Below are 49,280 nucleotides of genomic sequence, written 5' to 3' on the forward strand. Positions count from 1 at the left end.
GGTCAGCAGTGACCAGTCGTGGCTGGAAAGGTCGGGCCGCCGCGACAGCCAGCGGCTGTTGCCGATGGAATACAGCGCCCACGAGAACAACGCACCGAACGCGCACAGCAGGCCGATCAGGCGTTGCCGCCAAGGCGTGCCCAGATGCTCGGACATCAGCGCCTCCCAGCCGACCATCGCTACGCCGAGCACGCACAGCGCCAGCGCCGGCAGCAGCTGCTTCAACGGCACCGCACCCTGCTCGCGCACGCCCACCAGGGTGACCACGACCGGAATCAGGCCGACAATCAACGAAGCAGCGGCGCCACCGGCCCACTGCACCGCCGTGGCCAACAGCAGGAAGTACACCAGGTTGCCGGCCAGGCTGAGCCACAACAGGCCGATCCACTCGGCGCGACCGAGCTTCGGCGCCAGCCGCTTCCAGCGCGGCAGCAGCAGGACCACGGCGATCAGGCCATAAACCAGATAGCGGCCGGCGGAAAGCTGCAGGGCATTGAACGTGCTCAACACGGCGGGCGCGAGGAAGACCACGCCCCACAGCGCACCGGCGGCGATGCCATTGGCGATGCCCAGGGCAATCGGGTTGTTGCGCATTGCAGGTTCACAGCAAGAACGGGCCGCGCAGTGTAAGCGGCCCCTTGCCGACCGGTCTTGACCGAGGCTACTGCCGGTTCGCTTCCGCAGTGTTGGGTGTGGCTCGCCGCCATGCCGCCGGCGTCTGCCCGCATTCGCGGCGCAGCGCACGGGTCAGTGCACTCTGCTCGGAATACCCTGCGGCCAGTGCGATATCGCTGATCGATGCCGGGCTGACCCGCAACTGGTGCTTGGCCCAGCGCAGGCGGCTGGCACTGAGCCACGCCTGCGGGCTGAGCCCGAACTCACTCCGGAACACCGCATGCAGGCGGCTTTCGCTGATGCCGACAAAGGCAGCCATGCGCGCTACCGACCATGCCTGCCCCGGTATCGCCTCGACCGCAGCGCACAGGCCCTGCAGGCGCGCACCACTACCGGCAGGCGCGAAGACCCGCAGCAGTTCCGGCAGCAGCGCTGGCACAGGCCGGCCCGTCTGCACCTGGGCAAGCCGCTGCCGCAGCGACAGCGGGAGATGCAGCCAGCGCTGCCGGCACAGGTGCTCCTGGGTCGCGTCATCGAGCACGCCCGGCCCGCAGTCGACAATCACGAAACCATTGGGGCCGTCGGCCATCTGGTCGTGCGCCTCGCCGGCCGCCACGAATGCGCCCTGCAGCAGGTCAAGACGGCCGCCCCTGCCCTCCATCTCGAACTGCAGCTCACCCTGCAGCGGCAGCACCCACTGCGCATAGCCGTGGCGATCCAGGCCGGTGGCCTGACCGTAGTGCCGTAGATGGAAGATGGCGCCCATCCGAGCAGTCTGCGCGTGTAACACTTGCCGTGCAAACCGCTGCTATAGTCGGCCCGTCATCCAACGCAGGGAGTGCAGGACATGACTTACAGGCACGCATCCATGGTACTGGCCGCCAGCCTCGCGCTGGTGCTCACCGCCACGGCTTCGGCACAGGAACGCATGCCACCGGCCCCGCACTGCATGGACGCTGTCGGCGTCCAGGAAGTGGAGCAGGCATCACCGCGCTCGATCGCGCTGCGTGCCGCCTCCGGCCAAGCCTATCGCATCGACTTCGCCGAGGATTGCCCCGGCGTCCGCGCAGCCACCACGTTGAAGCTGGAAGCACCCGCCGGCTGGGCCTGCGGTCGTCCCAGCGAGCGCGTTGTGGTCGATGGCCACAGCTGTGCCGTCAGTGCAGTCACCCCGGTCCAGGCCCGCGACTATGCCAGCGTGGCCCGCGACAGCGACAGCCTGCGCACGGCCACCCTGCCCGCCCTGACGATCCGCCAACGCAAGGACGTCCGTCGCGGCTTCGGCGGCTCGGCCTCGTACTGCTTCGCCACCCGCAATGTGCGCGGCTGGTCGTCCGACACGCAGGGCATGCTGGTGGAAACCAACCCGCTGCGTAGCGGCGGCCATCGCTTTTACCGTGTTGAACTGGGCAGCCACTGCCTCCAGCTGGACCGCTCGCCGGAATTGAGCTTCCAATCCGGCATGCAGAACGGCCTGATCTGCGGCAACCCCGGCGACCGCGTGGTTACGGCCGATTTCGCCAGCTTCGACGAGCGCAGCGACGCGGTGGCGCCGCTGCCCCGCTTCACCCGCCGCGGCGCCTGCACGATCCAGGCGGTCTACCCGGCCTCCAGCCAGGCGTCGAACTAGCCGTCGACGCCGAGGAAGGTGAACGGTGCGCTGGGTACGAAATGGCCCAGTGCATCGCCGGCGAAGGTATTGCGCTGGTCACGGCCGAGATCGAGCTTGAGCACCTTTCCGCCGAAATCGACCTTGGTCAGGTCGACCCAGAAGGTGTTGGGCGTCAGTGCCGACTCGAAGAAATACAGGCGCCGCTTGTGGTCGGCGACCGTACGCCAGCGGGTGGACGAGATGTTGGGCTCGCCCGGCGTGGTGATGCCGAACGGTACCGACACGTTGCGGATCACGCTGAACACACTGGCCAGCGCCTCCACCGGATCTTCCGCTTTCGGAATCGCGTTGATGTAGAAGGAGGCCCGCGCGAAGCGGTCGGCCGAACGGTTGGTGCCCGGCAGCATCACCGTGCCACCGATCTGCTGCCAGTAGCTGTTCAATGCCAGCTGCTGGTCGAAGACCGGCGAATTGGTCATCACCTGATAGCGCCGATCATGGTGGATCACCTGGCGCCCGCCGATGTATTCGACGATCGCGCTGTCACCCGTGGCGTCGGACAGCGACAGATGCAGCGTCGCCTGGCGGTCCTCGCCCGGCACCTTGTCGGTGACGATCGAGTACGGTTCGCGCTGCAGCGCAGTCACCGCCTCTTCCACCGTCGCGAAATTATCCAGCACGTACTGCGCCCACAACGAGATGGACAGGCCGGGCTTGCCGCTGCGCTGGGCCGGGTACTCCGACTCGACCAGCCACAGCAGGTTGGCGACCAGGCCCTTCTCGTTCATGCCATCGGTGGTGGAAATGTCATAGCCGGTGGCCACCACGCTGCCGTAGCGTGCAGTCCAGGCGATCGACCCAGGCCCCGCCTTTCCGGTGCGCGCAATGCCACGCGGCAACACGTAGAGATTGGTGGCCACGTCCACTTTCCAGTCCATCGAGCGGGCGGTGATGACATCGCCGTTGTCGCCCAGATACACCGCGCGCGTGCAGGCCATCGCCGGCATTGCCGCCGTCGCCAGTGCCGCCGCCAGCAACGCGCCGCCTTTCCATTTCATCCGTGCCATGTCGTCCTCCGTTCCCCGGGAAAGGTGATCTGAACCCCGCAACGGTGAGACGAACGTGAAGCCTCAGCGCAGCCAGCGATCATGCAGCCAGAAACCGGCAGCCATCGCTGGCACGAACCACAGGGCTTCGCGCGCGCCCACCGCCAACGCGGCCAGCGCGGGCCCCGGGCAATAGCCGACCCAGCCCCAGCCGATACCGAACAGCGCCGCACCCAGCAGCAACCGCGTGTCGACAGCCTGCGCCGCCGGCAGCTCGAAACGTTCGGCGCACCATGGCCGCTGCCGCCGCCGCAGCCAGAATTGACCCAGTGCGCTGACCAGCAGCGCCGACGCCAGCACCCAGGCCAGCGTGGGATCGAAGTCGCCAGCCACATCAAGGAACCCCAGCACGCGACGCGGATCGGTCATGCCGGCCAGCGCGAGGCCGGCACCGAACAGGCCGCCGGCCACACCTGCCGCCCACAACCTGCGGCTCATGCCAGGCCTCCGCCGTGACGTAGCAGGAACGTGGTGAGCATCGCGCAGGCCATGAACACCAGCACCGCCACCAGCGATCGCCGCGATCCACGGGCGAGGCCACAGACACCGTGGCCGCTGGTGCAGCCGTTGCCCAGCCGCGTACCCAGGCCCACCAGGACACCGGCAGCGATCAATTGCCAGGCCGGCAGCGCGTCGCGCAGCAAGGCGCGTGGTGGTTGTCCTGCACCCGCCTGCCAGCTCAACACCGCTGCCGCCGCCGACATCAGTCCGAGCAGGAAAGCCCAGCGCCAACCACGATCACCGCGCGGCGCGGCAGCGGCGCCGGCAGCGATACCGCTGATGCCCGCCACCCGACCGAGCGTGGCCAGCAGCAGCACCGCCGACGCACCGATCAGGCCGCCGCCTGCAATTGCCGCCCATGGCAGGTTCATGCCCTGCCCCTCTGCATCGCGCGCATCGGCTTGCCCTTCAATTTAGATTTCTCTAAATTAGATTTTCCTGAACTACCGAGTCAAGCCGTGCCCAGCATCACCACCGACAGTGCCGCGATGGCTACGCATGCCGCACAAGCGGCTGCCCTGCTGAAATCGCTGGCACACCCGGCGCGACTGCGCGTGTTGTGTCGCCTGGTGGAAGGCGAAGCACCGGTGCCGGAACTGCAGGCCCTGACTGGCCTGAGCGCATCGGCGCTGTCACAGCATCTGGCCGTGCTGCGCAATCTGGAGGTGGTGGCAACGCGGCGGCAGGCACAGGCACTGCACTATCGGCTGCTGGAGGGTCCGGCGCTGGGGGTGCTGCAGGCATTGCACGCGGCGTACTGCGCCCCGCAGCGTTAGCGGTCAGCCCGCGCTGAGTACCGGCCGCACGACCTCGGCCAACAGATCCACCGCCGTAAGCATGACGCTGTCACCGTTCACTGAGCGGGCGAATCCCGACCAGTCGCCTGCGGAAAGCTGGCGCAGCAGCGCGGCGTCGACCGGCAGCCCGCGCATTGCCCAGTACGGAAACTGGCGCTGGCCCAGCCGGCCACGCGCCAGCTCGACGATGTCGACATGGCTGCCGGCCTGCAGGATGCGCTCATAGACCGAATCGATGCCATCAGGCGGGCCTTCGATGTACTGCAGGAAGCGTTCGCCGTCATGCAGCAGCACACCCGTCACCCCTGCCATCTTGTTGAAGCGCGAGGCATCCTCGACCAGCGTCTGCAGACGTGCGGCAGACAGATCCGGCTTGGCCTGGCTGACATAGGCGATGGCACGCAGTGGCATGGAGCTTCCTTTGCAAGAGTGGTGCCACGGTAGCAGTTGCGGACGAGCCCGTCTCAGTTCGCTCACGCGCCAGCTGAAGAATTCAGGAAACCGCCGGACTGCGCAAATCGGATCGACGAGGCAGCAGCGCCTCGAACACCACGTGCCCTGCCTCGTTGCGCGCGCTCAACTGGCCACCATGCGCACGCACGAACTGGTCAACGATGTACAGCCCCAGCCCGAGCCCGTTGCTCTGGTGGAAGCTGGCCTTGAAGGGTTCGAACAGGCGCGGCAGCAACGCCTCATCGACATGGCCGGTGTTGCGTACGCGCAGCGCAACCACCCGTGCATCGCCACCATCGACCTGCACCTGCACCGTCGCGTCGGCGCCATGGGTGAGTGCGTTGCCGACCAGGTTGGCGACGATCTGCCCAAGGCGATCCATGTCGCCCTGCAGCGTCGAATCGCCACGGACGTCCAGCGCGATCCGATCGCTTCGATGGCCGGCACCGGCCTCGACCAGCACCGCACGCGTCACCTCGGCCAGGTCACAGACGCTGCTCTGCAGGCGCAGGCCACCGCTGCGGATCCGCGAGAAGTCCAGCAACTGCTCGACCATGCGTGCCATCCGCAGCGTGCTGGCCTCCAGGTAGCTCAGTGTCTGCTGCGCACCGGCATTGTCGTCCGGCAGTTCCAGCGACAGCTTGTCGGCACACAGCAGGATGGCCGACAGCGGCGTGCGCAGGTCGTGGGTGAGCACCGCCGCCATGGTCTCGTTGAGCTTCAACGCGCGCTCCAGCGCTTCGTTGCGCGCCTTCAGCAACTGCCGCTGCTGGTAGAGCTCGATGAACACATTGACCTTGCTGAGGATTACCTGCGGTGCCACCGGCTTGTGCAGGAAATCCACCGCGCCGGTCTCGTAGCCCTTGAACACCCGCAACGGATCATCCGGCGAGGCGGTCAGGAAGATGATCGGCACATCCCGACTGCGCTGCGAGCCACGCATCAGCTCGGCGAGCATGAAACCGTCGATCTCCGGCATGTGCACGTCCAGCAGCGCCAGCGCTACCTCATGCTCCAGCAGCAGCTCCAGCGCCTGCGCGCCAGAGTCCGCCAGCAACAGGTTGACGCCCTCGCGGCGCAGCAGCGCCTGCATGGCCACCAGGTTCTGCGGCACGTCGTCGACGATCAGCAGGTTGACCGGCGCCTGCGACTGGGCAGGGTCCGGCGGCAGCAGGTTCATGCAAACAACTCCTTCAGGCGGCGGCACATCAGTTCAAGGGGCAGCACGGCGTCGGCGCCGGCATGCTGCAGGGCAGAGGCCGGCATCATCGATGCCTCGGCCTCCTCGGGGCATTGCAACCAGGCCTGGCCGCCAGCGGCGCGCACGGCGGCCACGCCATCGCTGCCATCGCTGCTGGCACCGGTCAGCAGTATCGCCAGCACACCCGTGCCGAACGCGGCCGCGGCCGATTCGAACAGCGGATCGATGGCCGGCCGCGAGAACAGCACCGGTTCGTCCATCGACAAAGCGATGGCCTGCGTGTCCTCCACCAGCAGGTGGTAGTCCGGCGGCGCGAACGTCACCGTTCCGGCCTGCAGGGGCTGCTTGTCCTCCGCTTCGCGCAGGACCAACGTGCAGTACGGCGCCAGCACCTCGGCGATGCGGCTGGAACGGTCGCGCGGCAGGTGCAGCACCACCAGCACCGGCACCGGCAGGGTGGCCGGCAACGCACCCAGCACGATCTGCAGGGCGGCCACGCCACCGGCCGATGCGCCGATCACCACCACGTCAGGGTGGGACATTGCCGCCATCAGGCCACCTTCCGGTACAGGCGGTGYTCCCGCGAACAGGCTTCGAAGGCATCGTGATGGCGACCGAACTGCAGCGACTCCTTGCTGCCCAGGCCGAGGAAGCCGCGATGCACCAGGGCTTCGCGGAACAGGCCCACCGCCCGATCCTGCAGGTCGCGGTTGAAATAGATCAGCACGTTGCGGCAAGACACCAGGTGCACTTCCGAAAACACCGTGTCGGTGGCCAGGCTGTGGTCGGCAAACACCACGTTGCGGCGCAGCTGGCGGTCGAAGACCGCGCCGTCGTAAGCGGTGCTGTAATAGTCCGACAGTGAAGCGGTGCCGCCGGCGGCGAGGTAGTTCCGGCTGAACTGGGCCAGGCGGTCGATGCCGTAGGCGCCGGCCTCAGCCGTGGCCAGTGCCGCGGGGTTGATGTCGGTGGCGTAGACGATGCTGCGCTCAAGCAGGCCTTCCTCGTGCAGCAGGATCGCCAGCGACCACACTTCCTCGCCGGTACTGCAGCCGGCCACCCACAGCTTCACCGAGGGATAGGTGCGCAGCACCGGTACCACCTGTTCGCGCATCTGCCGGAAATACTCCGGGTCACGGAACATCTCCGAAACCTGCACGGTGAAGAACTGCATCGCCTGGGCGAACAGCTCCGGCTCGTGCAGCAGCCGATGCTGCAGATCCGACAGGCGCTCGCACTCGTAGCGCTGCATGGCCTGGCTGACGCGACGGCGCAGCGAGGACACCGCATAGCTGCGGAAGTCGTAGTGGTAGCGCTGGTACAGCGCTTCCAGCAGTACCTTCAGCTCCAGGTCGAACAGCGCCTGCTCGTTCATTGCCGCGAGCACCAGACCCGGCACAGCGACACCAGTTTGTCCACGTCGATGGGCTTGGCGATGTAGTCGTTGGCACYGGCCTGCAGGCAGCGTTCACGGTCATCGGGCATGGCCTTGGCGGTCAGCGCGATGATCGGCAGGTCCTGCAGGTGGCGCTGCGCGCGGATCTCGCGCATCGCCTGCAGGCCATCCTTCTCCGGCATCATGATGTCCATCAGCACCAGGTCCACCTCGCGCTGGGCCAGGCGGTCGACGGCCTCCTGGCCATTGCGGGCGATCTCCAGCGTCACCCCCAGCGGCTCCAGCACGCTGGACAGCGCGAAGATGTTGCGCACGTCGTCCTCGGCCAGCAGCACGGTGCGTCCATCGAGCACGGTGTCGCGGCGGCGCGCTTCGCGCAGCAGGCGCTGCTGGTCGCTGGGCAGGTTGGCCTCCACGCTGTGCAGGAACAGCGTCACCTCGTCGAGCAGGCGCTCGGGCGAGCGTGCACCCTTGATGATGATGCTCTTGGAGTAGCGGCGCAGGCGCTGCTCTTCTTCGCGGCTGAGGGCACGGCCGGTATAGACGATGACCGGCGGGAAGCCGACATCATCGTTGCCTGCCATGTGCTCGAGCAGGTCGTAGCCACTGCCGTCGGGCAGCGACAGGTCCATCACCATGCAGTCGAAGGTGACCGTGCTCAGCTGCTCCACCGCTGCGGCAAGCGTACCGACAGCAGCGATCTGCAGCTGATCGCGGCCCAGCAGCAGTTCCAGGTTGCGGCGCAGATCGTTGTCGTCCTCCACGATCAGCAGGCGCCGCACGTCGCGCTGGCTGGTCTGTTCAAGCTGTTCGATGGCAGCCACCAGGCGCTCGCGCGTGGTCGGCTTGATCGCAAAGCCGATCGCGCCCAGTTCGCGCGCCACCTGGCCGCGGTCCATGCCCGAGACCACATGCACCGGAATGTGCCGGGTGTCGGGGTTGCGCTTGAGCCGTTCAAGCACGGTCAGGCCCGAGACGTCGGGCAGGCCGATGTCCAGCAGGATGCCGTTGGGACGCAGGTCCGCCGCCAGCGCCAGCGCCTCTTCGGCCGTGGTGGCCACCACGCAGTCGAAATCAAGCTCGTGCGCCAGCGTCACCAGGGCTTCGGCGAAGACCGCATCGTCCTCCACTGCCAGGATCAAGCGTCCCGCATGGTGGCGGCGCCCACGGTCATCGGCCACCGCTGCCACCGGCGCGGCACTGGACCGCTGGGCAAGTGGGGCTGCTGCCACGGGGGTGGCGGGTACCGGCTGCACGGGCACCGGCGCTGCGGCGCCTGCGGCATTCTCGGCCATCGGCGCGCCCTGCAGCGGTAGTTCGAGAATGAAGCAGCTGCCGCGGCCCGGCTCGCTGTCCACTTGGATGTCACCGCCCATGCGCACCGCAAGATCACGCGAGATCGACAGGCCCAGGCCAGTGCCGCCGTAACGGCGGCGGGTGCTGCCATCGGCCTGGCGGAACGCTTCGAAGATCAGCTGCAGCTGGTCGCGTGCAATGCCGATGCCGCTGTCGGCCACTTCGAATCGGATCCGGCCATTGCCGCCGCTGCGAACGTGCAGGCTCACCTTGCCGTGCTCGGTGAACTTGACCGCATTGGCCAGCAGGTTCTTCAGGATCTGCTGCAGGCGCTGGTTGTCGGCCACCAGCTGGCTGGGGGCCAGGCCATCGGACTCGATCTGCAGCGTCAGGCCCTTCTGCCGCGCCATCGGCTCGAAGGTTTCGCGCAGTCGCTGCAGCACGCTGTCGACCACCACCACTTCGTCGGCCAGTTCGACGTGCCCCGCTTCGATGCGCGACAGGTCCAGGATGTCGTTGATCAGCGCCAGCAGGTCGTTGTTCGACGACAGGATGGCGCGGGCGTACTTGACCTGCTCGTCGCTGAGCGAGCCGTCCTTGTTGTCGGCCAGCAGCTTGGCCAGGATCAACGAACTGTTGAGCGGGGTGCGCAGCTCGTGCGACATGTTGGCCAGGAACTCGGACTTGTAGCGCGAGGTGGCGGCCAGTTCATTGCTGTTGCGCACCAGCTGCCCCTGCGCGACCAGCAGCGCCTGCTTCTGCGCCTCCAGCTCGTGGGTGCGCTCTTCCAGCTGCACGTTGCTCTGCTCCAGCTCGGCCTGCTGCTGTTCCAGATGCGTCTGCGACTGCATCAGGCTGCGGCTCTGCTCTTCCAGCTCCTCGTTGGCCACCCGCAGCTCTTCCTGCTGTGCCTGCAGTTCTTCGCCCTGGCGCTGCGACTCTTCCAGCAGCACCACCAGCTGTGCGCGCAGCATCGAGGTGCGCAGGGCCATGCCGATGGTCTCGGCGCAGCGCAGCAGCAGCTCGTCATCCAGCGCCCGCTGTTCGCCAACCGCCGCCCGGCCCAGCTCGAGCACGCCCACGATCGCGCCGTCGCTGCTGACCGGGGCAAGGATCCGTTCACGCACAGGCACGCGCCCCAGGCTGGTCTGCAGCTCCAGCGGCGCCGCTTCATCCCCCTGCAGATGCCGCGCCCGCTGGTCGCGGGCCACCTGCCCTGCCACCCCTTCCTGCAGGCCCAACGTGGCCGGGATGCCGTTCGGCAACGCCAACCCACCGGTCAGCTGCAGGCGTCCGCCTTCCAGCCGGTAGAGCGCACCGACATCGGCACCCAGCTGGGTTGCCAGCGTCGACACCGCCGCTTCGGCGATCTGTTCCGGCCCGAGCTCACCGCGCAGGCTGAGCGCCACCGCGTTCTCCGCCTCCTGCAGCCACAGCGCACGCATCGCCTCGCGTCGCGCCTGGATGGCGCGCGAGGCGATGAGTGCGATCATCAGGAAAGCCGCGCCACCGATCGACCGGTTGACGAACGAGAAGGATGAGTTGTTGCTGGCCGGCGCCACGTTGTAGCCCACCGCCAGCAGTACGCAGGCGCTGACAGCCACCACGAACGGCACCCGGGCGCTGCGCTGGAACACAGTGACGCCGATGGCCATGAAATAGGCCAGCCACACGGCATAGCCCAGGGGTACCACCAGTTCCAGCGCGGCCGTAGCCGCCACCAGTACCGCCGACGTCATCCAGATCCAGCGGTCACGCGTAGTCGCACCAGGACGCATGCAGGTCGGTTCCAGTTTGGAAAAGGGGACTGATGTTACTCCTTGTCGCATTCAGCCGCATACGACCAATGGCACGGGCGTCGCATGCACGTCCTCTTCACACTCCACTGCCTACGTTCTCGTGCCTGACAGAGGTAATACGCATTTCATCGTGGTCGCTGCCGCTTCGACGCCGTCCGTGTTGACGGACCCTTCCCGACAGCTGCGATTGCTGATCGACAGCGTGCGCGACCATGCGCTGTACCTGCTCGATCCCGATGGCATCGTCTGCAGCTGGAACCCCGGCGCCGAACGCATCAAGGGCTACCGATCGGAAGAAGTCATCGGCACCCACTTCGGCCGCTTCTACCTGCCCGCTGATCGCGATACGGGAGAGCCACAGCGCCTGCTGCGGCTGGCGGCGGAATGCGGACACCATGCCGCTGAGGGTTGGCGGGTGCGCCGAGATGGGTCTCCCTTCCGTGCCAGCGTGGTCATCGAGTCGGTGGTCGAGAACGGTGAGCTCGTGGGCTTCGTCAAGATCACCCGCGACATCACCGAACAGTGGCAGGCGCAACGGCTGCTGCGCGATGCGCAGCGGGCGCTGCGCCAGACCCAGCAGTTCGAGACGGTCGGCCAGCTCAGCCGCGGCCTTGCCCATGAGTTCAACAACCTGCTGACCACCATCGTCAATGCACTGGACCTGCTGTCGGCACGCATGGGCGATGACGAGCGTGCCAACACCCTGTTGACCACCGCGCAGGCGGCCAGCGATCGTGGCGCACTGCTGACCCGGCAGCTGCTGGCCTTCAGCACCGGGCAGACCCTGATCCGCGAAACGCTGGACATCAATGCGCGGATCCGCGACTGGTTGCCCGCCCTGCAGGCCACCTGCCCTGCCGGCGTCACCCTGGAAACCGCGCTGGCTGCGGGCCTGCCTGCCATACTCAGTGATACCGTGCAGCTGCAGACCGCGCTCGCCAACCTGGTCGGCAACGCTGCGGACGCTACGGTAGGTGGCGGCCGGGTATTGATCGCCACCGCGCTGGAGCACCGCATGGACCCCGACGCCGACACATCCCGGCAACGGACCTATGTGACGTTGAGCGTCTGCGATGAGGGACACGGCATGGCCCCGGACATCGCCGAACGCGCGACCGAGCCTTTCTTCACCACCAAGGACATCGGCAAGGGCAGCGGCCTGGGCCTGAGCCAGGTGTTCGGATTCACCACCCAGAGCGGCGGCTTCGTAGACGTGTCCACCACGCCCGGTGTTGGCACCACGGTCAGCCTGCTGCTACCCGCCACAGAGGAACCCAACCCATGACCGATGATCCGATCCGCGTACTGATGGTGGAGGACCAGACCGATCTGCGTGAGATGATCGGCCTGGCCCTGCGCGACTTCGGCATCGACGTGGCTACCACGGCCGATGCGCAGGAAGCGGTCGCGCTGCTGCAGGGCGATACGCGTTTCGACGTGGTGTTCAGTGACATCAGCATGCCCAACGGCATGTCGGGCATCGAGCTGAGCGAGCATGTTGCGCGCGACCAGCCGCAGGCGCGGATGATCCTTTCCTCCGGCTACGCACGCTCGCAGTTGCCGCCGCTGCCCGAGCAGGTGGAATTCCTGCCCAAGCCTTACCGCCTGCGGCAGCTGGTGGAGCTGCTCAGGCAGGCCTGAGCCGTTGCCGCCCTGCCAGGCATGGCCTGGCACTACTGGGTAGCGACCGCCGCGCCCCTGCCAGGCATGGCCTGGCACTACTGGGTGGCGACCGCCGCGGCCCCGCCAGGCATGGCCTGGCGTTGCCCAGTCCTCAATAGCGACCCACCAGGTTCAGGTACCAGCCGCGGTGGGTGTAGTCGAACTTCGTCAGGTCGTCACTGAAGTCGGTGAAGTTGTAGCCCACGCCAACCCGGAAGTTGCGGCCGACGTCGCGGTCCACGCCGGCCAGCCAACCCTGCCGGCGACCGCCATCACGCACGTCCAGCAGGCGGTACTCCAGCAGGCCGTGCCATTGGTAGTACAAGTCATAGCGCAGCTGTGCTGCACCGAAGTTCGTGGCTGAATCGAACCACGGACCGGTGCCCCGGCCATAGCGGACCTCGCCTTCGCGTCGGGCCAGCTTGGCCGCCACTTCCCAGCGCTGGTCGATGCGGTACACGCCTTCCAGCGACAACACCTGGGTACGCTGGTCGTAGTCCACGCCGTTGACCTGGCCCATCGTCGACAGGTCGTACAGATAGCTGTAGCGGCCGAACAGCGCCCAGCGGTCATTGTCCCAGGGGCGGTAGGCGAAGCCGAGATTGCCCTCGATGAAGCGGGCGCCGGCCACCGGGTTGATCGCATCGTCGGTGTCGGCGTAGTTGAACCGCGCAGCGATCCGCCAGCTGTCATTGAGACGGTGGCTGAGGCGGTTGGTGCTGACCCATTGCGTGCGGCGCTCGGCACCGGTGTCGCGACGCCACTCCAGCTTGCTCTGCCACTCGGTACCCGGCGACGTGCGGCCGCCGGACAGGCTGACGGCCTTGCGGTCGACCTGGCCACTGCTCGCATCCAGCTTGCCGTCGCTGAGGGTGAAGCCCGCGTTCCAGCCCACCGCCGGATAGAAATCCATGCCGAAGGTGTTGGCCAGGCCGGATTCCTGGCCGGATTTGAGGAACTGGCTCTCGTTGAACACGTTGACCTGGTCGGATAGGCGCCAGCGCTGGCCCAGCGTCCAGCCATCCTGCGCATTCGGGCTGAACAGCGGGTCGTATTCACTGCGATCGGTGGACTGGGTGAACGCACCATAGAAGCTGTGCTGCGGGGTCAGCTTGTACTCGGCATTGACCTGCGCGGCACTGCCCCGATCACCATCGCTCACCTCCGCGCCGATCGTGGACAGGTTGGCGAAGGTGTAGGTACCACCGGCGACCACCGCATCATTGTCCGCGTAGCGGCCATGATCGTCATCGACGGTCAGCTGGCCGCCACCATAGATGTCCAGCGCGGTGCCGATGCGATGGGTGTAGCGCGCTGCCGCCAGCACACCAGCATTGCTGCCGATGCCGCGGTCTTCCTGCACCCGGCGCAGCTCGGCCGACACGCGGTCGTTGTCACCGATCCGCCATTCGGCGGTGGCCTGGGCCTGGATCAACGATTCATTGCCACGCCGTGCTTCGCTGTAACGCGCATACAGGCTGAAATCGTCGGTCACGTAGCCCAGCAGTTCGGCGCCCTGTTCGCGCACGCGCTGGCCGGTGTCGAAGCGACCCACCGAATAGCCTCCCTCGACCTGCCGCCACCAGGCGCCGGCACTCCAGTCGCGCTGGGTCCAGCCCAGCTCGCGCAGGTTCACCCGTGCCTCCACCGCGGTCGCCTCGCCTTCGCGCGGCCCCTCGGGGTTGAGGCGGGTGAAGCTCAGACCACCATTGTCGGAGAAGAACACCGGCGCACTGGTCGCCTCGCTGCGGCTGTGCTCGACCTTCAGGTAGGTACCACGCCCGGCCTGCAGGGTCAGGTCCGCACCGCGCAGCGAATAGTCCTGCCCAGCGCGCTGTTCGTCCACATAGGTGGCCCCCACCGCCACGTGATCACCGAACCAGTGCTTGCCACGCACACCAGCGGTGATGTCGTCATTGTCGAAGCCGGTCGGCACCCATTCGTAGTCGACAATCAGGCGCTGCTCGTAGCCGTCCAGCGGCACGTCGCGGCTGATCCGGCGCAGGTTCTCGCGGCTGACCTGGGCCAGCGGCCGGGTCAGCAGGATGCGCCCCTGCAACGCATCGATCTCGTAGTCGGCACCGCGCACCAGCGACACCCGCTGTTCGACACGGCCGGTGGTGCGGTCACGGATCTCCAGCACCACCTGGTCCGAGCCGCGCAGGATGCTGGCGTGGCGCAGGTAATACAGGCTGCCGCCGGTGCCGATGAACTCGCTGTGGCCCGGCGCGGTCTCGGCCTGCGATCCGAACAGACGCAGTTCGGTCTGCGCATCGCCCCACGCATTGGCGCCGCGTGAGCGCCACGACAGCGCCGCACCGTACAGCGAACGCACGTACTGGGCGTACTCGGTGCCGCTCAGCCCCGTGTTGTAGTTGCCCCACAGCGCCTGGTTCTTGTCCCAGTCCATGCGCAGGTAGAAGCGGCCCATGCTGTCGACGTCGCGCTGGGTCAGCGAATCGTCGCCATAGGTGGGGTAATACAGGTCCGGGTCCAGGCTGCGGAACAGGTCCTGCGGATCGGCCGTGGTGAAACCGGTGAACAGCTCGTCCAGCGGCCGGTTCTGGGTATCGGCCTGCGCCGTCAACAGATAGCGGCCACGGGTCTTGGCCTTCAAATAGAACGCCAGGCGCCCGTCGCTGAGCACATCGTCACCGCGCTCGCCACGGGCGACATCGCGGCCCGCACCACTGGCCTTGTTCTGGTACACCGTGACATCGGCCAGGCCCACACCGAACAGATAGCTGCCGCTGACATCCACCTCCAGCGTGCGTGCGATCGCCGGCGCGTCGGGCCGCTCGACCCGCACGTCGAACACGTGGTGACCGATCGGCATCAGGTATTCAGCGGCGAATTTGCGGTCCTGGTCCAGCGGATAGCTTTCGCCATTGATCTTCAGTGCCGCGCCAAGCGGCAGGTCACGGCCCCGCAGGCGCACGCGCGAGCCGTACACCGGGATGTTCTGCTGGCGAAGACCGTTGCTGTCGAACACCTGCTCCAGCAGCGACAACGAAGCGGCCTGGTTGGCATCGACGGCCGTGCCGCGCCGATCTTCCAGCGCGTCACGCAGCTGCTGGTTGCCACGCTCCACTTCGGCCAGCGTCACCAGCTGCATGGACTGCGCCGAGGTCTCATCGACATTGCCCTCGGCATCGTACGCGCGCAGCACATAGACCAGGCGGTCGCCACGACGCAGCGGCGTGGACGCCGGCAGCGCACCGTCCCAACTGCCCTGCCCGACCGCAGCCACAGGCAGTTCAAAGGTCGCCAGGGGCGCGACCCGGTCACTGTCGCTGCCGCGGTAGAGGCTGACCTCCAGACGTTTGATGAACGCGGTGTAGTTGCCACGCACGAAGAATTCGACCGGACGCACGATGCGGCCCTGGTCGAACGCCACCATGCCCGGCGCCGAGATCGACAGCTCGGGCTGGCCCATGGCCGGGTCTTCGGTGGCCCAGATCGCGCCACCTTCCGGCAGGCGGATCATGAATTCACCGCGGACGGTCGCCTTGCCCGGCTCGTCCAGCGCCACGCTTACGCGCCGGTCCGGCTGCAGCACCTGCGATGACGAGCGCGTCGACGTGCCTTCGGTCACCGGCTCATCGAAGCTGCGCGAGCGCAGGGTGAACAGCAGGTCGCCCTCGGCGCTGCACTGGTTGCCCTCGCAGTGGATGGGCGCGCCATCGATGGACGCGTCGTTGGCCGGCGGCGGCGCGGCCTGCGCCGTTGCTGCCAGACCCAGCAGCAGTGACTGGTACAACGCAGCGCGGTGCAGGCGGGCGGGACGCCGGACGACAGAGTGATGGGCGCTCATCGGCGGGCCTCCTGTTGGTGGGCCGCCGCGCGGGTGGCGGCGGTCTCCTCGTTGCGCACGCGCAGGCGTTGCTGCACGGCAGGGCTGAGCTGCACGCGCAGCGCTTCGAACACGGCATTGGCACGGCGCAGGCCCAACGCCTGGTTGTAGGCGTGGCTGCCACGCACATCGGTATGGCCGACCAGGCTGACCTGGCCGCCCCCCATCTGCTCCAGGCGCGCGGCGATGGCAGCCAGCAGCGGCTTGAACTCCTCGCGGATCACCGCCTTGTCGGTGTCAAACAGCACGTTGCCGAGCAGCGCGCCGCCGGCATCAACGCCAGCGACCAGCGAGTGCGGATCGCGCACGTCGGTACGCAGCTGCACCGTCAGGCCAGCGCGCGAACCTTCAGCCACTTCGGCCTGCAGCGCATCACGCACGGCCACCGCACGGGCGAAGGCCAATGCCTGGCTTTCGCCGTTGGCGGCAATCACCACGTCACCGCCCTGGTAGCGATTGACCACCTCGGCCATCTTCGCCAGCACCGGACGATAGCTGGCACGCAGCTCGCTGCTGCCCGGGGCGAACAACACTTCGCCCAACGCCAGTTCGGCGCGCTCGGCGGCGGCCTGCGGCGACGGCGGCAGGCGCACGCCGAAGCTGAAGCGGGTCGGCACGCCCTGGGTAACCCGACGCAGCAACGGATTCTCGGTGGTCAGTCCGGAACCCGCCGGTACCGTTGCCGGGTCCAGCTTGACGATGAAGTTGCGGCCCAACCGCGCATCGCCACCGTGCACATCGGCCAGGTGGTAACGACCGAACGGATCGGTTTCGATCAGCAGGCCCTCCACGGTGGCCAGGCGCACGCCGGGAATGCCCTGCTCCTGGATGCCGCTGTTGCGGATCACGTAGGCCACTTCATAGCCCTCGGCCACCCGCGCGATCTCGCGATGCACGGCCGGCTCGGCTGCGGTCAGGCCCTTGGCCGCCTCGCCACTGTGCTGCACGGTTGCCACACCCTGCGCATCCAGCTGCAGGCGATGGCCCTGGGCGCTTTCCAGCACGAAATCATCGGTGAAGGACAGTTCGCGCAGGCGCTGGCGGATCACCACCTGATGGCTATCGACCGTGTCCGACGTAGACGCCAGGCCGTGTACCACGCCCACCTGCACGCCATGCAGCAGGGGCGCGCTGGCATCGGCCAACGGCTGCGGTCCATCGCCACGATCCAGCGTTGTCGAACCCGGCACGTACGCGGCARGCGCGAAACCGCCCTGTACGCGAACACCGGTGAGTTCCGCACTGTCCTGCCATCCGTCGCCGTCGCGGTCATCGAACACGGTGCCGAACACCAAGCTGTCTTCCAGCAGCGGGTCGGCATCCATGCGTACTTCAGCGGTCGCCACATTCGACAGCGGCGTGCCRTCGTCAGCGGTGGCCACGGCCTGGTTGATGTGGTTGCCGGCACGCACGCCCGCGCCCACCCGCAACAGGTAGGTGATGGTGGCACTGCGGCCCACGGCGATGTCGACCGCGCCGATGCGCAGCGGGGTCTGGCTACCGCCCAGCGAGAACGCACCGTCGTCGTCGGCCACGCGCATCGAGCCATCCACATAGCTGAAGCCCGGCGGCGGCGTATCGACCACCACGCCGTCGCGCCAATGGCTGCTGCCGACGTTCTCGACCACCAGCTGGTAGCGCACCAGGTCGCCCACCTTTACCAACCGCGGGTTGGCGGTCTTGGTGATGCGCAGCGCGAAATCCGAGATCACCTTGTGCCGCGTTTCGCAGGTGGTGCACTCCGGCGGTGGCGATCCATCCGGATACTGGCCGCGCAGGCGGTTGAGCACCTCCGTGCGCGCCTCCTGGTTGACGATGGCCTGGTAGACGAATTCATGCTGCCCCACCGGCGTACCGGCCGGCAGGGTGCAGACGATGTCGGTACCCTGCTGCACGCAGCCTGCCGGCAGCGTGTCCACGCTCAGGCCCGTATCGGGCGTATCCAGCAGCTGCAACGGCTGGCGCAGCGAGGCGCGCTCGACCGTGGCCCGCAGGGTGTAGCGCAACCGGTCACCCGGACGCACTTCACTGCCACTTGCAGGGCCGGACAGTTTTTCCAGCACCACGCGCGGCTCAGCCAGCACGTGCTCGGTGCTGCAGGTTCCCGTGCAGGTGGGGGTATCGCCGCCACTGCCCAGCACCGCGTTGCGGACGCTGCCACTGGCCTGCGCGTTGACCTGCGCGCGGTAGCCCAGCGTGTAGGTGCCGGGTGCGGTACCTGCCGGCAGCGTGCATACCAGCGGATTGCTGGCATTGCAGGTGAAGGCGCCCGGCTGGGTCACCGACTGCAGGTCCAGGCCTGCGCCCAGGGTATCGGTCAGGGTGAACACATCGGTGGTCTGCGAGTTGGCGACCACCACCTCGACGCTGTAGTCCACCGCATCGCCGATATTGACCGGCGATGCCGTGCTGGAGGACTTGCGGTAGGTGACCGTCGCCGCCAGCACCGGGGTGGTGGTGGTGCAGTCGGTGGCACAGGTGTTGGTACCGGTGCCGCTGCCAAGCACGGCGTTGCTGACGCTGCCCTTGGCCTGCGCGTTCACCGTCGCGGTGTAGTTCACCGTGTAGGTGCCAGGTGCGGTGGCGGCCGGCAACGTGCACACCAGCGGGTTGGCGGCATTGCAGGTGAAGCCCGTGGTGGCGGTGACTGAACCGAAGTCCAGGCCCTGCCCCAGGGTGTCGGTCAGGGTGAATACAGCGGTCGTGCGCGAGCGGCTGACCACAGCGGTCAGGGTGTAGGCGATGCTGTCACCCACCTTGACCGAGCCGACCGCGGCCGAGGTCTTGCGATAGTCGATCTGGCTGCCAGCCACCGGGGTGGTGGTATCGCAGTTGACGGTGCAGCTCGGGTTGTCGCCACCGCTGCCGAGCACCGCGTTGGTCACCTGGCCGGTGGCCTGGGCATTGACCACTGCGGTGTACGACAGGCTGTAGCTGCCTGGCGCAGTGCCGGCCGGCAACGTGCAAACCAGCGGGTTGGCCGCGTTGCAGGTGTAGGCGCCGGCACTGGTCACGCTGCCGAAATCCAGGCCGCTGCCCAGCGTATCGGTCAGCGTCACCACGTCGGTGGTGCGCGAGTTGGTCACCACCGTGGTCAAGGTGTAGGCCAGGCTGTCACCCACCGACACGGGGCCGGCACTGTTCACCGACTTGGCATAGCTCACGCCCGGCGTCGCCACCGGCGTGGTGGTATCGCAGTTGGTCGTGCACGAGGGCGTGTCGGTGCCGGTGCCGAGCACGGCATTGCGTACCGTGCCACTGGCCTGCGCATTGACCGTAGCGGTATAGCTCAGGCTGTAGGTGCCCGGCACCGTCCCTGCAGGCAGCGTGCACACCAGCGGGTTGGCCGCATTGCAGGTGAAGATGCCCGCGCTGGTAACGCTGCTGAAGTCCAGGCCGCTGCCCAGCGTATCGGTCAGGGTGACCACATCGGTGGTGCGAGAACGCGCAACGGTCACGCTCAGCGTATAGCCGATGCTGTCGCCCACCCGCACCGGTCCACCGGTGGAGGCCAGCTTGGCGTAGCTCACCTGCGGGCTGGCCAGTGGCGTGGTGGTATCACAGCTGCCGACGCACGACGGATTGTCCGGGCCGCTCGGCACTACGGCATTGCGCACCTGGCCAACCGCCTGTGCGTTGACGATGCCGGTATAGGAGAACGCGTAGCTGCCGGGCACGGTGCCGGCGGGCAGCGTGCACACCAGCGGATTGCCGGGCACGCAGATGAAGCCGCCGGCATTGGTCATGCTGCCGAAGTCCAGGCCAGTGCCCAGGGTATCGGTCAATGTGACGGCAGCGGTGGTGCGCGCATCGGCCACGACCACGCTCACCGTGTAGGCAACGCTGTCGCCCACCGCGACCGGGCCGGCCGTGGCGCTGGCCTTGGACACCGAGATGCGCGGCGCCGCCACCGGCGTGGTGGTGGTGCAGTTGCTGCTGCAGGTGGGAGTGTCGGTGCCGGTGCCCACCACCGTGTTGATCACCTGGCCGCTGGCCTGCGCGTTGACGGTGGCCGCATAGGTCAGGCTGTAGGTGCTCGGCACGGTGCCCGCTGGCAGCGTGCACACCAGCGGATTGGCGGCATTGCAGGTAAAGGCGCCGGCATTGGTCACGCTGGCGAAATCCAGACCGGTGCCGAGGGTATCGGTCAGGGTCAGCACGTCGCGGCTGTTGCCGTCGGCAATGGTGACATCCACGGTGTAGCTCACCGTCGCCCCCACCGCCACCGGACCGGTGGTGTTGGAGCGTTTCGCGTAGCTCACCCGTGTAACCGGAACGGTCACATCGCTGCGGGTGCAATGGTTGGCATCGGTACAGGCCTCGCCCGGTGCGGGCGGATTGCCACCATTGAACGGATCGTAGCCACCGCCGACGCTGGCGTGGTTGCGCAACAGGCCGCTTGCCGATGCGGACACGGTCACCGGCAGGGTGAAGCTGCTGCTGTCACCGGCGGTGCCGGCTGCCGACAGTACCTGGCTGCTGGTGCAGCTCACCGCCTGGCCGCTCGCCGTACAGCTCCAGCTGCCACTGCTGAGGGTACCGGTCCAGTTCGGCACGATCCCTGCCGGCAACTGGTCGCGCACGGTGATGACACCCGCCGGCACGTTCGGCGGATTGCCGGTCGGCACGTTGGTGGTGTTGCTGATCGTCAGCGTGTACTGGGTGCCGGCCTGGCCGTAGTTCCAGATGCCGCCGGTGGCATTGTTGCTCTTCACCACCTTCAGCGCGGGTGCGGTGATGGTGATCAGGTGGTCTTCCACTTCGCCGTCGTCGGCCACGCCGGTCGGCTGCTGGATCTGCGCCGCATTGGTCGCATAGCGCAGGCGCACGTAACTGCTGCCTGCGCTTACCTGCGCGGGCACGGTCCAGCTCAGGTTGGCCCCGCCACCACTGCATGCAGCGATGTTGCTGCGCTCGCCCGGGTCGAATGTGCCGTTGCGATTGAAATCGATCCAGCCGGCCACGCTGCCGCTGCCCACGCACGCCACCGGTTGGCTGATCTGGGTACCGGCCTGCATCACCGTCAGCACATAGCTCGCCGGCCAGGCGTTCTCTTCGTTGGGATTGCCCGAAGGGAAGTTGTCGTCACCCTTCGCATCGGCGCTGTAGCTGCTCTTCTGCTCGGTATCCGGACCCATCGTGCCGAGGAAATCGGTCAGCGGCGGTGCCAGGCCACCCGGCGTATAGCCTGCGGTGTTGATGTTGGTGGGGGTGGCGTTGACCGGCAGGCCATCCGGGCGGAACTGCAGATCGTCCACCACATGCATGGCGTCGCCATAGCTCTGCGGCGCATCACCGAAGTCGGCGTACGGCACCAGCAGGCCGATGGCGATGGCGGTGGTGCCGCCACCGCGCATCGAGAAGCCCATGTTCACCGCGAGGTTGCCCGGCGCGTGCGCGGCGTTGTCGAAATTGAGGAAGGTGACCGCAGCGGTGTTGTTGTCGTTGCCCGGCCCGAAGCGGATCACGCTGTTGCCGCCGCTGCTGGACTTGGTCACGTTGTAGGCACCTGCGCTGAGGTTCTTGCGCATCTCCACCACGTTCCAGGTACCCAGTGCACTGGCTTCGACGAATTCGCCACTGTTGTTGATCGACTCGGCGTCGGCCATCACCACGCCGCGCAGGCGATACGGCGCGCCGCCCAGGGTCGAGACGCAGTTGATTTCGAACGAGGAGGTGCCCGTGCTGCGCGAGATGCCCGCGATCAGCTGATTCGCGCCGCCAGTGCCACCGACGTTGTACAGGTCGTCCAGGCTGTCGCCGCTGAAGTTGCCCGGGCGATAGCTCTGCAGGAGTCCGCCGCCACTGATGTTGGCCAGACTGCAGCTGACACTGAGGTTGATGCCCGCGGCCACCGGCATCGAGATCGACGAGGTATCACCATTGTTGAGCGTGACCCCGGCAGTGCCCAGGTCCGTGCCGCCACCCCAGGTCAGCCACAGCACCGTGTTGCGGTACGGGCTGGTGCCGCCGGTCGCGTAGGCCGCAGCCCAGGCCGACGATGGCAGCACCACCGACAGCAGCAGCAACAGCAGGCCGGCGGCCAGCCATCGCCCGGTCCGGCCGGGATGTGCACTTTTTTCAGGATGAACGGATTCACCGCCCGCGCTGATGCGCGACGTCGTCGACTGCCACATGTTGGTTTTTCCCCGTCATCAGCCCCACAGGGGAGCCGCTGTTCAGTGGGTACCGGGGAGGGTTCTGCCGGACCCGGAGACGCGTACGAATGCGTGTCTGCCGGTTCCGTGGCGACTACAACCGTCCCTGGACCCTGTTGGTCAGGTTCGCAAAACTGTGACGAAGATAACACAATACAAACAATTGTGTGATGTGCGTCACGTTTATGTTTGCCAAATCTGGCGCCGGCCCCACGAACACAGTTGTAGCAACCGACCCCCGGGGCCTCGTGCACGGATCCGGCAGCCGCACCGCCCTTTCCGGCAATTCGTCACGCATTTTCGGAGCCGGAGCGACGCGTCCGGCGTGGGGCGCACACAGAAAAACCGCCGGGCCATGGGCTACCGGCGGGAGCTGAAGTGGAAGGGGGATCGCGCCGCGCTTGGCGGCAGCCAGGCTTCTACCAGGGGACGAAGAGCAGGATCAGCACGATCACCAGCAACACGGCGGCGACGGTCAGCAGCACGTTGCGCTGGCGCCAGGAAGGCTTGGGGGTGCCGGGGGTATTCATGGGGGCGCTCCTAGGCAACCGATGGGGACGGCACCAGACTGCCGAGTCCGCTTGCAGCAGCGCGTGCACAGGATGTGCAGCGGGAGTGCAGAGCCCTGCCCTTTCCCGCTCAGGTTGTACGGCAGGCCATGAACAGCAGCTCCGGCGTGGAGGCGTCTTCGCTGGCGACGAAGCCGAGGTCGCGGTACAGCGCCACGGCCGCCTGATTGTCCCTATAGACCTTCAACGTCAGCTGCATCGCAGCGGTGCGGCGAACGGCTTCGGCGCACAGCGCCGTCATCAACACCCGGCCAAGACCACGGCCGCGTGCCTGCGGCGACACGATGATGCGCCCGAGGTGCGTGCTGCCAAGTGTTGTCTGCCAATACTGGCCGAAGCCCAGGCAGGTGCCGTCGGCATCCTGCAGTGTCCAGCCTGGACGCGAAGGCAACGCCAATGCAGCGGCGAAGGCTTCGGCAGGCAAGGGGAAGGGAACGCCGGGACCTGCCCAGCGCAGGGTCGCCTCAGGTGAGTCGAGCCAGCCGGCAACAACGGCAAACTGCGAAGGCTGGACRGGCTGCAGGACGTAATCCATGGCGCCGGCGCTGTTGCGGGCGCGCGTCGATGCGCCCGACGTGGATGGTGACCCCGGCCCGATTCGAACGGGCGACCTTCCCCTTAGGAGGGGGATTTCATCGCTAGTTCAATCAAAGGCTTACGAAGTGGATGGGACCAGCTTGGGGCCATTTTACTATCAGACCCCGCGCCGTAGGTCCCGCAGTGCTGCCCTTACTCGCGTCTTCTGTGGGTCCTTCGCCCTGGGCTTCGTCGCCGGCGGACGGATTGGCGCCAGCGCTTCCTTGACCCGCTCGAGATCGTTCGTCACGGCCTCGGCGAGTCGCCGGGCCTGTTGCTGTTGCTCTCGGGTCGGCGGCAGGCCGGGCAGCGGTTCAAGCGGTTCTGCTGGCGTGGCATCCAGCATCCGGGCCACGGCCGCGCGAAGGCGCATCTCCGGGTAGAGCCTTGCCGCGCACCACCGTTCGGCATAGCGCTTTCCCTGAGCGATGCTGGCGGCCGGGGCTTCCTTGATCTGCCACATCTTCCTGGCATCCAGACGCACGCGCACAGCACCATCCTTGCCGCATCTGACGTTGGCGATCTGTCGACCGCCCCACCACAACACCCAGCTCTCCCCCATCTGGACCCAGCCTGACGGGATCGGGGCGGTGCGGAAACCTTGGTAGCCGTGCGAGGGAAGCATGCCCGGAAGGATACGGCCGGCGGTCGCAAAGGCTGCGACAAGGGATCGTTCACCGACTGAACTGTTCGGGATCACGCGCCGGGCACGGCCGTCCGGGCTACGCTCCGGCCATGTGCGGCCGATTCGTCCAGCTCCCCGTTGTCGACTTTGGCCAGCCGGGCCTGGCTGACCTTGCCCCCGGCCTGGCGGAGATCCAGCCCAGCTTCAACCTCGCGCCCACGYAGCGAGCGTCGGTGATTCTGGACCGCGGCGAAGGCCGGCAGGTCACCCGCCTGGCGTGGGGCCTGCTGCCGTTCTGGGCGAAGGCCAAGGGCCTGCAGGGCTCGACCATCAACGCCCGGATCGAGACGGTGGCCACCAAACCGGCCTTCCGATCGGCGTTCAAGAAGCGCCGGTGTGTGATCCCCATGGCCGGCTACTACGAGTGGTCGGTGAGCCCAGAGGACGGGAAGAAAGATCCATGGTTCATCCACGCTACCGGGCCGCTGCTGGCCGCCGGCCTGTGGGAGGACACCAGCCCGCTCCTGCCCGACGGCAACCTCGGCACCTTCACCATCATCACCGGCGACAGCAGCGGCGTATCGGCCGACATCCACGACCGCATGCCGGTGTGGCTGCAGGCCAGCCAGATCGATGAGTGGATGGCCGCCAGCCCGGACGATGCCATGGCCATGCTGCTGGCCAGCGAGACCCCGGCCATGGAGGCCTACCGCGTCAGCCGCGCGGTGAACACGCCGCGGAACAACCGCGAGGATCTGCTGCAGGCCGTGGCCTGAGACTCAGGTCGCTACAGGAACGCCAGCACTTCATCCGGTCGCACCAAGCCGACCGCGCCCTCTGTGTGCAGCCCTTCAACGAAAATCAGTTCGGTCATCGCAGCCACAGCGGAAAACTCGGACGCTAGGCTCGGCGGAGCGGCGGTGTCCTCCCTGGCAGCCCAAAGCTGGATTTTCAGCGTATTGAACGCGCCCGCTTTTGCCAGCTTGATCGGGTTGCGCCCCAATCCGTTGCCCGCGGGATTGTAGGCGCCACCGTAGGCCGAATTGATGTGGGGGGCGAAGGCCGGGAGGGTATATGTGAAATCGAGATCCACGACCGGCAAGACCCCGACCACAGCGCTCACCTTGCCCAGGTTGTTGCTCGCCCACACGAGCCCGACCACCGCTCCCATTGACTGGGCCAGAAGCGCCACCTTCGTGACGCCTGGAAACAGCCCAGTGGCGTAGGCATAGGCGCTRTTCATTCGTGCTTGGGACACCGAATTGCCCCAGGTATTTGCGCCCCCGAGCTGCGGCGCGATGACCGTCAGCCCGCTGTTCACCAGCGCCTCCAGCAGCGCAGCGCGTTGCGGAATGGCGAGCAGCTCTGTACCAGTCGCGTCGTTTGCAGCGTGGCAATAGATCAGAACCTGGCCATAGCGAGCCCCCCTTGGGTTCCCCGCAAGCACCACGTCGTACTCGGAAGCCGCGTATCTGCCAAGCCCACAGTTGGAGATCATGAGCTGCGCACCGTCATATATGGGCGATCAGCAGGAAGCGAATAGAGTGTCGAAGTGCCCGATCCGATGCTCTGAAACTCGATTGCGACCGAGTGGGTACTGCCCGGGGTCAGCCCGGAAACAGGCACACAGCGCGAGCCCGTGGTGAAGCCGCCAACCGAGGCGCAGATGATCTGCCCAACCACTGCACCGTCCAGCTTGATCATGAAGTAGGGGTAGTTCGAAGTTGACGCAGCGCTGTTGTCGAAGGTGCCGCCGAACTCGATAGAGACGACGCTTTCCCCGGCGGTGAACGTCGCAGATAGGCCTGGAATATCCCCGGTTGCACCTGGTGCGCGCACCACGTTTGACGAGATCGTGGCGAGCGCAAGCACCTTCCCGCCTGGCATCAGCACCCACGCCGATGCACTCGAGCGGTACAGCTCGCCAGTATCCGTCGACTCGTAGATGGTGCCGGCCGGCACAGCGCTGTATGCCGGCCGCGAAAGGTAGCCGCCAGAAAGGACGGGGGGCGCCGCGTGCAGGTACTGATTTGCGATCTGGTCGCCGGTTTCGAACTCGGCTAGCGCGGTCGCTGCGCCGGAGGCAATCACGGCTTTGACAGGGATGCGGTCGGTCATGGGGTCACCGGGATGTTGGATGCCGCCCCGCTCGCAAGGAAGAACGGCAGCTCATTGGCTCCGGTCAGCGGGATGTAGCTTGCGCCGGTCTGGAGAATGAAAGGGAATTTCGGGGCGCCACTCGAGGCCGAAATGATCGGGCGCCGCGGATCGGTGTTGTCCACCGTGACGTTTGTGCCCGGGCGGACCTCCTGCACGGCGGTGTCGGCCTTCCCGAGCGAAGTCAGGACCTCAGCGGCAAGCGACAGCGTCGGCAGGCCAGCTGCCGCCGTCCCGTTGGCCACATTGATCTGCGTGGCGGTGCCGGTGATTGTCGCCGGCCGGCTGCCGGTCTTCCGGCCCTTCGCATCGAAGGTCGTCGCCAACAGGACGCCGGAGCCGCTGTCGGGCACGTCGGCCAGGCCGATGGCTGGGTCGCCGGCTTCACCAGCGGGATTACTGATCGTGATCCCCGCGCCCTGCTGGAGCGTGCGGGTCGACCATTCGCCGTCGCYGCGGCGCACCGCGAAGCCAGAAGTGGCCAACGCTGCCAGCTTCTGGATGTTCAGCGGCACTTCGCGGATCAGGCGCCAGATCGTGGATGCAATGCTGTTTGGGCCACTTGGGTTCGTACCAGCCAAGCCTTCACGGGTGAGCAGCCGACCCTGCTCATCAAGCAGGTTGACGCCGAGCTGCGCGCCCTTCGTCGCCTCCGGGTCGACCTCAACGAAGCCGCGGGGATTCTGGTGGAGCGGGACGCGGCGCTTGGCCATTACCGCCCCAGTGCGCGGATCTCGCCCATGCGCGTGTTGCAGTCCTGCAGGGCGAGCAGGTTGGCGTTGTAGGCGCTGACCACCGCCTCGACGGTGCGCGAGTTGGCACGCGTGGCCGTACACGGCTGGGTGAGCCGATCATCGACCGGAACCAGCTTCTCCACGGTCACATAGACCTTCTCCGGCATGGCCGGCTTCTCGGGTTTGTGCGCGCAGGCGGCCAGCAGCAGCGAGGCGATCAGAGCAAGGGAATGGCATCGCACAATGGCTGCTCCAGTTGCGCCCGGCATCCGGGCTGGGTCTTGGCGGCCTGCAGCGCCTTCTCGGCGGCACTGGCCCGGCGCTGACTCTCGGCCGCTGCTGCTTGGGCGCGATCTGCAGCGGCAGCGGCGGCCGCCTTCTGACGAGCCGCCTCATCAATCGATGCCTGGGTCTGGCGGTTCACGTCCTGCAGCAGCTGGCCGCAGGCATTGGCCGCGCGTAGGTTCTCGGCAGCCTCAGCGCGGGCCGCGTCCGTCTGCTTGGCTGCGCCGGCCAGCTCGGACTGATTCTTTTCCGCCTGCCGATCCTTGCCATGGTTGCAGCCTGCGACGAACAGGCCTCCGGCAAGCGCCACCCACAGGCCAGCGCGGATCAGGCCCACGTAGGGGCGGATCGGGTCAGGGATCAGCACAGCGGCTTCCTCCGCGACAACACGCGGGCGATGACGCCCAGCGCGCCGAGTGCACGGATGCTCCACTTCGCCGGGTCGGGCAGCTCATCCATCCAGCCCATGGCCGCGATCGCGTCGTAGATGTCCGGGAACAGGGTGATCAGTCCGAACACCCACACCGATGCCAGTTTCCAGGCCTTGCGCCAGTTGTCGATCAGCTGCAGCTTCACTTCAGCCCCCTGAGCTGCTTCAGCTCGCGGATGTCCTGCTTGTTCTGCTCGACCTGCACGGCCTGCTTGGCCAGTTCGAGCTTCAGCGCCGGCACGTCCGCCAGCTGYGTGTTGAAGGTCTGCAGCTGCTGCTGCACGGTGGCCATCTGCTGGTTTGTGACCTGCTGCTGGGTCAGTACCGCCTGCATCGAACTGATCAGCCAGTAGCCGCCGGCGACCATGAAGCTGGCGAAGGCGCCCACGATCCATTTTTCGACCGGGCCAAGCGAAATACGGGTGCGGCCGTCCTGGCTCGGCTGGGCTTCCATGGTCATGCGGCCMCGCCTACCTTGCCGCCAGCCTTCTGGAACACCGAGCGGAGCTTTTCCAGGCTCTGCTCGTGCTGGCCATAGCCGGCGCCAGGCAGGCTGGCCCACTCCTTCGAGCAGAGCGCCACAGCGCGATCAAACTGGCCAGCCTTGACCGCGTCCAGCGCGCGCCGCCCCCGGATCAGTTCAATGCACGCCTTGTCCTGGCTCAGCGGGCCGAAGTTGGGCAGGCCCAGCTGCTTCTGCAGCACACCCCACGTCCGCGACAGGAACTGGTACCGGCCTGCCGCGGTGGACGCCAGCTTCGGGTTCAGCCGGACCAGCTTGGCCGGGTGCTTGCTGAGGTCGGTGAACAGGCCGCCGCCAACCAGCACGTCATAGCCGTGGTTCTTCGTGGGCTGGCGCCCGTTATCGGTCCCCTCGGACCAGGCCAGCATGTCCAAGAACGCCACGACGTTCCGGCCGCCGGCCTCCTGTGCTGTGATTTGCGCCATACCGCCGCCCCCGTGTGTGTTGGGGCCATGCTGCCGGGCTGGGCCGGGGCTTCAACGGACGGGTGCAACTACATGTTGTGGCAGCGACTGCCGGCCATAACTACCGAGAGTGCCCTGCCCATTCACTATAGCCCCGGGCAAAATCGGCGGTGTTCCTGTCCCTTCTGAAGCGRCAGATGCTCCGATATGATGGCGTCATGGACAGGAAGCCGCTCCGCCTCATAGTTGAAGACGAAATCGACGGAAAGCCGATTTCTCTTGATTGCGTTCCATTGAGCCTCTTGCGAGAGTTCGCCAAGGAAGCCGAGCAGTTTTTGCGCGGCTCCGAAGCCGAATCTGCCGATGATGAGATTGTGGTCAAGGTGGAAACGGGATCACTCGCCGTTGAGGAGATCCACCCCAGCCAAGACAGCGCATATCGCGATGTTGTTTTGCTGGAGGCGTCGAACGACGTCGCAAACATCGATCAGGTGCGTGCAAGCATCGTGCTCAAATGGCAGCGCAAGGCTCAGGCCAAGAGTACTCGCAGATACGGGATAACCGACGGGGTGAGTGTCGTGTGGGTGAATCACAACACATCTTATTTCGCCAGTGACCACAGCATGTGGCTGCCCGTTACCAGAAAGATAGTTGGCGAAATTCAGGATATGGGGGGCGCCAGAAAGGCGAACATTCATATCGCGACCAGGAACGGGATTCTTGTCGTTGCTGCCGATCAAAAGATCCTCGCCGAGGAAAAGGACAACCGTCTCTACAAGAAGGTCCTGATCTCAATCGCAGCCGAGGAGAACACCGCTACCGGTGAGCTGAGACACCCGCGCCTCATCAGATTCGAGAGCTATGCACCAAGCAGCCAGTCTGAGTCGATGGAGAGAATGAAGAGTGTGGGTTCAGACGTTTGGAAGGACGTTGACGCAGTTGACTGGGTTAGGAGGAATCGCGAAGGATGAGTACTCGCAAAGGACTGCTGATTGACACTTCCGCACTGATCGCTTTCGTACAGCCGCTAGACGTGCATCACGACCAAGCTACGGCCTACATCGAAGCAGCCATCAGGGATGACGTGCCCCTGTACATATCGTCGCTCACTTTGGCGGAATTCTGTGGCCGCCAAGATCTTTCAAACATTGACACTGACACTTTCATTCCAGTTGGGTTTGAGGCTCCGGAAGGAGTCCTTTCCGCAAAATTCGATAGCCAGCTCAAACGCGACACTGGCGACGATCGTGTGGCGTTGAAGGTCGATGTGATGCTAATTGCTCATGCTGAGCGACTTGGCGTAAGCGGGATTCTGACCTGCGACTCCGCGTCGTTAGCGAAGTACTGCACCCGGCTCAATGCAGCGGGACTGTGCCAAGTGCTTCCGATCGTGACGAGTGAACCTTTCGTTCCCGCTAAAGTTCACGACCCTTCAATTCGAAGCCTCTTCCATTCAAGCGGCTCTAGCCATTAGGAACAGCCATGACCGACTGGAAGAACACCGAATACGGCATCCCGAAGACCTGGAAGGAAATCGAGGAGGAGCGTATCGACGCTGAGCTGGCGAAGAAGAGTGCAAGCCCGGCCGGCATTCTCTCCCTAATCGCGTTGATGACAGTCCTCCTAGCCGGATGCGTCATCGGCCTTCTGTGGATGATCCTGCGCTGATATCAGCAGCTACCTGATCTGCCAGCTCGGCCACTTCCGGGTCACGACTCCGTTCCGCAATACCGCGCAGCACCTGAAGCTGCGAGATCAGCTCGCCAGTAGGCTTTTCTGAGGTTCGCGCCAGCCAATTTACGTACTTCGGTGAGGTCATGAACCTTGCGGTGGCGTTGGCGATCCCCGATCCAAGCAATGAACCGCTCAGAGTTAGGAAAGCCGCTCCTGCGTTCCCCATCGCCAGTGCCGTACCAGCGCCGGCGCCGGTGGTCGCAATCTGACCGATCAGCGCCTCACGCCCAGCCGTTCCAGATGGATTGGCGAACACCTTCGAACCCTCCCGGATACGAGAAGTGGCCTTGGCGATCGTCTCCATGTTCCTGGTGAACTCCGGGCCATAGCTGCCGAACAGCACCTTGCGCGCCTCCGGGCTGGTGTTCGCCCAGTTCGTCAGGAAGGTGTTCATCGAGAACACGCTGTTCTCGCTGTCCTGCTGACCGGGAACGGCGCGACCCATGCGCCGGATGAAGGCCGAGGTGACCATCTTCTTTTCGTTCTCGGGCAGCGTCTGCATGATCGACCGGATGCGCGTCGGGCCATCTTTCGCGCCGCTGACGGCAGCCAAGTACGCCGCCTCTCCATCCTTCTTGCCGATGATGTTGTCGATGTTCTCCAGCTGGTCAACGTAGCGCGAGTGGTACTGGTTGGCGCTCGTCAGTGCCTCCGCCGCCTTCGGGTTGCCGGTGGCTTTCACGGCCTCCTCCATGTCCCTGCTCAGCGCCGCATACACCGGGCGCCACATGCTGCGTGGCACGTCGCTGCCGAAGTTGGCGTTGTCGATCTCGCGACCGACCAGCGACCGCAGCTTCTGCAGCGCTTCATACGGGAGCCGGTTGTCGGTCATGTTGCCCAAGGTGGTCATGACGTTCTGCTCGATCTGGTCCGCCGTCGGAACCGGCTCCATCACCGTCATTCCGAGCGACTTGCGGCGGGCATTCTCCATCTCGACCGATCGCGCCTGCGCCTGCAGATAGTTGCGGTAGGCATCGGCCTGCTCTTGCATGCCGGGCTGGGTAAGCAGTGCCTGCACGCCCTGCGTGTCATCGATCAGCCCACCCTCAATGCTGCCAAGGCGCGCATTCTGGAACAGGCGCGAGGTAGATGGCGCGCCAGGGATAGCCTGATTCAGCTCCCTCAGAGCCGCCTGCACATTGGAAATATCCACGCGCGAGTCCTGCGGGATCAGCTCATCCAGAGCCTGATAGAGCGCATTGCTTTCGGCACGTGATGCTTCCTTGAACCCACCCGGCCCTGCGATTCCCTGCCGAATCGCGAGGCCTGCCATTTCAGGGTCCACGGCCTGACCACCCGGAGCCAGCGAGGATGCGATCTCATCGATGCGGTTGCCGAACTGGCCAGCTTGCCGCTGCGCGAATCGATCGATCACACCAGCAGAGCCGGGAATGCTACCCAGCAGCGTTTCGGTTGCCTGCAGGACGCGATTGCCCGTGGCCTGGCCCATGCTCGGTTGCACGCCCGCCTCAGCAAATTCGCCGAGCGTCTGCCGGACCTGTTCGGGGTCACTGCCACGCAGGGCACGGCGCGTCAGGTTTTGGGCACCGGCGGACAGCGCGCCGCTTGTCGGCAGCCTCGGGATTGCGCCTGGAGCGAGACCGCCGGCCAGGCTGGCAAGGATCTGCGCGCCAGCACCACCACCGGCCTCGCGCGTGCCGCTGGCTGCAGCAGAGCCGCCGAGGGTGCTGGCGACCTGCAGCGCAGGCTGTGCGGTGAGGAAAGCCCCTGCCCTCTCTCCCAGTGTGGGAGCGAGAGACGCCACGGGCCGGCCGGCGGTCAGCGCCGCACCACCGCCCAGCGTGAGGCCGGTACCGGTCAGAGCTTCGCCAACGTCGCCGAGCACGCGATCGCCAGCAGTCTGCGCCTTGGGCAGCCCGAGCGTGTCGCCAAGCGCTGCAGCGTTGTCGCGGAAGCTGTCCACGGGCCGGCCGGTGACCTTGGTCTCCAGCGCGCCGAGGGCGTCGCCGCCGACAGCGCCAAGCAGGCTGCCGATGCCTTGCAGCACCGAGCGCGCACCGAACGCCAGATCGCGAGGAATGCCGGCCCTCCAGCCGTCGGCCTGCCGGCCATCTGCCGTGCTGTCGACGGTGGCCTCCACCCCGGAGAAATCCGGAGGCAACGCCTGGACCGTGCCAAGCGTAGGGACGTCCTGGTACTCCGTCCAAGGCCCCACCTCCTCCGCAGGCTGCGGAACGCGCGGACTGGGCTTGGCCTGCAGCTGCTGATACTCCTCCCAGGGCAAAGGGCCAGCCATCAGATCTTCTCCCACGCATTACGATCGGCGGGGTTCCCGCCGCGGAAGCGGTAGCCATTGCGCACGGCGCCAGGTGCTGGGCCGCCAGTTGCTGGAAGGCCCGGACCGCGCGGAGCTGCCGGCGGAGGTGCATCACCCAACGTGCCAGATGCATCGGCACTCATCCCCTGCAACTCCTGCACAAAGTCCTTCAGCTGCTTCAGCGTCCGCGCATTGACCCCCGGCGCATTGGACAGCGACGGGTACTGCAGCGCAGCGATCCTCGCCTCCAAATCCGACTGCGAGCCGACGCCGGGAACCCGGGTCATGGCGAGCATCGAGTTCTGGATCGCGCCAACCGCCGCGTCCAGCTCTTGGCCGGCCTCGGTATTTCGAACCAGGTACTGATCAACCGGCCCGGTGTCCACGAACGCGCCGCCCAGGTTGCCGAGGGCTGACTCGATTCGGGCGAGACCACGATTGACGTTACCAAGCTGTGCAGTCTTGGTCGCATTGGCCTGCTGCGCCTTCATTTCCGCAGCGCTGGGAGGCTTGGCAGATCCACGCGGCGGATCACCGAGCGTTCCGCCATTACGCTGATCAGCGTACTTGGCCGCATCCAACCCCATGGCCTGCCGGGTACGCGCTGCGGTCGCATAGCTGGACGCGGCAGATGCATTGCGCTGACCGATCGACGCCTCACCAAGCGGCGTGACATTGAGGTTCTGGTTCGGCTGGGCGTAGGGGTTGAACGCAACATCGCCGGAGATCTTTGTCATCTCCAGCGGCTTCGTGGTGAGGCCAAGTGAGGCAGCGCCCGCCCCCCCAAGATCGCCGCTGGTGGCGCGATCGTAGACGGCTTGGCGCATGATCGCGTCTTGACCATCACCGAGCGTTTTCAGGCTCACTTCTGGGTTAGACAGCAACGCTGCGGTGAGAAACTCGTTCCGCGCGCCGAGATCGCCACCCAGCACTCGGCCAAGCAAATCTGGGTCATCGATGACCTGCCGCTTAGCCACGTTCTGCTCGCCGAGCACCGCCTTCGAGCGCGCCTGCCGGGCCTCCTGCAGCGCCTGCTCGACCTGGTACTGCCGGCCAAGCTGGTTGGTGTAGGTGTCCTGGGTGCTACCGAACAGCGCGCTGCCGAGCGCCTGCCCGGCCTGGTATGGATTGGCCATCAGGCAGTCCCCATGGTGAGCGGGTCGTAGGTCCCGTAGTAGTTGGCGCCGAGGCGCGGCGCAGCAGCGGCGAACCCGCCACCACCGCCGGCGGCCATTGCGCCACCCGCAGAAGTGGCCAGGCCGGCAAGCAGATCAACCTCCGGCCGGCGACGGATGCCGCGCAGGCGCAACTGGTCGATCAGCTRCTGCCCGCGGCTCTCACGTGCGGCCATGTCGATGTCGGTCGCCAGCTTGCCGTAGCCGAAGGCCTCGCCCTGGCGCTGCAGCTGCGGTGCATCGATACGCGACAGCAGCCCGGCAGTGGTCGCCGCCGCGTTGTCGGCACCGGTGCGCGCTGCGCCCGCATCGGCTTGGAAGGTGGCACTGCCGATCGGCGACTCCAGGCCCGCCACCGCCTGCTTGCGGCCTCGCTGCAGCGTCTGCATGTACTGGCCGAGCCGTTCATTGCGCGCAGCGTCTGCCGTGCTGGTTTCCAGCTGCGCGATCTCGTCATTCACCCGGCGATCGGTGTCCTGCTGCCGGCGCGACTGATTCAGCAGGCCTTGGGCCGTGGCCTCGTCCTGCTTCTTGATGACCCGATCGTTCTCCGACTGCTGCGCCAACGTGCCGGCGGCCATCAGTGCAATGGGGATGATTGCCTGTCCCATGATTTATCCGCCGTATGCGGCACCGCCGCCGTAGAGGTTGAAGTTCGCATCCCGGTTCGCCTGACGTCGTGCCGCTTCCTCACGGCGAGACTTCACGAAGCCGCCGATGGTGGCGAACTGGTCGCCCAGCTGGTCCGCCGATGCCTGAGACCGGGCGTTCTCGAAGTTGGAGCGCAGCCCTGCCGCTGCCTGCGATGCCGCAGTGGTCGAGTCGAGCCCGGAGGTTGCGAGCTGGATCAGGCGCGCACGCGCGTCCTGGTCCGCCGCCTCCAGCTGTGCGCCAGCGCCCTGCGCTCGGCCCTCGACGTTGAGCAGACCCCGGTTGTACTCGTCGCCAAGGCGCCGGTTCTGGTCCACGTTGACGCTGCCGCCGGACAGGCCGCCGCGTGCCAGCGCGAACTTCAGCTCGCGGGTCGCATCAGTGTTCTGCCGATTCAAGTCGTCCGTAAGGCGCGACCGCGTAGCCGACACGAAGTCGGCGATATCGCGGGTACGGCGCGGGTTGTCGAATACCTGATTGATCCGGCCCTGCGACTCGCGGATCCGCTCCTGGCGTTCCATCTCCATGCGCGCGGCGATATCCGCCGCCGACTCGCCCTGCTTCGCCGTCTTGGTCAGGCCCAGCGGGTCGAGGAACTTCCCCGCGCCCGACTTCTGGACCAGGCCCGTCGGGTCTGCCCAGTTGCCCTTGCCGATATTGCCGCCGCCGGCCATCAGCCCGCCTCCTTGGTGCGTGCGAACAGGACCGCATCGGCGCCATTGGCGCAGTAGCGGCTCAGGGTTGCCTCACGGCGGTAGCCGAGCGAGCGCTCGTACCATTCGAAGGTCTTGTCGCGGCCGGCCAGGCCGTAGAGCTGCAGGCGGTGCACCTCGGGGCGCGCCAGCATCCGGTCGTTGAGCTTCCGCGTGACGCGGGTGATGTGCCACCAGTGTTTATCCCAGCCGTCCATGGTCCCGAGCTGCCAACCCTCCCATACGCCAGGGCGGACCTGCCAGAATCCACCGGCCACCACCGGCGTGTAGTCGGCCAGGATGACGAACTTCGGGCCATGCACAGCAGCCATTTTCAGAATGGCCTGCTCCGGGTCGTACTCGGTCAGCCCCGTCATGGCCAGATCCTGCTCGATCTCGTCCGGGCGCATGTTCCGCGCCAAGTAGACCAGCTCCTCGATCATCACCTGGTTGTGGACAGTGATGGTCATGGCCCATTCCCGAAATCGAAGAAGCTCAGGGACGCCTGCGTCAGCGCCCACTTCTGCCCCGGCGCGAAGTCGACGCGCAGGCTGAAGGTTGGCGCCGACAGCGGGAACGGGATCACGCCGCCGGGCAGTGTGTCCGCATCGACCGTGTACGGCTCGGTGAACGCAGCGACATTGCGCTGGTCGTAGCCGATGCTGATGCTGGGCGTGCCCTGGCTCACGATGTCGAAACCCTCCATCATCTTGGTGACGCTCGGCGTCCCGAAGTCCAGCCACGGCCACCAGACCGTGCCACCGAACGGGATCGACTCGCCGCCAACGTCGTCGCCCAAGGCAAAATCGCTGACTGCGCTGATTTCATCCCCGTGCCGGATATAGAGATCATTCCCCAGTTGCGCGAAGGCATCCACGGAGAATGGGAACAGGTAGCGGCTCCAGGCGCCCTGCTTGCCCGAGCGCATCGTGTAGACGAACACCGTCGACTGCATCACGCACCTCYGAAGCCGAACTGGAGCCGGCCACCCGTAGACATGCAGAGCGTGGCCAGGCCGCCGCAGGGGGGATTGGCACTCAGCAGGTACTCGGTCTGGTATCGGTCACGCTGCTGGCGGTAGTAGAGCGCCCCAGCGCGCAGGTAGCCGAGAATCACGTCGGAATTGCTGGTCTGGGTCGGCCGCTTGTCGTCCAGCGTCAGGCGCGGGTTGATCATCCCCGCAAAGGACGTGAACACCATCCCAGGCACCGAACTGTCATACCACCACAGCCACGCCAGGCCCGACTGCACGAACGCGATGGCCGGCTGCATGTTCTGGTCGAAGGCCAGCGCCACCGATGTGATGCCCGGCCGGATGAACGCCGGTTGCTCGTTCCCGCCGTCCGGCCCCAGGTACACCACGTCGCCGTCCACGCGAACACGCCACAGCTTCACCCGCAGGCCCTGCGACGCATCGTTCAGCGCCACGCCGCCCATCTCGAAGTCGATCAGCGGCTGTAGCGTCGAGTTGACCCGCTCGACGTTCGGCGCGGGTACCGGGGTGGTGGAGAGGCCGCCAGCGGGGATCATGGGGTGTAGCGCCCCCAGCTCATGCGTACGGTGAAAGTTGCGACCGTCTGGCTGTTCTTGGGCAGCTTCGGAGTCAGCCCCCATGCCCATACACCGAACATCCTCTGAGCGCCGGATGGGYCACCCGTAGCAAAGAAGCACCCGACTCCACCCACAACGTTCGCGTCATTCAATCCGCAGTCGAAACGGAAGGAGCGCGAGTAGCTGCCCGTGACATAGGTGAGCGCGGCAAGCGCGCCAGCCGGAACGGGATTTGTGATCGACGAGTTCTGGGCAGGAAGCGTGTCCGCAACGTTTGGGCTCGTACTGCTTTCACCAGTCGTACGTGGGCCAATTTCATAGCCCACATTACGGTACCAGCAGTCGTCATAGGCAGCAGCCGTCAGGGGGCGCGCAATCCAGCTATAGCTGACGGAGGCAATCGTGATGGTGCCAGTCGCGTCGGCCAGCGTGGGGTAGAGCCGGAGCTCGTAGGTAACATCTAGCACCTCATCCGAAAGAATGGTGATAGTCGTAGGGCTACCGCCGCCGTCCAGAATGAGCGCCCTGCTGAACAACGAGCCCGTCCCCGCCGGGGCCACGCCGACCTCGGCGAGCGTTCCCGCAGCAGCCCCTGCGGCGAATCGAACGGTTCGGCGACGCCACCCGTAGAAGGTGCCGGTTCGATTGACGCCCTCGGCTACGTCCTGCTGGGTGTTGCTCGCCGCCACCTGGGCCACCAATGCGGTATCGGTGAAGGCCGGGGCCGTGTTCCCCGAGCCAACACGACAGAACGTGTAGACATAGGTGGAGCCAGTGGTACCGAAGAAGTCCAGCCCCGCATTCGTGATCAGGTTCGGGAACCAGTCGGCGGCAACGCGACGGGTGCCTGGGATCTCATCGCCATTTGCATCAACGCGATGGGCCTCGATCTTGAACCAGCCGGCATACCCTGAGTGGGCCGTCAGTACGTTTTCGCTCATGTCAGAGTGCCTCCTACGACACTGGAAGACAGCCCGACCGCCTCGGGCGCCATATTGGTGGTTATCAGTGTTTGCTTCAGCGTGCCGGCTTCAACGGCGGACAACAGCTGGACACCTTCTGGGCCCATGGCATAGGTCCGGAGAATGTCGCGCAGCGTGCCGGATTCCACGGCGCTGGCCAGCGCCAGACTCTCCGTGGTGCTGAAGGTCTGCAGCAGGCTGCGAAGGGTTCCGCTCTCCACCGCCGACGCCAACGCAACCGCCTCAGTCGGGACCTCGTAAGCATGGAAAATGTTCCGCAGCGTCGCGTCCACTACATCGGACGCAAGGCCTACGGCATCGATACCGCCGTCGACGGGATAGAGGCGGGTCGTCAGGTACTTGAAGAATCCATCGCTGCCGGTGCGGTCCTCAGTCAGCTCGGCCGTGTCACCGAGCGCGTCCGTGGCACGCACCGTCCAGAGGGCATCGCCACCGTTGGCGATCTCCCCCGTGACCAAACCGCTGCCATCCATCGACAGGCCGGCGGGCAACTCGCCATCCACGATCTCGATCTGATACGGGGGCAACCCCCCGGCGATGACGTAGGCGTAGTTGATCGTGTCGCCACAGCCGCTTGCGGGCAGCCGGCCGTACACGCCAAGCACCGGCGGCGGGTAATTCGGGAAGGCCAGCATGTACTGGCCGGCGCCAGGGTAGTAGGTCGCCAGCGGCGGCGTGTTGTTGCGGTCGGCGTACAGCATCGCCTGCTGTATCAACACATCGATGGGGGCGCCGATGTCGCCGGCGGCCAGGTTCTCGGCTGCGTTGGCGATGCCAACCGAGCGAACGCCCTGTTGCGAGAGGTAGACCAGATCGTTGGCCACCGGTGCAGCGGCCTTCTGCCAGATCGAGCCGATGCCATCCATCTGGTCCAGGATCGCCATCGATGCCGGATCCGGGTCCACCTGCCAGTTCTGGAAGCTGCTCGCATTGAGCGCGACCAGATTGGCGCGGTACTGCTGCAGCACCGCCATGTTGTTCGCGTTGGCCTGCTGCAAGCCGGTAGGCAGGTAGCCGGCATCATCGACCGTCGACCAGTCCAGAGGGTTGGCCGTGGCGCTGAAGCGCACGATGTCCTTGTCAGCAGCGAACACCTTGCTGGCGACGATGGCCACCACCTTGCTGTTCGGGCACTTTTCGTCCTCTACCCGGCGCGAGATCGCCTTCCAGTTGATCGTGCCGTCTTGGACCATCGCGCCGATTTCGGTCGGCCAGACGGGCTCAGTCGCCCCGCTCACGTAGCGAGGCGCAGCGGTCCAGGTCACGCGGCTGGTTGTGACCGCCTCCCAGATCACCTCGTTGTCGACCACCTGCTGGCCGAGGATGCCCGGCCACGCCGGCTCGCTGCTGCCCGAAGTCCCAGATTCGGTCTGGACGGCCTTGTAGACCAGGCCTTCTGGCAGTCCTGCAACCGCACCGGTGATGACCAGGTTGTCGCCGAAGATCTCGTGATCGTGGTCGGCTACCGAGGTCAGGTGAATCGCCGCCTTTGCGTAGGCCGCCGAAGCCGGCGCTGTGCTGGTAACCGTGGACGCATGCCAAGCGCCGCGCGATCCGCTATCGACCACGTTGCCCTTGTCGGTCTGCAGCAGGGTGTTCAGCGCGTCATACCAGCGGATTTCGGTCCAGCCGGCGGTTGCGCCTGCTACCGATGCGCCCTGGTCGATCATGGACGTTGCGGTCAGCGTTCCGCCAGGCGGTGCAACCAGCATCGTGTTGTTGAGCGCTACGCCATCGGGCTTGTCGCCCGGCAGCTGCACGCACTTGGGGCTTCCATAGCCGTGCGTGGTCGAAAGCGAGGCGTCGCCGGAGAACGTCCAGCCCACAGCCCCTTCTTCGAAGTAGCCGTTGGCGACCTGCGGATTGTTCGGCGCCGGCTGCGTGATCGGCTGCACTAGATCCCCGGGCAGGTAGAGCTTGCCGGCCTGCCAGAACGGTGCGGCCATTACTCAATCTCCCTGTTGAGGTTGCGCCATGGGCTGCTGCCACCGCCAACGCTTCCATAGCGCTCGGTCACGTCAGGCGGGAGCTGATTGCCCGACTGCTCGCCTGGAACCGGCGTGGGATTGGCCACATCGCTGTCTTCGAACACGGTTGCGCCCGGCGAAGTTGGCCAGGTCGGCTCGATCGCACCGGACCGCGGCGCAGGGCCGAACACGTCGGTGACCGTGTAGTAGTAGCCGTTGTCGACCGTGGGCACGACCTTGTCCCCGACAGCGCGCGCGATGTTGCGCACCCATACGGCGAACTGCTCGGTGCCGCTGTCCAGCTGGTAGGCGATGCCGTTCGGGTCAGTCGGAGTGACCAGCGCGCCGGGCAGATAGACCTTGCCCGGCTCCCACGTCGTGCCGCGCTGCAGCCAGTAGTGGAACACGTCGCCATTGACGAATTCGGGGACCACGTACAGGTAGCCGAGGTATGGCCCGGCGAAGTGGATTTCTTTGATCGGCAGATCGGCCGTGCTCGGGTGTTTCAGCACCTCGCACTCCACGCYGGGCGTGCTGGCCGGGATGGTCTGCGGCTCGTGACTGAAGACGATCAGCTTGCCGTCGTATGCGCACATTCCCTTGGTGGCGCCAGTCGGCAAGGTGGCCTTGTTCTTGGTGCCGGGGCGCGACCGCGAGACACCGGCCTGATCTACATAGCCGTTCACTAGATCGTAGAGCGTGCTCGGGTCCGCCCCGCCCTTCACCCGCAGACGGTTGATACCGCCCTTGGCCGCGTTGAGGGTGACGATACGGCCGGTCACGGGAACGGCACCTCAGGGCGCGGCGGGACATACACGCCCTGCCCCGTCGGCGGACCTGGGATGTACCGCGCCGTGGCATGCGTGCCGGCCACCAGGTTGGAGATCATCACCTCCAGCTGCTGGATGTAGGTCTGCGCGTCCGGCTGCCGATAGTGTTGCTTGCCGTTGGCCAGCGCCAGCAGGAACACGATCTCGCTGTCGATCGTGGTTTTGTCCGCGTCCTCGGTGAACCGGTTGAGGTCGAACTTGCCCTTGATGACCAGATTGCCCAGCGTCTCGTCGGGCGCCGGCCAGATCTCAATGCAGTTGCGGAATTCGTAGCGCTGCGGAAGGCCCGTCAGCTCGCTGGTGGTGTAGCTGCGCGGGTTGATGCCCTGGTGCATCTCGGCCCAGACGCCGTCGCGCTCGCGGCCTACCCATGTCACCTGCCGCGGGTCGAGCGTCGCCGGGCAGTTCTGCGGCCCGTTCTTCTCGTCGTTGTCGGGGTAGTCGTACAGGCGCTGGCCAGCCGTCAGCGGCCAGGAAAACCAGCGCTCGTTGCGGAACTCACCAGTGGGCCGGCGAAACAGCGCCTTCTGCGCGCTCTGCAGAAGATCGTTCAGCAGCTCCTTCATGCCCGGCGGCGGATTGTTCGCCTGCGCGGCGAAGCCCAGCCGGATCATCAGCCGCTTGCGCAGCTCTGCCAGCGTGGCATTGCCGTCGGTGCTGGAACAGGCGCACTGGATGCCGTCGGTGATGCTCATGGGAGCCCTCTTGTGGAGACGGGCCGGGTTTCCCCAGCCCGTCGGGTTACCGCGTGGTGCTGTCGATCAGCCGCCCAGGGTGCCGGCGCCAGCCTGCGCGGCGTCGTACAGCGCCTGCAGTTCGGCCTTCGGCGCGTTGCCCTTGTGCTCGATGCCCAGGCGGGTCAGCTCCTCGCGCAGCTCGGCATGCGTCAGCTCGGGCTGGTCGTCGTCGGCATCGTCCTCGTGCGCCGGACGGCTCAGGCTGGTGGCGGCAGTCGGGCGCGGCGGCAGACGGCTCTCAATCACAGCCTCGGACTGCTTGACGAAGGTGTCCTTGCCCAGATCCATCTTCAGCTCCGACGCCACGTCACGGGCACCGCGCGGGAAGACTTGGTCCACCACCGAGCGATACTTGTCGCTGTACTTCGTGTACAGGCGCTGCAGCTCTTGGGTGGCGTTGTTGGGCAGTTCGAACGCGAAGTAGTCGTCATCGACCACGACCACGTTGTCCTCGCCGTGGATCAGCTCCAGGATCGGCAGCTCGTGCTTCGGGAACGAGTCGGAGATCGTGACGTACTCGCTGCGCTGGATCGTCGCCTGGACTACCGGGACGATGATGGTGTCCTTGCTCATGTTCCCTCCTCGGGAATAGGTGAGCGGCCCCATGAAGAGGCCGCAAAAGGTCAGCCAGCCGCCATGTAGACGGTGCCTGCAGCGGACAACTTGATCCACTGCGGAAGGTTCTGGACCTCGGTCTGCCCGTTGGCAGCCAGAGTGGCCAGCGTGGTGTAGGTGCCGGTCTCGGTATCGGAGCCCTGCAACGTTGCCGCGGTGTCGGCGAAGTTCGAGAAGGTGGCGCTGCCGCCGCGCAGGAACGGGCTGTTGCCGGTCTTGAAGGCGGTGTTGGTGATCGGGGTGGACTTCATGGGGTTGGCTCCTGTAGCCGGATGGATTTCCCATGAGCGCCCGGCCGAAGCCGGGACACTCGGATCAGGCCAGGCCCGATCAGGCGATGGACAGCACGGCGTGCACGTTGCGCTTCTTCGCGGTCATGCCGTACTTGTTGGTCTGGGCGTAGTAGGTCACGTAGCGGTCCGGCAGCTTTTCCGGCTTGCGCTTCTTCATCCAGTGGCCCTTCAGCGGGCGGAACTTGATGAAGTTGCGGTTGAGCAGGTAGCAGCGCTTGGTCCACGGGTAGGTGATCGCGCCCAGGCGAGCGTCCAGCAGTTCGAAGGTCGGGTCCCAGATCAGCTCGATGCCCTTGTAGAACACGCGGGTGATCGAGGGGTCCATGCCGGTGCCGCCCTGCTGGTTGACGATGATCTGACGGTCAACCTTCGTGGTGGTCTCGTCCTTGTAGGCGTTGAGGAAGGCCTGGCCGCAGCGGATGTCGGTCGGCATGGCACCGCCGTAGCGGATACAGGCATCCCACATGGCATCCAGCGCGGCCACGATGCCACCAGAGGCGATGGCCATGCTGGCGTTGTTGCGCCAGTAGGTGCTGGTGCTGGCGTTGATGCCGCCGACGATGTCGCCGGTGCCCGGAGTGGTCGAAACGATGTGGTCCAGGCCAGGCACAGCCTTGGCCGACTGGGAGCCGTTCTGCAGGGTTTCCAGCGCCAGGCCTTCCTGCAGGCCATTTTTCATGGCGGTCCAGCTCGACTGCAGCAGGTTGACCAGCTGCTCCTTCTCGGAAGAGGAGGGGACGGCCACGCCGGCGTCATCGATGTTGATGCCGGCCGCGATCAGGCGGTCTTCATCGAACCAGAAGCCCTCGTGGTTGCTGTAGTACTGGAACTTGGCGAAGCGGTTCGGGTCGCGCTCGTTGTAGGTGACCTGGTCGGCACCGCTGTAGTTCTGGTAGTTGCTGTCGTTCGAGATGACCAGCTTCTCGTTGAAGATGCCGTTCCCGAAGTAGGACACCTCCTTGCTGCTGACGAACAGGTCCAGGGTGGTGTGAGCGATGTTGATCTGGTCGATCGGGTCGTTGGTCGCGTAGGACTCGAGCGAGTAGTTCGCGCCCTGCGCGATCTGCGCGGTGGTGAACGGCATGAGGGTGTCCTCGAAGGGGAATGGGGTTGTTGCGTTCCATCCACGTTCGAGGGGGGCGAGGCCTCTTACTGCCCTACCGGGCGCGACTCCGGCGTACTGCATGCGTGGCGCGGTTGTCAGCCGCAGGGCCAGATTGCCCGTGTTGCGGGATGCGTCAACGGATACAAGAAACCCCGCCGGAGCGGGGTCTTGTTGCAGCCGATCTGCAGCCGTGTCAGCCCTGGTTGGCCTGTTCGATGCCGTACTCCAGCGCGTCCAGCGGGCTCTTGAAGGCCGTCGGATCCATCGCCGGGCGCGGGCCGCTCGGGCGCATCGGGCCGGGGCGCGGGGTAGCTGGCTGGGCCGGTRCTGCCGGGGGCGCTGCTACTGCCACCGGTGCCTGGATGCGGGCATAGGCCAGCGCAGTCCGCTGCGCCCACTCGCTCGGGTGGAACTGCTCGCGGATCTGGCGAACAGCCTCACTCAGCTGCGGGCGCTTGGCCGCATAGCTGGGGTCCTCCTGCGCCATCTCGGCGTCGAATCGCTTCAGCCAATCGATCCCCCGCTGCTCGGCCTGCTCGGCGGCTTGCTGCGTTTCCTGCTGGTGGCGCTGGACGGTGCCCGTGTACTCGGCACGATCACGCTGGCCGGCGATTTCGATGGCGCGGGCGCGCGGCAGGTCGCCGGCTTCAACCTCGGCGGCAAGGTCCTTGTGATTCGCCAGCGGGTCATGCATGCCCGGAACCTCGCGGCCGAGCATCTTGGCAAGCGGCGCGATCTCCTTGGTGATCATGTCGAAGGCATCGGATGCAGCTTTCAGGTCCCCGCTGGCAGCCCTGGCGATCAGGCCGCCGTAATCCAGGAGCATCCCGTACTGGTCGGAGTTCATCCCCGTTTCCACGACCATCTGGACCATGTCCTCACCGACCTTGGACCGCTGGACGAGCTCGGGCAGCTTGCCCACGTCATCGATGCCGGCCGCCTTCAGCGCGTCGCGGATCGGGGCCAGTTCCTTGACCTCGCTGGCCAGCGTGCGGAAGCGCTCGGCGGTCTTGTCCTTCAGGCCCAGCGAGGCGATCTCCGCCTCGGTCTCTGCGTCCGGCTGGGGCTGCGCATCGGCAGCTGCAGGCGGCTGGCCATCGGCGGGCGGCGCGCCTTCCTGCGGCTGGGCCGGGGGCTGACCGTCAGCGGGCGGCGCAGCGTTCGGGTCGTCTGCCGGCGGCGTGCCAGCATCGGCCGGCGGCATCGTATCGGCCGGGGTCGGCTCGACGGCTGGTGCCTCCTCAGCATCAGCAGCGGCGATGCCTGCGTCCAGCGCAGACAGTGCATCGGTCGTCAGGTCGGTCGGGGTGGTGTCCGGCTCGGTCGCCGGGGTGTCTGCGTCGACGTTCATCAGTTACTCCAGGTTGCGAATACCCGCCAGATGGCGAGCGAGAGGGGGTGGTGGCGCATCAGAAGCTATCCGGCTTGGCCACGGCGCGGGTCAGCGCCATCAGGCCCTGCTGCAAATGGTTCTTGCCGATGGCGATCCAGCGATAGGGCTCTGCATCGCCAGTGCCATGCTCAGCGGTGATACGGACCTGGTTGTCTCCCAGCTTCTTGATCAGTTCGCCAAGTTCGACGCCCTTGGCCTTGATCTCGTTCATCAGGTCAATCTCGACCTGGTCCAGTTCGCGATAACCGGTGATCTTGCGGTGCTGGTTTTCCATGTGTTGCTCCTATCAGGCTTGGATGGGATCGGCGGCAGGCTCGCCGCCAGGAGGTGCTGCGGGAACGGGCGGCTGCTGGCCACCCTGCGGAGGCGGCGCACTGCCGGGCACGGCCTGAGCCGGGGCGGCCTGCTGGCTGCCGTCGTTCTGGGGAATGAGCTGGTCGATGTCGAAGCGCTCGCCGCTGCGCTCTGCGGTCAGACGCATCAGCTGCTCCAGCGAGTCGGCGATGCTGTCGGGCGAGGCGCCGCGCAGCTGGCCAATCTGGGTGATGCCGGTCTGCAGCAGCGGTAGCAGGTTGGCCCAAGACTGCCGCTCCAGCGCGGTGTTCGGCTTGCCCGACGAACCGGCGCGGATCTCGATGCGCACGAACTCGGCCAGGTCGTCCGGCCCCATGTACGGCGGCCAGAACGCGGTCGGCCCGGCGATGAAGCGCACGTCCTCGTCGCTCAGGTACACGCGGGCGATCTGGCAGGTGTATTCGGCCAGCTCGCTGAGCACCGATTCCATGTTGTCGCGCCGGCTGCTGCTGCGCGCCTGGAAGCCCTGCTGCTGGATGTCCGCCTCGGTGGCGGTCTTGGCCGTGTTGATCGAGCCAGTCAGCGCTTCCTGCACGCCCCAGATGCGCTCCAGTTCGGCGAGGATGCGCGTGCGGTCGTACAGCGATGGATCCATCTGCGCATAGGTGATCGGCACCAGCAGGGTGCGCAGGTCGGCGTTCGGCTGGGTCGCCTTGATGGCCACCATCTCGCCGGTATCGGCCTTCGCCAGCTTCTTGGCCTCCTCCTCATCCATCGCACCAGCGTGGAACGCTGTCTTCGGCTTGATGCGCCGGCGGTGCTCCGTCTCGGCCGAGCCGATGCGGTTGTACTCGTCCATCAACTTGGTCGAGCGGCTGACCAGGCTCTGCGGGTGGCGCTGGCCGTCCACCTCCGACGTGCAGATCACGAAATACGGGTAGAACCGGGTCGTGGCCGGCGGGTTGAACGCAGGCTTGACCCAGAACGGAACACCGGTGATCGCGGTCAGAACGGTGTTGCTCTCCGCATCCCAGATCTCGATGCGGCGCACAAAGCACCCGTTGGCGCCGCCGTCGGCATTGGCGGTGTAGGCGTCGGCCTCCTCAGCCGTGGCCGAGTCGCCGGTGAGGCCCACGCTCTCGTTCTTGCCCATGCAGGGCTTGCGCGGCGCATAGCGGGCTGCCTTGCGCAGGATGTTCTCGGCGTTGCCGTCCTTGTCGAACTGCGCGAGGTACGGGCCGTGCTCAGCCAGCGCATCCTCGTAGGATGGGTAGGAAATCTCGGCGTTCCAGGGCGCATCGACGTGATTGGCGATGGTGAAGCCCGGCGCCACCTGGAAGTTCTCTCCCGCCACGTTGTCGATCGCGTAGCCACGGGCCACGACGCGCTCGGCCCCATTCTGGATGGCGGCTAGCTGTCGCTCCAGATCGGCGACCTTGGCCTCCTCGTTGTTGCCGAATACGCCCTTGACCGTATCCCATGCCTGGGCGCCGAAGCCGGCTGTGCCGTCTTCCAGCTCCTGCTGCAGCGCCTTGGCCCGCGCGATGTTCTGCTGCAGGTCGTTGATCGCCGTCTGCGTCTCGGGCGAGATCTCGGTGCGCTCCTGCCACGTCGCCTTCAGCACGCCCGGGCCGATGGTCAGCGAGGACCGGACCCACGGACGGCCGCGGCGCTTCAGCTGCGCGTCCTTCCACATCTGAGTTCCCACAGCCTCCAGCGTCTCGGCGAACTGCTTCATCTCCCGCGAGCGCTTGGCGTACTGCTTGCGCAGCTTCAGCACTTCGTCGCCGACCAGCTTCTCCACCGCACCGGTGGCCAGATAGCTCTCCTGCGCCTGCTGGCCCTGCTGGAACGCCTCTTCCGGGGTGATCCCCTGCGCGGTCATCTGCACGGCGATCTGCCGACCCACCTCAATGGCGTCCTGCTCGGCCTGCTGCTGGATGCCAGCCATGACCTGCTCGTCGGACTCGATGATGTCCCGCAGCTGCTCGGGCGTCGGCATGCGATGCGCCGGGCCGGGCGACACGTCGAAGTCCGGATTGCGGGCGTAAAGGAACGCCTCCTGGATATCGATGTAGGTACCGATCAGGTTCGCGTCGACCAGGAACCCGGAATCCCCTCGCGCCTGGCGCCGGTCCTTTACGTACTGCTGCCGGGCGTCCTTGTCGAACTCGCGGGCCTGCTCGAAGCGCTCCATCCAGCGCCTTACGTCAGCCTGCATGCGGCTGATCTGCTTGGCGCGCGCCGGATCGGGATCAGCGGCGGCCGCGATCCCGGTTTCGAGTGCTGCGATGGGTTGGTCTGCCATGGTCGGGCCGGTGTGCGAACTGCCCCCAAGGTGCCCGGTCTGCCAGAGGCATCAACGGTAGTAGCGTTCCCGCTTTTCCTCGTCGCCGCGGTCTTCCCGCTCCCTCGCTGCGTACCAGGGATCGGTGAACGGCTTGGGCGGCTTGCGCTTGGCCACGGCCGGTTTGGACGCTGGCACCATGTCGGCGATACCACGGCCCAGCAGGCCGCACACGTCCACGCCATCATCGAACCGTGCGCGCGGGAAGTTGACCAGCAGGTCTATCAGCCGCTTCACCAGTGGATTGCCACGCGGGAAGCGCACCCTGCCCTCCTTCACCAGCGCCCGGAACGCCTGGACCTTGGCCACCTTGTCGCCAATGTGCGGCAGGTACTCGTAGTTGGCGAACATGCTGTCCTCCTTCTGCAGGAGGCGCCGCACTGGCTTGACCGCGTTTTCCTGGCCACCGACCTCGCCGAACCACCACAGCGGCTTGTGCTGCCTGATCAAGGACAGCTGGGCCGCGACGCTCTTGTCCAGTTCGACCTGCTGCGCCCACCAGTCCACGATCCACAGCACGCTCAGGCCGTCGGGCCGGGAGCTGCCATCATCCAGCCCCACCACACCATGCTCGGTGTAGTCCGGTTCGGACTTCTTCTCCAGGTCCCGCTCTGTGACCGCGAAGTCGCTCGCGCCGTACTTCTTCAGCCGCGCCGGCAGCTCCTCCGGGTCATACCAGAGGTCATCGAAGTCACTCAGGTTGAACTGGTTGCCCGACTCGGCCTTGGGCCGGCCCTGATACAGACTGGCCCAGGTGCGGGCCTTGGCCTTGTACTGCGCCCAGTGCTCGGGCGAGAACCACTCGGGCCACAGGTACTCGCCGATCTTGCGGCCGAGCGGGTCGTCGGCGCGGTCAGCCTGCGCGGGGATGCACAGAACCTCCCACACTTGGCCATCGCGGCACTGGATCGGGCCGGACTCGCCGTCCCAGTCCTCAGGCAGGATCGAACCGGCCAGGTCTTCGGGGTGCCATCGGGTCTGGATGAGAATGATCGACGCGCCAGGCTTCAAGCGGGTCAGCAGGTCGTCGTCGTAGGCAGCGCGGGTGCTCGCCTGAATCGTCGGACTGTCAGCCTCAGCACGGCCGGCTACCGGGTCATCGATGATGAGGGCATCGGCACGGGCAGAGGTCACGCCGCCCAGGATGCCGGCGGCCAGCAGCCCCGAGTCGTTGGTCAGCTCCCACTCGTCCACCGCGGCGCTGCCATCGCGCAGCATGGTTGGCCGCTCCCAGATCGAGGCGTACTCGGGACTGGAACAAATGGCGCGACACCGCTTGGACGATCGATAGGCCGGCTTGGCCGCGTAGCTCGTGCTGATCACCTTGAAGCCCGGCCACTTGCCCATGGCCCAAGGTGGCGCAACGACACCTGCATAGGTGGACTTGGCCGAGCCTGGCGGCATGAACACCATCAGCCGCCCCATGGGCTTGCGCAGGCATTCCTCCACCTTGTCCAGCAGCAGCTCGTGGTGCTGGGCCAGCGGCAGGCGCTCGGCATCGCCGCACACCCAGCTGCTGGGGTCATCATCCACCGGGGCGCCAGGGATCGGGATCGACAGCGCGAAGGCTTTCAGAGATTCGCGGGAGCGGCGGCGGCGCAGTAGCTCAGCAGCAGCTGCAGCAGGGCTGAGCTTGGCGCGGCCATCAGCCACCGGCGGCGCCCTTGCCTGCCGCAATGGCCAGCAGCTCGGCCTCCGTCATCTCGGTGGCCTTGCGCAGGTCCACGCCGCCTGAGTGCTCGATCTCGCGCCGGTTCGTGTATGCCCCGCCGGTCTCCTTCGCCGCCTGCTCCAGCAGCTGAGCCGCCAGCGCCATGTTCTTCATGCTCTCGGCCTTGGTGGCCATGCGATCGAGGGCTCGCAGCCGGAAAGCTCGATTGGCG

At 66.2% G+C, this 49,280-nt stretch carries 49 protein-coding genes and 1 tRNA gene; 8 read left to right on the forward strand and 42 right to left on the reverse strand.

Annotated features, from left to right (window positions below; all coding sequences use genetic code 11):
- Together AC1DJN_RS01580 and AC1DJN_RS01585 are read right to left on the reverse strand one after the other, a co-directional pair.
- Nucleotides 1–594, reverse strand: a 594-nt coding sequence (locus AC1DJN_RS01580; RefSeq protein WP_478038649.1) for a DMT family transporter, incomplete at its 3' end; no start/stop codon positions are given.
- Between the two features lie 67 nt (nucleotides 595–661).
- Complete coding sequence (locus AC1DJN_RS01585; protein WP_032976082.1) at nucleotides 662–1,381, reverse strand: helix-turn-helix domain-containing protein; 720 nt, start codon at nucleotides 1,379–1,381, stop codon at nucleotides 662–664.
- Nucleotides 1,382–1,462: 81 nt separating this feature from the next.
- Here AC1DJN_RS01585 and AC1DJN_RS01590 point away from each other — a divergent pair, with 81 nt between their 5' ends.
- Nucleotides 1,463–2,245: a DUF6491 family protein gene (locus AC1DJN_RS01590; RefSeq protein ID WP_032976084.1), complete on the forward strand. Its 783-nt coding sequence runs from the start codon at nucleotides 1,463–1,465 to the stop codon at nucleotides 2,243–2,245.
- Here AC1DJN_RS01590 and AC1DJN_RS01595 read toward each other — a convergent pair.
- From AC1DJN_RS01595 to AC1DJN_RS01605, 3 genes are all read right to left on the reverse strand, one after another.
- Entirely contained in the window at nucleotides 2,242–3,294 is a 1,053-nt protein-coding gene (locus AC1DJN_RS01595; RefSeq protein WP_032976085.1) for a linear amide C-N hydrolase, read from the reverse strand. The genes AC1DJN_RS01590 and AC1DJN_RS01595 overlap by 4 nt on opposite strands.
- A 63-nt stretch (nucleotides 3,295–3,357) precedes the next feature.
- Nucleotides 3,358–3,771 (reverse strand): DUF6691 family protein, encoded by a 414-nt coding sequence (locus AC1DJN_RS01600; protein WP_442251208.1) that lies wholly within the window; start codon nucleotides 3,769–3,771, stop codon nucleotides 3,358–3,360.
- Nucleotides 3,768–4,205: a YeeE/YedE family protein gene (locus AC1DJN_RS01605; RefSeq protein ID WP_025874862.1), complete on the reverse strand. Its 438-nt coding sequence runs from the start codon at nucleotides 4,203–4,205 to the stop codon at nucleotides 3,768–3,770. Before AC1DJN_RS01605 ends, AC1DJN_RS01600 begins: the two co-directional genes overlap by 4 nt.
- A 117-nt stretch (nucleotides 4,206–4,322) precedes the next feature.
- Here AC1DJN_RS01605 and AC1DJN_RS01610 point away from each other — a divergent pair, with 117 nt between their 5' ends.
- Nucleotides 4,323–4,610 (forward strand): ArsR/SmtB family transcription factor, encoded by a 288-nt coding sequence (locus AC1DJN_RS01610; protein WP_032951781.1) that lies wholly within the window; start codon nucleotides 4,323–4,325, stop codon nucleotides 4,608–4,610.
- A gap of 3 nt (nucleotides 4,611–4,613) precedes the next feature.
- Here AC1DJN_RS01610 and AC1DJN_RS01615 read toward each other — a convergent pair whose 3' ends face one another.
- From AC1DJN_RS01615 to AC1DJN_RS01635, 5 genes are all read right to left on the reverse strand, one after another.
- Complete coding sequence (locus tag AC1DJN_RS01615) at nucleotides 4,614–5,042, reverse strand: BLUF domain-containing protein (protein WP_477744817.1); 429 nt, start codon at nucleotides 5,040–5,042, stop codon at nucleotides 4,614–4,616.
- Between the two features lie 82 nt (nucleotides 5,043–5,124).
- Entirely contained in the window at nucleotides 5,125–6,264 is a 1,140-nt protein-coding gene (locus AC1DJN_RS01620; RefSeq protein WP_025874868.1) for a hybrid sensor histidine kinase/response regulator, read from the reverse strand.
- Nucleotides 6,261–6,836 (reverse strand): chemotaxis protein CheB, encoded by a 576-nt coding sequence (locus AC1DJN_RS01625; protein WP_025874869.1) that lies wholly within the window; start codon nucleotides 6,834–6,836, stop codon nucleotides 6,261–6,263. The genes AC1DJN_RS01620 and AC1DJN_RS01625 overlap by 4 nt, the downstream gene beginning before the upstream one ends.
- The gene (locus AC1DJN_RS01630; protein ID WP_032951761.1) at nucleotides 6,836–7,660 is read right to left on the reverse strand and encodes a CheR family methyltransferase; all 825 of its coding nucleotides are present in this window, start codon (nucleotides 7,658–7,660) and stop codon (nucleotides 6,836–6,838) included. The genes AC1DJN_RS01625 and AC1DJN_RS01630 overlap by 1 nt, the downstream gene beginning before the upstream one ends.
- Complete coding sequence (locus AC1DJN_RS01635; protein ID WP_478038651.1) at nucleotides 7,657–10,755, reverse strand: response regulator; 3,099 nt, start codon at nucleotides 10,753–10,755, stop codon at nucleotides 7,657–7,659. The genes AC1DJN_RS01630 and AC1DJN_RS01635 overlap by 4 nt, the downstream gene beginning before the upstream one ends.
- 151 nt (nucleotides 10,756–10,906) lie before the next feature.
- Between AC1DJN_RS01635 and AC1DJN_RS01640 the strand changes: the two genes are divergently transcribed.
- Both AC1DJN_RS01640 and AC1DJN_RS01645 read left to right on the forward strand, forming a co-directional pair.
- Nucleotides 10,907–12,061 carry a two-component system sensor histidine kinase NtrB gene (locus AC1DJN_RS01640; protein WP_425518190.1) on the forward strand — a complete coding sequence of 385 codons (1,155 nt, stop codon included), beginning with the start codon at nucleotides 10,907–10,909 and terminating at the stop codon, nucleotides 12,059–12,061.
- The gene (locus AC1DJN_RS01645; protein ID WP_025874874.1) at nucleotides 12,058–12,417 is read left to right on the forward strand and encodes a response regulator; all 360 of its coding nucleotides are present in this window, start codon (nucleotides 12,058–12,060) and stop codon (nucleotides 12,415–12,417) included. Before AC1DJN_RS01640 ends, AC1DJN_RS01645 begins: the two co-directional genes overlap by 4 nt.
- Nucleotides 12,418–12,550: 133 nt before the next feature.
- Here AC1DJN_RS01645 and AC1DJN_RS01650 read toward each other — a convergent pair whose 3' ends face one another.
- From AC1DJN_RS01650 to AC1DJN_RS01670, 5 genes are all read right to left on the reverse strand, one after another.
- A complete protein-coding gene (locus AC1DJN_RS01650) occupies nucleotides 12,551–16,252 on the reverse strand; it encodes a TonB-dependent receptor (RefSeq protein ID WP_442251210.1) in 3,702 nt (1,233 codons plus the stop codon).
- A complete protein-coding gene (locus tag AC1DJN_RS01655) occupies nucleotides 16,249–22,428 on the reverse strand; it encodes a CshA/CshB family fibrillar adhesin-related protein (RefSeq protein WP_478038653.1) in 6,180 nt (2,059 codons plus the stop codon). The genes AC1DJN_RS01650 and AC1DJN_RS01655 overlap by 4 nt, the downstream gene beginning before the upstream one ends.
- A 660-nt stretch (nucleotides 22,429–23,088) precedes the next feature.
- Entirely contained in the window at nucleotides 23,089–23,553 is a 465-nt protein-coding gene (locus AC1DJN_RS01660; RefSeq protein WP_088100675.1) for a GNAT family N-acetyltransferase, read from the reverse strand.
- A 45-nt stretch (nucleotides 23,554–23,598) separates the two neighbouring features.
- Nucleotides 23,599–23,703 (reverse strand) — tRNA-Ser (locus AC1DJN_RS01665).
- 9 nt (nucleotides 23,704–23,712) lie between these two features.
- Nucleotides 23,713–24,219 carry a hypothetical protein gene (locus AC1DJN_RS01670; protein ID WP_442251212.1) on the reverse strand — a complete coding sequence of 169 codons (507 nt, stop codon included), beginning with the start codon at nucleotides 24,217–24,219 and terminating at the stop codon, nucleotides 23,713–23,715.
- 110 nt (nucleotides 24,220–24,329) lie between these two features.
- Here AC1DJN_RS01670 and AC1DJN_RS01675 point away from each other — a divergent pair, with 110 nt between their 5' ends.
- Complete coding sequence (locus AC1DJN_RS01675) at nucleotides 24,330–24,995, forward strand: SOS response-associated peptidase (RefSeq protein ID WP_478038655.1); 666 nt, start codon at nucleotides 24,330–24,332, stop codon at nucleotides 24,993–24,995.
- Nucleotides 24,996–25,006: 11 nt separating this feature from the next.
- Here AC1DJN_RS01675 and AC1DJN_RS01680 read toward each other — a convergent pair whose 3' ends face one another.
- The 8 genes from AC1DJN_RS01680 to AC1DJN_RS01715 are packed head-to-tail and all read right to left on the reverse strand — an operon-like array spanning nucleotide 25,007 to nucleotide 28,773.
- Complete coding sequence (locus tag AC1DJN_RS01680) at nucleotides 25,007–25,717, reverse strand: hypothetical protein (protein WP_442251214.1); 711 nt, start codon at nucleotides 25,715–25,717, stop codon at nucleotides 25,007–25,009.
- Entirely contained in the window at nucleotides 25,714–26,337 is a 624-nt protein-coding gene (locus tag AC1DJN_RS01685; protein ID WP_442251215.1) for a hypothetical protein, read from the reverse strand. The genes AC1DJN_RS01680 and AC1DJN_RS01685 overlap by 4 nt, the downstream gene beginning before the upstream one ends.
- Nucleotides 26,334–27,089, reverse strand: coding sequence for a hypothetical protein (locus AC1DJN_RS01690; protein WP_478038659.1), 756 nt, complete (start codon nucleotides 27,087–27,089; stop codon nucleotides 26,334–26,336). The genes AC1DJN_RS01685 and AC1DJN_RS01690 overlap by 4 nt, the downstream gene beginning before the upstream one ends.
- Nucleotides 27,089–27,352 carry an Rz1-like lysis system protein LysC gene (gene lysC / locus AC1DJN_RS01695; RefSeq protein WP_313116207.1) on the reverse strand — a complete coding sequence of 88 codons (264 nt, stop codon included), beginning with the start codon at nucleotides 27,350–27,352 and terminating at the stop codon, nucleotides 27,089–27,091. Before lysC ends, AC1DJN_RS01690 begins: the two co-directional genes overlap by 1 nt.
- Nucleotides 27,328–27,732: a hypothetical protein gene (locus AC1DJN_RS01700; protein ID WP_442251217.1), complete on the reverse strand. Its 405-nt coding sequence runs from the start codon at nucleotides 27,730–27,732 to the stop codon at nucleotides 27,328–27,330. Before AC1DJN_RS01700 ends, lysC begins: the two co-directional genes overlap by 25 nt.
- A gap of 23 nt (nucleotides 27,733–27,755) precedes the next feature.
- Entirely contained in the window at nucleotides 27,756–27,971 is a 216-nt protein-coding gene (locus tag AC1DJN_RS01705) for a DUF7940 domain-containing protein (protein ID WP_442251218.1), read from the reverse strand.
- Nucleotides 27,968–28,285: a hypothetical protein gene (locus AC1DJN_RS01710; RefSeq protein WP_313249547.1), complete on the reverse strand. Its 318-nt coding sequence runs from the start codon at nucleotides 28,283–28,285 to the stop codon at nucleotides 27,968–27,970. Before AC1DJN_RS01710 ends, AC1DJN_RS01705 begins: the two co-directional genes overlap by 4 nt.
- Nucleotides 28,282–28,773, reverse strand: coding sequence for a glycoside hydrolase family 24 protein (locus tag AC1DJN_RS01715; protein WP_478038661.1), 492 nt, complete (start codon nucleotides 28,771–28,773; stop codon nucleotides 28,282–28,284). The genes AC1DJN_RS01710 and AC1DJN_RS01715 overlap by 4 nt, the downstream gene beginning before the upstream one ends.
- 176 nt (nucleotides 28,774–28,949) lie before the next feature.
- Between AC1DJN_RS01715 and AC1DJN_RS01720 the strand changes: the two genes are divergently transcribed.
- Genes AC1DJN_RS01720 through AC1DJN_RS01730 form a run of 3 tightly spaced genes read left to right on the forward strand, consistent with a single transcriptional unit; the run spans nucleotide 28,950 to nucleotide 30,420 of the window.
- Nucleotides 28,950–29,723 carry a hypothetical protein gene (locus AC1DJN_RS01720; RefSeq protein WP_442251220.1) on the forward strand — a complete coding sequence of 258 codons (774 nt, stop codon included), beginning with the start codon at nucleotides 28,950–28,952 and terminating at the stop codon, nucleotides 29,721–29,723.
- Nucleotides 29,720–30,226, forward strand: coding sequence for a hypothetical protein (locus tag AC1DJN_RS01725; protein WP_442251221.1), 507 nt, complete (start codon nucleotides 29,720–29,722; stop codon nucleotides 30,224–30,226). Before AC1DJN_RS01720 ends, AC1DJN_RS01725 begins: the two co-directional genes overlap by 4 nt.
- Before the next feature lie 8 nt (nucleotides 30,227–30,234).
- A complete protein-coding gene (locus tag AC1DJN_RS01730; RefSeq protein ID WP_442251222.1) occupies nucleotides 30,235–30,420 on the forward strand; it encodes a hypothetical protein in 186 nt (61 codons plus the stop codon).
- Here the strand turns inward: AC1DJN_RS01730 and AC1DJN_RS01735 are convergent.
- From AC1DJN_RS01735 to AC1DJN_RS01825, 19 genes are all read right to left on the reverse strand, one after another.
- The gene (locus tag AC1DJN_RS01735) at nucleotides 30,389–32,587 is read right to left on the reverse strand and encodes a hypothetical protein (protein WP_442251223.1); all 2,199 of its coding nucleotides are present in this window, start codon (nucleotides 32,585–32,587) and stop codon (nucleotides 30,389–30,391) included. The genes AC1DJN_RS01730 and AC1DJN_RS01735 overlap by 32 nt on opposite strands.
- 155 nt (nucleotides 32,588–32,742) lie before the next feature.
- Nucleotides 32,743–33,900 carry a hypothetical protein gene (locus AC1DJN_RS01740; RefSeq protein WP_442251224.1) on the reverse strand — a complete coding sequence of 386 codons (1,158 nt, stop codon included), beginning with the start codon at nucleotides 33,898–33,900 and terminating at the stop codon, nucleotides 32,743–32,745.
- Complete coding sequence (locus tag AC1DJN_RS01745; RefSeq protein WP_478038663.1) at nucleotides 33,900–34,550, reverse strand: hypothetical protein; 651 nt, start codon at nucleotides 34,548–34,550, stop codon at nucleotides 33,900–33,902. Before AC1DJN_RS01745 ends, AC1DJN_RS01740 begins: the two co-directional genes overlap by 1 nt.
- A gap of 3 nt (nucleotides 34,551–34,553) precedes the next feature.
- A complete protein-coding gene (locus tag AC1DJN_RS01750; RefSeq protein ID WP_442251226.1) occupies nucleotides 34,554–35,264 on the reverse strand; it encodes a hypothetical protein in 711 nt (236 codons plus the stop codon).
- On the reverse strand, nucleotides 35,264–35,752 hold the full coding sequence (locus AC1DJN_RS01755; RefSeq protein ID WP_442251227.1) for a hypothetical protein: 489 nt from the start codon (nucleotides 35,750–35,752) through the stop codon (nucleotides 35,264–35,266). The genes AC1DJN_RS01750 and AC1DJN_RS01755 overlap by 1 nt, the downstream gene beginning before the upstream one ends.
- A complete protein-coding gene (locus AC1DJN_RS01760) occupies nucleotides 35,749–36,237 on the reverse strand; it encodes a hypothetical protein (protein ID WP_442251228.1) in 489 nt (162 codons plus the stop codon). Before AC1DJN_RS01760 ends, AC1DJN_RS01755 begins: the two co-directional genes overlap by 4 nt.
- The gene (locus AC1DJN_RS01765) at nucleotides 36,237–36,812 is read right to left on the reverse strand and encodes a hypothetical protein (protein WP_478038665.1); all 576 of its coding nucleotides are present in this window, start codon (nucleotides 36,810–36,812) and stop codon (nucleotides 36,237–36,239) included. The genes AC1DJN_RS01760 and AC1DJN_RS01765 overlap by 1 nt, the downstream gene beginning before the upstream one ends.
- Entirely contained in the window at nucleotides 36,809–37,774 is a 966-nt protein-coding gene (locus AC1DJN_RS01770; protein ID WP_478038667.1) for a hypothetical protein, read from the reverse strand. The genes AC1DJN_RS01765 and AC1DJN_RS01770 overlap by 4 nt, the downstream gene beginning before the upstream one ends.
- Entirely contained in the window at nucleotides 37,771–39,762 is a 1,992-nt protein-coding gene (locus AC1DJN_RS01775) for a hypothetical protein (protein ID WP_442251231.1), read from the reverse strand. The genes AC1DJN_RS01770 and AC1DJN_RS01775 overlap by 4 nt, the downstream gene beginning before the upstream one ends.
- Nucleotides 39,762–40,565, reverse strand: a complete 804-nt coding sequence (locus AC1DJN_RS01780; RefSeq protein ID WP_478038669.1) for a hypothetical protein — start codon at nucleotides 40,563–40,565, stop codon at nucleotides 39,762–39,764. Before AC1DJN_RS01780 ends, AC1DJN_RS01775 begins: the two co-directional genes overlap by 1 nt.
- A complete protein-coding gene (locus AC1DJN_RS01785) occupies nucleotides 40,562–41,308 on the reverse strand; it encodes a phage adaptor protein (protein ID WP_442251233.1) in 747 nt (248 codons plus the stop codon). Before AC1DJN_RS01785 ends, AC1DJN_RS01780 begins: the two co-directional genes overlap by 4 nt.
- Before the next feature lie 66 nt (nucleotides 41,309–41,374).
- The gene (locus tag AC1DJN_RS01790) at nucleotides 41,375–41,923 is read right to left on the reverse strand and encodes a hypothetical protein (RefSeq protein WP_442251234.1); all 549 of its coding nucleotides are present in this window, start codon (nucleotides 41,921–41,923) and stop codon (nucleotides 41,375–41,377) included.
- 50 nt (nucleotides 41,924–41,973) lie between these two features.
- Entirely contained in the window at nucleotides 41,974–42,216 is a 243-nt protein-coding gene (locus tag AC1DJN_RS01795; RefSeq protein ID WP_100449760.1) for a hypothetical protein, read from the reverse strand.
- 79 nt (nucleotides 42,217–42,295) lie between these two features.
- On the reverse strand, nucleotides 42,296–43,342 hold the full coding sequence (locus AC1DJN_RS01800; RefSeq protein WP_478013529.1) for a phage major capsid protein: 1,047 nt from the start codon (nucleotides 43,340–43,342) through the stop codon (nucleotides 42,296–42,298).
- Between the two features lie 214 nt (nucleotides 43,343–43,556).
- Nucleotides 43,557–44,714: a hypothetical protein gene (locus AC1DJN_RS01805; protein ID WP_478038672.1), complete on the reverse strand. Its 1,158-nt coding sequence runs from the start codon at nucleotides 44,712–44,714 to the stop codon at nucleotides 43,557–43,559.
- A gap of 58 nt (nucleotides 44,715–44,772) precedes the next feature.
- Nucleotides 44,773–45,030 carry an Acb2/Tad1 domain-containing protein gene (locus tag AC1DJN_RS01810; RefSeq protein ID WP_442251237.1) on the reverse strand — a complete coding sequence of 86 codons (258 nt, stop codon included), beginning with the start codon at nucleotides 45,028–45,030 and terminating at the stop codon, nucleotides 44,773–44,775.
- A gap of 12 nt (nucleotides 45,031–45,042) precedes the next feature.
- Entirely contained in the window at nucleotides 45,043–47,358 is a 2,316-nt protein-coding gene (locus AC1DJN_RS01815) for a hypothetical protein (RefSeq protein WP_442251238.1), read from the reverse strand.
- Nucleotides 47,359–47,409: 51 nt separating this feature from the next.
- Nucleotides 47,410–48,930 (reverse strand): hypothetical protein, encoded by a 1,521-nt coding sequence (locus AC1DJN_RS01820; RefSeq protein WP_442251239.1) that lies wholly within the window; start codon nucleotides 48,928–48,930, stop codon nucleotides 47,410–47,412.
- A gap of 112 nt (nucleotides 48,931–49,042) precedes the next feature.
- Nucleotides 49,043–49,280: DUF2280 domain-containing protein (locus AC1DJN_RS01825; protein WP_478038674.1), on the reverse strand; the 238-nt coding region annotated here is incomplete at its 5' end.

The sequence above is a fragment of the Stenotrophomonas sp. 05L414_2 genome (assembly GCF_056397905.1).

Bases quoted from the DNA above. Each gene is read 5' to 3' on its own strand.
- AC1DJN_RS01585 (WP_032976082.1), bottom strand. From the start codon at position 1,381: ATGGGCGCCATCTTCCATCTACGGCACTACGGTCAGGCCACCGGCCTG.
- AC1DJN_RS01590 (WP_032976084.1), top strand. From the start codon at position 1,463: ATGACTTACAGGCACGCATCCATGGTACTGGCCGCCAGCCTCGCGCTG.
- AC1DJN_RS01595 (WP_032976085.1), bottom strand. From the start codon at position 3,294: ATGGCACGGATGAAATGGAAAGGCGGCGCGTTGCTGGCGGCGGCACTG.
- AC1DJN_RS01600 (WP_442251208.1), bottom strand. From the start codon at position 3,771: ATGAGCCGCAGGTTGTGGGCGGCAGGTGTGGCCGGCGGCCTGTTCGGT.
- AC1DJN_RS01605 (WP_025874862.1), bottom strand. From the start codon at position 4,205: ATGAACCTGCCATGGGCGGCAATTGCAGGCGGCGGCCTGATCGGTGCG.
- AC1DJN_RS01610 (WP_032951781.1), top strand. From the start codon at position 4,323: ATGGCTACGCATGCCGCACAAGCGGCTGCCCTGCTGAAATCGCTGGCA.
- AC1DJN_RS01615 (WP_477744817.1), bottom strand. From the start codon at position 5,042: ATGCCACTGCGTGCCATCGCCTATGTCAGCCAGGCCAAGCCGGATCTG.
- AC1DJN_RS01620 (WP_025874868.1), bottom strand. From the start codon at position 6,264: ATGAACCTGCTGCCGCCGGACCCTGCCCAGTCGCAGGCGCCGGTCAAC.
- AC1DJN_RS01625 (WP_025874869.1), bottom strand. From the start codon at position 6,836: ATGGCGGCAATGTCCCACCCTGACGTGGTGGTGATCGGCGCATCGGCC.
- AC1DJN_RS01645 (WP_025874874.1), top strand. From the start codon at position 12,058: ATGACCGATGATCCGATCCGCGTACTGATGGTGGAGGACCAGACCGAT.
- AC1DJN_RS01650 (WP_442251210.1), bottom strand. From the start codon at position 16,252: ATGAGCGCCCATCACTCTGTCGTCCGGCGTCCCGCCCGCCTGCACCGC.
- AC1DJN_RS01670 (WP_442251212.1), bottom strand. From the start codon at position 24,219: ATGCTTCCCTCGCACGGCTACCAAGGTTTCCGCACCGCCCCGATCCCG.
- AC1DJN_RS01685 (WP_442251215.1), bottom strand. From the start codon at position 26,337: ATGACCGACCGCATCCCTGTCAAAGCCGTGATTGCCTCCGGCGCAGCG.
- AC1DJN_RS01720 (WP_442251220.1), top strand. From the start codon at position 28,950: ATGCTCCGATATGATGGCGTCATGGACAGGAAGCCGCTCCGCCTCATA.
- AC1DJN_RS01725 (WP_442251221.1), top strand. From the start codon at position 29,720: ATGAGTACTCGCAAAGGACTGCTGATTGACACTTCCGCACTGATCGCT.
- AC1DJN_RS01730 (WP_442251222.1), top strand. From the start codon at position 30,235: ATGACCGACTGGAAGAACACCGAATACGGCATCCCGAAGACCTGGAAG.
- AC1DJN_RS01740 (WP_442251224.1), bottom strand. From the start codon at position 33,900: ATGGCCAATCCATACCAGGCCGGGCAGGCGCTCGGCAGCGCGCTGTTC.
- AC1DJN_RS01750 (WP_442251226.1), bottom strand. From the start codon at position 35,264: ATGGCCGGCGGCGGCAATATCGGCAAGGGCAACTGGGCAGACCCGACG.
- AC1DJN_RS01755 (WP_442251227.1), bottom strand. From the start codon at position 35,752: ATGACCATCACTGTCCACAACCAGGTGATGATCGAGGAGCTGGTCTAC.
- AC1DJN_RS01760 (WP_442251228.1), bottom strand. From the start codon at position 36,237: ATGCAGTCGACGGTGTTCGTCTACACGATGCGCTCGGGCAAGCAGGGC.
- AC1DJN_RS01775 (WP_442251231.1), bottom strand. From the start codon at position 39,762: ATGGCCGCACCGTTCTGGCAGGCCGGCAAGCTCTACCTGCCCGGGGAT.
- AC1DJN_RS01785 (WP_442251233.1), bottom strand. From the start codon at position 41,308: ATGAGCATCACCGACGGCATCCAGTGCGCCTGTTCCAGCACCGACGGC.
- AC1DJN_RS01790 (WP_442251234.1), bottom strand. From the start codon at position 41,923: ATGAGCAAGGACACCATCATCGTCCCGGTAGTCCAGGCGACGATCCAG.
- AC1DJN_RS01795 (WP_100449760.1), bottom strand. From the start codon at position 42,216: ATGAAGTCCACCCCGATCACCAACACCGCCTTCAAGACCGGCAACAGC.
- AC1DJN_RS01800 (WP_478013529.1), bottom strand. From the start codon at position 43,342: ATGCCGTTCACCACCGCGCAGATCGCGCAGGGCGCGAACTACTCGCTC.
- AC1DJN_RS01810 (WP_442251237.1), bottom strand. From the start codon at position 45,030: ATGGAAAACCAGCACCGCAAGATCACCGGTTATCGCGAACTGGACCAG.
- AC1DJN_RS01815 (WP_442251238.1), bottom strand. From the start codon at position 47,358: ATGGCAGACCAACCCATCGCAGCACTCGAAACCGGGATCGCGGCCGCC.